Origin of the sequence: Sutterella sp. AM11-39 (assembly GCF_003472385.1) — a bacterium.
GTDB classification, from domain to species: domain Bacteria; phylum Pseudomonadota; class Gammaproteobacteria; order Burkholderiales; family Burkholderiaceae_F; genus Duodenibacillus; species Duodenibacillus intestinigallinarum.
This window is the reverse complement of sequence record NZ_QRLV01000006.1, coordinates 1-57671: the sequence shown is the minus strand read 5'-3', so window position 1 is coordinate 57671 and position 57671 is coordinate 1. Positions and strand designations below refer to the sequence as shown.

Sequence of the window (57671 nt, the reverse complement as noted above, 5' to 3'; positions counted from 1 at the left end):
GCTGCCCGGCGAAAATCGCTCTCTTTGCGGCTACCAAAACGGCATTGACTTCCTTTTGAACGTTGAAACACAACTGTCCGAAGGCAAGACTCCGACGCTCGAAGGCGACGTGGTGGTCGTCGGCTGCGGCAACGTCGCCATGGACTGCTGCCGTTCGGCCCGCCGCATTGCCACGGGCAAGGTGCATGTCGTATACCGCCGCACCCGCAACGAAGCTTCGGCCGACCAGGAAGAAATCGACGCAGCCATCGACGAAGGCGTTGAATTCCATTTCCTCACCAATCCGACGGCGATTAACGGTGAAGACGGCCGCGTAACCGGCGTGCGACTCACCCGCATGGAACTCACTGAAAAAGACGCCCGCGGCCGCCGCGGAGTGCGTGCCGTCGAAGGCAGCGAATTCGATCTCTCGTGCGCAACGATCATCGCCGCCATCGGTCAGAAAGTCGAGCGCGACGTCTTCAGCGAAGCCGACGGCGTACTTCTGAACCGCTGGGGCACCATTTCTGTGACGCCGGCTCTGGCCACGACGCGTCCCGGCGTGTTTGCGGGCGGTGACTGCGCAACCGGCCCCACCACGCTCATCGGTGGTCTTGCTCAAGGCGAAAAGGCCGCCTACTCGATCGATGAATACCTCTCGCGCGGCTCCGTGGGCTTTACCCCGCGCTCGCGCATGGGCGAAATCATCCGCGACTGCAAGCTCCTGGAAGACGTTGAACCCGTCACGCCGGTTCGCACGGCTGCCCGCCAGAAGGTGCCGCACATCTCCGTGCAGGATCGCGAAAAGAACTTCTGTGAAGTTGATCTGACGTTTACGGACGAACAAGCACGACTCGAAGCACAGCGCTGCATGCGCTGCTACCGCATCTACGCGGTCGTGACACCCCGTCCGATTCCCGGCAACTACAACAACAAGCGCACCGTGAGCTCGGTGTTCTAAAAGGCGAGGGAGACAGAAAATGAAAGCCTGGATCAACGACAAAGAATTCGAATTCCAAGAGGGCGAAACCATTTTGCATGCCGCCAAGCGCCTTGGCATTTTCATCCCGACACTGTGCGCCTATCTGCCCTTGAACCACACGCCCGGCACGTGCCGCGTATGCCTTGTGGAAGTAACCGACGACCGAGGCCGCGGTCAGATCGTGACGGCCTGCACGACGCCGCTTACCAACGGCATGCGCGTGCAGACCCGGACCAAGCGCATCCGCGAAATGCAGCGCTGGCAGGTTGCCTGGATCTTCTCCGATCACGATCAGGACTGTGCGAGCTGCTCGCGTCACGGCAACTGCGAGCTACAGGACGTGGCACTCTATGTGGGCCTGCAGCACAACAGCTGCAACGGCCGCTTTACCGAAAAACGCCCTCTGGACTGGTCGGCCAATGGCCTGGTGCGCGATGCCAACAAGTGCATCCGCTGCTACCGCTGTGTGGAAGTTTGCCGCCAGGTGCAGGGTGTTTCGGCTCTCACGATGGACAACATCGGCAACGAATGCGGCGTAGGCATTGCAGGTGCCAAACTCTGGGCCGACAGCGCCAAATGCGTGCAGTGCGGACAGTGTTCGCTTGTTTGCCCGACGGGCGCTCTGAGTGAAAAAGATCAGACCGAAGTCGCACTGGATTGGTTCTCCGACCCCGAAATCAAGACCGTCGTGGCATTTGCCCCGGCCGTGCGTGTGACCTTAGGCGACGCCTTCCAGGCGGCTCCGGGCACCAACCTTGAAAAGCGCATTGTGACGGCTTTAAAGCAGCTCGGCGCCGACTATGTCTGCGACATCAACTGGGCAGCCGACGTCACCATCATGGAAGAGGGCACGGAACTGCTCGAACGTCTGAACGACGGCGGAACGCTGCCTATGATGACAAGCTGTTGCCCCGGTTGGGTGAACTTTGTCGAAAAAGTGCACCCGGAAATCATTCCGAACCTCTCGACCACCCGTTCGCCGCAAGCGATCTTCGGGTCGCTCGCCAAGACCTGGTTTGCCCGCGAACACGGCATCAATCCGGACAAGCTGCGTTTTATCTCGATCATGCCCTGCACGGCCAAGAAGGACGAAGCCGCCCGCAGTCAGCTCAAGAACGATGGCATGCCTGACACCGATCTCGTGCTTACCGTCCGTGAGTTTGCTCGCGTGCTTCGCCGTCACGGGATTGACCTGCTGCAAATTGCCGAAAGCGAATTCGACAGCCCCTTCATGTCGCAGAACACGGGCGCCGGCGCCATCTTCGGCGTAACAGGCGGTGTGATGGAAGCAGCCGTTCGTACTGTTTACCACGTCGTCACCGGCAAGGAGCTCGGGCATGTCGTTTATGAACCGGCCCGCGGCAAGCAGTGGGTGAAGGAAGGCACGGTTGACCTTGGCGAAAAGGGCAAGGTGAAGATTGCCGTGGTGCACGGTCTGGCCAACGTCGAAAAAATTCTTGAAGAGATTCGCGAAGGCAAGTGCGAGTACCACTTCATTGAAGTGATGGCATGCCCGGGCGGTTGTGTTGACGGTGGCGGTACCATCCGCGCCAAGAACAGCTATCTTGACAAAATGGATGCTCGCACGCAGTCAATCTACCGCATTGATGCCGATCGCCCGATCCGCCAGAGCCACCGAAATCCCGATGTGATTCGTCTCTACGATGAGTTCCTGGAAAAACCCTTGAGCCATCGAGCAGAAACGCTTTTGCACACGAACTACAAGGATCGACAGCAGAAGCGCCGCAATCCCGGTATCGCAGAAATATGGGAAAAGGTCCGCTTAGGCTAAGCGGACAAAAAGTCCGTTAATCGATAGGACGCCGAATCCGATCTTCGGACGGCGTCCTTTTCCTATTATGAAATAAAGGAAAGCTGCTCAGAGCTGCTCGACGTGAATACCGGCCGCACGCAGGAACTTCAGACCGGAATCATCACGGTAGATCTCGTGATAGTAGACCGCTTCGATACCACACTTCTGTATGAGAAGAGAGCAGTGCATGCAGGGCGAGTGTGTGATGTAAATACTCGCCCCGTGACTGGAATATCCGTTGTAGGCCAATTTGCTGATCGCGTTCAATTCCGCGTGCTGCACTTCAGGGCGCGTCACCAATTTTCCGTCGACCTCGATCTCGCAGCAGTTGTCATATCCCGTAGGCATGCCGTTCCATCCGAAGCTGATGATGGAGTTGTTTTTGACAATGACGCAGCCGACTTTTAAACGTTGAGCATAGCTGCGGTTAGCAGCAATCTGCGCAATCTGCATATACATCGCATTGTCTTTTTTGATGTCCATAATCGTTAGCCTGAAAGAGCAAAATAGTATTTGTTGAGGTAGTAGCTTAATAAATACTATATATTTACCTAACCGAACGCTCCCTGCATCTGACGAATTTCAAGGAGATCAGCGCCTGCCTTTTCGGCGATACGCTGCCACTCGGAAAGAACCTGCATGAATTCTAGCCGCATTGCCTTGGCCTCTTTGGTGGTCACCCCGAAATAGCGCGACAACAAAATGGCCGTGTCGGGATCGGCGACATTGACACCGGGTTTGAGTGGCGTCGAGAGGAACCTGGCCGACAGAATAGGCAGCTGTGCACAAGGCGCGTACATCGGAAGAAGCTTCCAGCCGAGGTCAGTCGGTGTAAACCAGAACTGATCGAGCCGATCTCGGTTATTGCCGGTGAGCGTATTGAAAAGCAGTCGGGCGAACAGAGCTCTCAAATCGGCTGTCGGATCGGCACCGCACCGATTGAGAATGTCGGCTATGTCGAGATAGGTCTTGGGGGTCGGATGAAGAATCCTCTCGCGCGTTATCTGACGGCGGACAAGCGAGGCGGCCGACAAACAAAGCAGGGGAGATCCGTCGTCGCCACGGTCAAAGCGGCGTTCCGCATAGAGTCTCGGCGCAATCAGCTTACCCTCGACCACCTTGACGCCGCAGGCCTGAGCAAGCTCCCGAGTCACTGCCATCCACAAGGCGGAATTAACAGGCTCACGAGCAGAGGCGTGACGAACGACCCACTCGTCTTCTGACTTGCCCAGACGCACCACGCATTTCGGATTGGTGCCGCCAAGCTCCATGGCGCTCGAAAGCAGCATCTCCACGAGCTCTTTACCTCGAATCGAGGCTCCGGCATGCAGTGTCTGCATGGCTAAACCCAGGTTTTTGACTGATTTAGAGATTTTGCCGCCCCCATCAAGTTCAAGAACTGGCGGCAAAAATTTCGTGTGAAATCCGTGGGTTAGGGGAAGCGCCAAGGAGGAAAACCGCCCAAAAACGTGTCCTGAGTGCGTCCATATTTCGGTTGACGCGGGTGTGCCCTCAAGAAAATCAATTTTGAGGTCATTTAAATGCGCCTGCCGAATCAGTTTCTCAACCCACTTTCCAGGAGCATGGTCAGCAAAAAACCCGAAGACATCGCTTCGAGCTGCCAGCACCGGATCGGTTTCCATGGAGTCGGTCGAAGGGTAATGAATCGTCGGACTCAACGGAAGATCGCTGCCGAGAGGAAAACCGAACGAGAGCCATTCTTTGTCGTAGCGGAAAGCCATCGACGCTCCCTGGCCGGAGTCGTCACTAAGAACCAATTGACCAATGGGAACGGTCTGGTCCTTTTTGAGCCAAGCAATGGGAACAACCTGGGGCATGACTATTTTCCGGATTTGCGAATGCGTTTCGGAAGGGTCTCAGTTTCGAGCGCGAGGGACAAAGGGTCGCTGCGTCCGATTTCGGCGAAAGGGGTGCCCAGGTCGAGAGCGAGGAGAACGGCTGCGTAACTTGCAATCGCGACTCCTCCATTGCCGTTTTCTATTTTGCACAGAGTCGACAGAGAGACCCCCGCACGTTCGGCTAGGACGTTTTGGGGGAGGCGACGCTTCAAACGAGCCACTTTCATATTGTGACCAAGCGCTACCAGAGATTCTTCAACAGCAAAGGACGGTCTCATATCTATTTAATTCAACTAGTTATACCGACTAACTCTTTTCATTATGATAATTATCTCACATTTTCAACATTTCTGAAAATCTTGGTAAGGCCTTGATTAATCGTTCTGATTTTATGGATTTCTTTTGCCTTTCTTGTAGGATTTCAGTTTTTATCACAGTTTGCTAGTTTGATCTAACGTGTTATTAAGTTCTCAGGCAGACAAAAACTTGTTCAAACAACGTCGTTCTTAGTCAGTCAGCGTCGTTTCGAGTTACCAAAGTGGCCTGTTTCCCTTTTCAAGGGGTCCAGTAGGTCTACCTGTCCGATTCTATAGCGAGGAACTATTAAGTATCCATACATTAAGTAGGGTTAAATGACACTTGATCTTGTATGGTTTTTCGTGTGTTTTGACCTCAAGACACAAGCGCGTTTAAATGCCCTCAAAATTTTCGTCTCGAGCATCCGACCATTAGATTGTCTTTAAACACGGTCCGTTTTCCCGCTCCGTTCGGCACGCATAAGCGACACTAAAGACGGTCATGGCAGAATCGAGGTCACATCAACATCAAACAAAGAGAGAACCATGCTTCGCAGGACTTTCCTTCTCGGTGCAGCTCTGGCCTTGACCGGCTGCGCAGCCACCGGCCCGGTTTCCAAAGGTGCTCTGAGCGCCAGCTATGCAGAAGGCTCGGTGACATCCGTCGTCGTCCTTCCGCTTCTGTATTCGTCCAGAGTGGCGGCTTACCAGCCAACAGTTCAGTTCGAACTCGCAGCCGCTCTGCAGGAAAAGAACCCCAAGCTTCGTTTCATGGCCACGAATGAAGCACTGACCCGTCTGTCCACAGGCAACGGCGTGCTCGCTAGTCGTGATCTCTCGTATGCTGTCTTTAATAAGCAAGAAGTAAAGGCTGAGGACCTCAAGAAAGTCCAGACAGTGCTCGGCGTTGACGCCGCCATGATCGGCGGCTACGTGGACGCAGAGGGCAACCGTGTTGAAATGCCTCTGAGCATCATTGACCTGCGTAACGGCAAGATTATCTGGACCGGGGTTTCCGCCGGCTGGTTCAAGGCCTCCGTCACCGACAAGCGCTTTTCGTCTGATCTGGACATCACGATGAAAGAGGGGCTTTCCAAACTTCACTCGATGATGCCAAAGTTCTGATTTAGTATTTTTAAAGATACAGTCTTATCAAATACTATTTCATACAAACAGCCGGCCGAGTCGCTCTGAAGAGCATTTCGAGCTAGACTCGGCCAATCTTTGCATCATTTCCAATCAAACAAATGTCCGCTCTGAAGAACATCAACCAAGAGAAAGCCGCCCAGGTTCTTTTCGTGCTGTTTTTGGCAGCTGCGCTGTGGGAACAATTCGCGCCGCAACCCGAACCGGGCATGATGGAATACAACCAGGCCAAGTTGGTGATGAAGTCCGATCCGTCGCCTGAGGATGAGAAAAAAGCCTGCAATTTGTTTGCCACGGCTGTACGAGCCGGCAGCAAGGATGCTGCGTTCGGGCTGGCAGATTGCATCGGCAAGAGCCACATTGGAGATGAGATACAACGCAATTCCATCCGGTACGCGTTGCTCACGATCGCAATGGACGCTCGACATGAAACGCGCAGCGCCCGCAATGAACGTGATGCACTTGGTCTGACCGATGCACAAAAGAAAGAAGCTCTCAAGCTTGACGTAATGAAGATTCTTTCCGGTGACATTTCTGCGCTCGATTTGAGCAGTGTTGGCGTTGTAAGGTAAGCGGAGGCTCTCAACTGAACATAAACAAGAAAAGAGGCGGAGTCGCAAAAATGCGTTCTGCCTCGTTTTTTTAGTCGTTATTCAACATAACTACTATTATGTTGAGTTGAATTTTTGAGATTTTTGACGTTTATTGGACCGGTTTCGATACCTTCGATCCCGGTCCGTTGTTTTCAAGATTATTTGACCGGAGTCATTGCCGCGGCGATGTGTGCTCTCACACCGGCCGGCATCGCCGATTCATCCGGACTGAATTTATCCGAATGGTTGTTGGGTGCGTTCTTCGCATCTTTGGGGTCGCCGCCCAAGAACATGAACACCGACGGCACTTTCTGTGCATAGAACGAAAAGTCCTCGCTCGCACCTGGATTCCAATCCGAAATCCGAGCGTCGACGCCATATTCCGTCAGTTCCTTTGTTATGCGGCCAGCCAGTTCCGGATCGTTGACCGTGACGGGGTAAATTTCAATGAGTTTCGTCTTTGCAATCGCACCGGATGCTCGGGCCGTACCGTCGGCTACTTGAGGAATGCGCTCCAGAAGCTTGCTGCGGATGTCGTTGTGGTTGGCGCGAATCGTGCCGAGCATCGAGGCAGAGCCCGCCATCACGTTTCCCGTCTCCCCTGCCTGTAGCTTGCCGACAGTAATCACGCCCATGCCTTGCGTAAGGTTCACGTTACGCGACACGATCTGCTGCAGGGCAACAACTGTCTGAGCCGCAGTCAATGTTGCGTCAACACCGGTCCACGGCATCGCGCCGTGCGCCTGACGGCCTTCAATGTCAATCTGGAAGGCGTCGGCAGAATTAAGGGCCGTGCCCTGCGCCACCAACATTTTGCCGGCCGGTACTCTGGCCATCACATGGATGCCGTACATCTGCTTGATGCCAAATTGTTCAAGCAGTCCGTCTTCAACCAATGCACGAGCGCCCGAGAGTTTCGGCTTATCAGACACGAACGGATTCGTTATTGAATCCCCCTCTTCGGCCGGCTGGAAGACAAGCACGACCTTGCGCGGGACGTCAGCCTTGTGTGCGGCAAGAATGCGGGCAGCAGACAGCAACATCGCCATGTGCATGTCGTGACCGCACATGTGCGACACATCAGACGTTTTGCCCCACATCTGTCCTTTGGCTTTGCTTTCAAAGGCAAGACCCGTATTTTCCTTGATCGGCAAAGCGTCGATGTCCGCGCGCAAGCCGATGGCATTGTCTTTCTTTGGATTGATGACCCCGATGACGGCCGTGGGCGAATTCTTATAACCCACAAGGACTTCATCCACGCCGAACTCTTTGAGTTTTTGAACGATGTAGGCCTGGGTCTGCTTTTCCTGATTGCCGAGTTCCGGATTGGCATGCAGATGGCGTCGCATCTCCACAGTATGAGCCGCCTCGGCGCTGACAGCCGTGTCAAGCCACGACGGCGCCGCGGCAAAAGCGCTTGCAGTCAAAAGCGACAGGCAGGAAAAGGCAAAAATGCCCAGTGTTTCTTTCATCGTTCGCTCCCTATTTTCAGAGTACGAATTTGCTCACCGTCGGTTAGCTAACCAGCCATGAGCAAACATAACCTTAACTATGCACGTGTAATTATGACGCGGCTATGTTGAGCCTGACCTCTTTGCATCAGACCGCGTTAAGCTACGTCTGACAAAGCTATCCGAAGGAGTGTTTTCTATGTTTAACCTGCTTCTGAAAAACGCTCAGGTCGTTGATCCGCTCAACGGCGTCAACGATGTTTGCGACGTCGCCGTTGAAAACGGTGTGATTGCGGCTGTGGGGCCGGATCTCGGCTCTTCCGCGCGCGAAGTGATCGACTTCACAGGATTGGTGCTGCAACCAGGCATCATCGACAGCCATGTTCACCTCGGCACGATGTGGGGCTCGCCGTTTGGTCCGAAAATGCTCGCGATGAACGGCGTCACGACCTGCCTAGATATGGCTGGGCCACTGGACGACATTCTCGACAACGTGCCTCAGTATGGCGCGGGCATCAACATGGCCATTCTGCAGTTTGCTTCGCCGCCGTTTACGTTCAAGTCGACGACGCCCAGCAAACACGAAATGGAAACGCTCATCGATGCATCACTTGAACAAGGTGCTTTGGGCGTCAAGCTCCTCGGCGGCCACTATCCGCTGACTCCCGCCGTATCGTCCGAACTCATCAAGACTGCTCTGGAACGCCGCGCTTACGCCGCATGGCACGCCGGCACGACCGAGCACGGCTCCAACATCGAAGGCATGATCGAGGCCGTCGAAATGGCTGACGGCTATCCGCTGCACCTGGCGCACATCAACGCCTACTGCCGCGGCGCCATTAAAAATAATATGGAAGAAGCCGGCATCGCCATGGACCTGCTCAAAAAGAACCCGAACATCTTTTGCGAAAGCTATATTTCGCCCAAGAACGGCACACGCCTCACATGCGGGCCCGACGGCAAGATTCAGTCGAAGGTCACCGGCAACTGCCTGCGTCACTTCGGATTCTCGGAAGATCGAGACGGCGTTCGCGCGGCCTTGTTGGCCAAGAAGGCCTTCGTGGTTTACGACGCGGGCGGCTATTCGGATCTGGTCACAGGACAAGAAGCTCTCAAGCTTTGGGAAGAAGCCGGTAGTGACGTCGGCGGCAGCTTCAACATCAATCCGCCGCTGCCGCGCATTGCGCTCGCGCAGGCCAAGCGAGATGACGGTTCGTTCGTTGTCGACGCAATCTCCACGGACGGCGGCTGCATTCCGCGCAATGTCATTCTGTCCCAGGGGCTGTCGCTTGTGAAGCTTGACGTGCTGAGTCTGCCGGAATTCGTGCAGAAAACGTCCCTCAATCCCGCCCGCATGCTGCGTCTCAAGAACAAGGGGCACCTGTCCGTCGGGGCCGACGCCGACATCACCGTCTACGACTACGCCACGCAGACACCCAAGGCGTCCTTCGTGGCCGGTCAAAAGGTTCTTTTCGACGGAAAACTCTGCGCGAAAGGCGCCACAGTCATCTGCACCGAACGCGGTCAGAAGGCCATTGAAGCACGCGGCATGAAGGCGATCGTCGTCGATCCAGGAACGCAGATCGAGCGTATGCCTGCGCTTTGATAAACAAGGTGCGTTCATACGACGGCCGGACGCTTGACGAAGTGTCCGGCTGCGTTTTATCTGATCGGTTCAAATACAGGAGGTGCTTTGACACCGCAGTTCTTGGCCAGTTGGAGCCACTGATCCAGGCTGTCATCCACTTCTTCTAGAGCGGCTTGCGCCTTACGCAGAGTCATACCGAAGTCTTCACCCAGACGAACAAAGAGCGTTCGCGCTGGAGACTTTCCTACACCACTCAGGGCAGTCATGTGTTCGAAACCTCCGATGTTCGGAATCAAGTCATAAGCAGGAGACAAGCGCCAACGGCCTTTGCCGTCCATCAGGAAACTAAAGTTCTTCGCATGATCGTCCCGATTGTCGATGACGAAGTTGAAGTATGCACGCTTGAGCATTTGCTCCAAATCACCAGCACCGGACAGATGCTGCGTCAACGCCATCAGTGTCTGATAGTCGAGACATGGCTGCCGAAAATCGCAATGCAACAACCCAGCTGCCGTTGCCATGTGCACCTTTCCGGAAGAAGTACGATCGAATCGGCGAATGCCGAACCATCCTGCGCCTTTTGAAGACTCGAACAAATGGGTTTCGGGCATGTCGATGCCGGCACTCTTAGCCAGAAGCGACACCGCATACTCGAGCGCCCCGCTGTCTTCAGGATCGGTCAAATTACTGAATTTGATGATCCACGGAGCGCCATTGGGTCTTGGCGCCTTCCCCGGTTTAACCAGCCTTTTGTCATCAGAGACCAGGCACACAATCTTAGGGTGTGCGCCGCCGGCATACCCGCTCAAACGAATCAGTTCATCGAGTTCCGTATGAGTAGCTTCATCTGCTTGGACAGACCGGATACCGTCGGCAACGGCATCGAGATCAATGCAGTTGCAGCTGTCGTGACGACAAGATTCTTCCGGGTTCGACGTTTCCGGCTCGAATTCCAAGGCCCCCACGCCCTGATTACCAATGCCGGCGAGTCGCGCTGATACTGCCATTTCTGCAAAACGCCTGTCTTCACAAGCATGTCTGCGAGACAGAAGCAAATTTCCCCAACCATCAGGAAGACTGTCGCTCACGAATCCAGGAATGCCGCGAAAGACCGATGCCCGTAGCGGGCACGATAACGGAGAAACTTCCAAACCATCCGCCACAAATTCCGGTGCATACTGAAACAACGCTCCCATCCGATCTGCCGACAGCAAACCGACAAAGCGATGTTTTCCTTCCAGGTTTAGCAGAACGCGCGTTCTCATTTTCTGGCTCGTTGACGCTTCCTGGGTTCAGGCTTAAAAAGATCAATGTCTTCATTGAGGCGGAACACCTGCTCCACGTCTTGGGCTCGATTGAGCGCAATGGCGATCAGCATCAGGTTCTTGAGTGAGATCTCTCCCTCCTTCTCAAACCGACGTATGGACGCGAGCGTCACGCCAGAGCGCTCAGCAAGATCCGATTGACGCATGTTGCGCGTCAGTCTCAGCTCTCTAGCCCGTTCTGCCAATTGCAAACGCAGTTCTTTGGGCGACTTCAAGTTAGCGATCGTCGATATGTGTCCATCAAACACAGTATCCGCTCTAATTTTAGCGATTAAGGTCAAATTTAAGCGTTATTCGCTCAAATATTAGCAGTTATCTCTCACTCTAGTCGAGTTTTTAGATACGCCCGAAAGTGACTGAATTTGCCAATTTCTAATATATAGAACATTGCTAATGAATTTTGCTCAATATAATAGTAGTTATGTTTTGTATGTTGATTTTAAAGGATTTTTTGACCATTACAGCTTGATTTCACAAAATAATTGCCCTCTTCCACCTTCTTCTTAAGCTCGGCGACTTGAGAATATCGGGCAACGTTTCGGCACCCAACTTGCCCTGCTCTTTCGGATAATGAAATCAGCAAAACACTGAACTAAATGAGGTGTTCAATGTCTGAGAAATCTCTTTCACGTCGCAATCTTTTGGGCGGGTCCGCCGGACTCGCCGCAGGAGCTGTTTTCATGTCCGCACTCAATCCGGCCGCAGCCGCCGCACCGACTGTTTCCGATCTTGCAATGACCGATCCCGAGTACGCCCGCTTCTTCAAGTACTTCGACGAAGAAGAAGTCGCTAAGACGGTTGAACCCGTTCTGGGCAAGACGCGTCGCCATTTTGTGATCCTCGCCACATTGCTTGGCTGCGGCGGCAAAGAAGAATTTGAAGTGCGCCTGCCGCAGGCGCTCGACGCCAGCGTCACGCCCACGCAAGTTCGTGAAATCGTCTATCAGGGCACGGCTTATCTCGGTATGGGTCGCGTACGCGGTTTCGTCGACATCATGAACCGCGTCTTTACCTCGCGCGGCGTGAAGCTTCCCCTACCCGACACGACCGAACAGAAGGACGTTGAACGCGTCGTCAAGGGCGAAGCCGCTCAGGTAGAAATCTTTGGCCCCGGCATGAAGGGCTTTTCCAAGTCCGGCCCCGAAAAGACCGTTGCCATCCGCCGCTGGCTTTCTGCCAACTGCTTCGGCGACTACTACGTGCGTTCCGGTCTGACGCTTCAGGAACGTGAACTCGTTACCTTCTGCTATCTGGCCGCACAGGGCGACACCACCGCTCAGATGGCCGCGCATGCTGCCGGCAACCTCAAGATGGGCAACAACGAAGAGATTCTGATTGCCGCTTGCCTGCAGTTTGCACCCCTGCTCGGCTACCCGAGAACGCTCAACGCGCTTGCCGTCGTTGAAAAAGCCGCTCATCCCGCCAAGTAGCTCTTGAACGGCTCTTCAGGCTGCCTGCTTTTCCTCTCCGAGCAGGCAGCCCGAAACATTTTCAAACAGACTGCCGTTTCAGCTGACGACAATGCAAAGTTTCTGCAAAATTACGGGTGCAAAATGAGTACGCTATGGCTTTTCAATTGCCAATGCGAGTGTGATGACAAACATTGTTCGGCGGAACAAAGAAAGGATTCGCTTGTGTTCGAGATTACGCTGTCAGAAGATCTTCGCGCCCGTCTGGATGCGCTCAAGGATATTGCTCTGAATCAGTGGAGAGAAAACGGTGTATCTCTTTTTTCTCCCAAAGCAATGCCGCGGTTGCATTTTCACGTGCAGCCCTGTCCGATAGTCAATACCAATACTTTTTACACGCTTTCAACCGGTCTGATTCTTCAAGGGCGTAAGCGCAGCACGACTGACGGGCAAAACATTGAATACGGCAAAGGCACGAGCTGCACGACGGCGGCGGACTCCCCTGCCAGCTACGAAGTGACATGTGCAAGCGACACCAAACCGTTTGTCTCCATCTCCGTGGAACTTGATCCACAAGTTTTGACCGATCTGTTGGCAACCTGCCCCGAGATTGCAGCCAAACACAAGGGAGTCGTTGTCGGTCACACCGTTCACGCCTTCACTGCGATGCCCGCAACGGTGGACATCGTCGAAGCCTTTGAACGACTGCTGCGTCTGGTCTATCAGAATCCTGAGCAGCTGGCCACACGAGGCCCGATTATCGAGCGCGAGCTCACCTACGTGCTTCTCATGAGCCCGCAGGGTGCTGCACTTTCACAGTTCTTCAGTCAGAACACGCCCGCCAACCGCATCAATCGCGCAATTCAATGGATTCGTCAGAACACGGGCAAGCCCCTTGACATCGAGGCCCTGGCAGAGATGTGCAACATGACGCGCTCGACGTTCTACCGTCACTTCCAAACGGTCACCAAGATGACGCCGTTGCAGTATTACAAGCGTCAGTGCCTGTTTCTTGCCCAGCACTTGATGGTGGCGCGCGGATACAGTGCGAGCCAAGCCGCGTATGAAGTCGGCTACACGAGCCCGAATCAGTTCAGTCGCGAATACAAGCGCACATTCGGTCTGCCGCCCAAGAAGTCGATTTCCGAACGGAACTGATCTTCGGACATCCCTCACGCAAAACATCAGAGCCTTGCCGATACGTTCTCGACAAGGCTCTTTGTTTTGCTGGAAAGCGAATGAAATCAGGCTTTCTTCTTCTGCAACACGGCCGCAAAGAAACCGTCGGTGTGATGGCGATGCGGCAGCATCACGAAGAAGTCCCCGAACTCTTCCTTCTGGAAGTCAGGCAGTGTCACCCCCTGCTTGGCGAGCACGTCGGTGGCGTTCAGAAGTTCAAATTCCGGATGAGATTCCAGGAACGCATTGACGACATCCTGGTTTTCACGCTGCAGCACCGAGCAGGTCGCGTACACGATGCGACCTTCGGGCTTGAGAAGCTTGGCAGCCTCCTCCAGAACACTCTTTTGCACCGCATTGATGCGATCGAGTTCCTGCGGGGTCAGACGCCACTTCAGATCCGGGTTGCGGCGAAGCGTACCGGTACCGGTACAGGGCGCATCCACCAGTACGCGATCGAATTTGCCGCGCAGACGCTTGATGCGGTTGTCCTTTTCATCGCGAATGGCCACCGGGTGGACGTTGGAAAGTCCGGCGCGGCGCATACGCGGGGTGAGCCCCTGCAAGCGCTTTTCGTTGATATCAAAGGCGTACAGACGGCCGGAAGACTTCATCAGTGCACCGAGAGCCAACGTCTTGCCTCCGGCACCCGCGCAGAAGTCACAAACCATTTCACCGCGCTTGGCACCGACCAAGCGAGCAATCAGCTGACTGCCCTCGTCCTGAATATCAATGCGGCCTTCCTGGTAGACTGGCCAGCGAATCAAGCCGGGCTTGTCCGTCAGACGGATGCCGTCAGGCGAGAACTGCATGGGTTCGGCCGTCACCTTGTGCTCGGCAAGTTCCGCAATGACGTCTTCGCGCTTGGCTTTCAGTGTATTGACACGCAAGTCAAGCGGAGCTCCCTGCAACGAAGCCTCAAAGAGCTTCGCAGCGGCTTCGCCGTACTGCTTGCTTTCGAGCTCATACAGCCAGAACGGCATCTCGGCGCGCACTTCGGGCGGAGCCTTTTCGAGATTCAGTCCCAGCATATTGGTCACCGGGCCCTTTTCGGAGCCGAGAACCTGATCGCCCATGCTCTCGACACCGTACTGCATCGCAAGCGTCAGGAACGCGGCCACCTTGGGAGCGCGTTCGGGCTTCACCGGCTTCATGCGCCAGGCAATTTCGGAATAGTGACGCAGCGCGTAGAAGATGGCTTCGGCAAGAATCGTGCGATCGCGGCTGCCCAACTTCGGGTTGGACTTGAAGAACGCCTTCATGAGCGTGTCGGCCGGACCGTCAAGCTTGAGGATCACTGCAAAAGCGCGCGCGAGTTCACCCGCGATCAGATTGGTGATGCGGACCTTGTTGGGATTGAGCTTTTGCTGGCGCATCGCGGAAGGCACGCCCTTGGCAGGAGCAGCCTTGCGGTTTTGCTCGGCCTGGCGCTTCTGAGCGGCACGTTGACGTTCCGTGAGCTTCTTTTCCGATTTTTCGCGGCGGACCTTGACCGGCGCAAACGGCATCTTTTTGGTTTTCTGTTCCATGGCTTTTCTTATGCGCAGCAGTCAAAAACGGCGAGCGACTTGGCCGTTTCGTCGTCCGTCACGGTGCGGCCGTCGACAAGTTTGACCTTGCCGGAAGCCACGGCCTTGACGGCACGCGGATAAAGAATATGTTCGAGACGAAGGCCGCGGTGAGCAAGCGTATCGGCATCATCGCTTGCGAGCACCGGCACGACAGCCTGACCGATGATGGCGCCGCCGTCGAGTTCCGAACTCACGAAGTGCACCGTGCAGCCGTGCACGCGAACGCCGGCCTGCAACGCGCGGTTGTGCGTATCCAGGCCCTTAAAGAGCGGCAGCAGAGCGGGATGAATATTGAGAATCTTGCCTTCGTAGTGATCGACAAAGACGGGCGTCAGAACGCGCATGAAGCCGGCAAGCACCACCACATCGGGATTGTGCTTGTCGATGATCTCAATCATGGCGCGTTCGAAGTCTTCACGGGTCTCGAAAGCCTTGTGATCGACCACGGCCGTTTCGATGCCCATTTCCTTGGCGCGTTCAAGTCCGGCCGCATCGGGACGGTTGGAAAGAACAAGCGAAATGCGGATGCCCTCGGCAGCCCAATTTTCCCTTTCACAGGCCTGAGCAATCGCCACGAAATTCGAGCCACGGCCCGAGATCAAAACTACGATGTTTTTCATGAATGCAAATGCGCCCGGCTCTTTCTCCAAGACCGGGTCAGCATATATCTATCTAATTAAAGGAAATCTGGAAATCTCGAATGGACAAGGGGTGTCGAGTCAACGAGCGACACCCGCTCTGTTTTGGCAGGGCAATTGTACTTGAGTTGCAGCAACGGCAGGAAAAGAATTCGCATCACATCGCCGAAGGCCTTTTCTTATAATCTGCGACGGTAAGTTTCTGTGCGAACGGTTCCGATCAACCGCCTCACGCTTCTGACCGTCATTTAGGCAACATTCATCCTACAGACCGGCATGCAGATTATCAGCGGCCTTCCCGGCCCCTCTCACAAACGCCCCTGCGCAGTCGCCATCGGAAATTTCGACGGCGTTCACCTCGGCCACCAGCGACTCCTTCGCGCGGTGACTCAGGTAGCGCACGCCCGAGGGCTCGCTGCCGCCGTCGTCACGTTTGAACCGCATCCGCGCGAACTCTTCGGCAAAGATCCCTTTGCCCGCATCTGCACGCTGCGCGACAAAATGATCGCCATTGCCGGCTGCGGCATTGATGCGGTCTACATCATGCCCTTTCACAAACGATTTGCCTCACTCTCGCCCGAAGCGTTTGCGCGCGACATCCTCGCCGAAGGCATCAGTTGCCGTTGGGTGACGGTGGGCAACAATTTCCATTTTGGTGCAGGCGGCTCAGGTGACTTTTCCGAGCTCAAGCGTCTGGGCGAAACCTTAGGCTTTGAAGCCGTTGCCACCCCTTTGCTCTATCAATCTGACGAGAGAGTATCGAGTTCTCGCATTCGTGCTGCAATGGCATCGGGCGATCTTAATGAAGCGCAAACCATGCTTGGACGCCCCTACCGCGTCACCGGCCGCGTCATCCACGGCGCCGCGCTCGGCCGAACACTGGGATTTCCGACGCTCAATGTGGCAATGCTGCCTCCTGGCTCAAAGGCCGTCTGCGCCCTGCACGGCGTCTTTGCCGTGCGCGTCAAGGGGCTCGACGGCGAAACCGTATTCGGAGGCGCCGCAAGCCTCGGCTACAAGCCGACCGTTGCGTCTGAGCGCCGCTGGCTTCTCGAAACATTCGTCTTTAATTATTCCGGCAACGCATACGGGCGCATCGTCGAAATTGAGTTCGTGCAAAAACTCAGAGACGAAAAGAAGTTCTCGGGACTCGAAGAGCTCAAGGCTGCCATCAACCGTGATGCCGAAACGGCGCGACGACTTCTAGGCGTCTGAAGCCACTAAAAAGCCCGTGTCACCTTGTGAGCTTCACGGGCCATTGTGTCTGAAGTCAGTCGCTTGATCAGCCAAAGAAGATCTGATTGAAGATCAAGGTGGTGATCAACCCGAGTGTCATCGGAATCCAGGTGCGGCGCACGATGGCCATGGGCGAGACGCCTGCGGCACCGGCCACTGCGATGATCACACCGGCCACCGGGCTCATGGCGCGAATCATGCCGCTTGCAAACTGCATCGGAGTGACCAGAGCTTCAACGGAGCCGCCGAAACCGGCCGCCACGTCCGGAGCCAAAGACGCAAACGATGAGTAAGCACCGACGCCGGAACCCGTCAAGAACGTCACGAGCGACACGATCGCCGTCAGAATTACAGTCATCACACCCATGCCGGCACCCACGCCGTTGGCCGAGTTGATGATGACGTCAATGAGCCCCGAAGTCTTCAGCCCGGTGGCAAAGAACTCAGCGCAGATGATCAGGGCCACAATACCCGTAAACATCTTGCCCATGGCCTGGAACATAGCCATGCCATCCTTAAAGATCTTCTTTACATCGCGCAGGCGGATCCATTCGACGATTACCACGAGCACCCACACCATGAAGAGTGCAGCCACCGTATCGAGCTTGATCGAAGAGACGACAAGTTTGGAGAAGATGATCAGCAATGCAATCGGAAGCACCGGGAAGAAGGCATACCACTTGGGCACAACCGGAACGTCCACTTTCTTAACTTCCACGACTTCAGCGACCTGATCGTCACCCTTCTTGTCGTAGTAGCGCTGCACGAAATAGTGCGCGATCGCGGCGACGATCAGAGTCGGGATTGCGAGCGGCAACTGATACTGAACGAGGTAGATGATCGGATCAAGACCGCCCACCTTGGCAGCCAGACTGGCGGTACCTGCCGTCGGGGCAAAGGTCATGCCTGCCGACGTACCGATCACGGCAGCGGCCGCTGCGGCAGAAACGCCCACGGCCTTGAGAATCGGGAACAAAGCCACCAACAGAAGCATGGCAAGGCCCGCCGCAGACGGAATCACGGTCACAAGCATTTGACCGACGACATACCCGAAAGCCAGCACAAGGTAAGGAGCCTTCAGGGCCGAAAGCGGTTTGACGGCTACGTCCACAAGCGCCTTGGCAGCGCCGATTCGGTCCATATAAGCTGCAAAGCCGCCGGCAGTCATGATGAGAAAACCGATGCCCGAACTCTGCTTGGTGGCAATAGACTTCAAAGTCGAGAAAATATCAAAGAGCCAAAATCCTGACGGTTTGACACCCTTCGGAAGGAAACCGACGCCGGCAAGCGCTACGCAGATCAAAATAGCCAGACCTGCAAACAACAGCACCATATGCGTCTGCACGCGCTTGATCAGCGCCCAGCCAGCGATCACTGTCACGATCACGGCAATCAGAGGCAATACCGAAGACATTTTGTTATCTCCTTAGAGTTGGAATTTATAGATGTTCGGCAAAGGCGGCCTCGAGTCCTGCGATGGCGTCGGTCACCTGTTGACGCATCGCGTTCGTCTTGCCCTGTTCGGCCTTGAGCCCGGCGGCAAAGTCCGCGAGCATCGCCTCGACCTCTGCGGGAGCGGCGCTGCCCTTGGTCTTTCGGTTGGCAATGATCTTACGCGGATCAAGCGCCTCGAGAAATTCTTCCTTACTCATAGGCAGCACTTCGGGACCTTCGGGGAACTCCTCGCGAATTTCTTCAACATAGATGCGCTGCATCTGTTCGTACGGGAAGTCCTGCGGCAAAACATTGTTGGCTCGCGCCCAGGAAACCATGCGGCTGGCGACGTGGTGACCAATGCGAAACGGCAGTCCGTGGTCGTGCATCAGGCGATCGGCGATTTCCTGCGAAGCCGTCCAGTCGCTGTTCAATTCTTCGAGCGCTCGCGCAGGATTGATGCGAAGCGCGTTCAGCACTTTGAGGAAGCGCTCCAGCATGGAGACTGCGGACTTCGTCATGCGACCGTTCTTGGCCACGCTCTTTCCGTCAACCATGCCGGGAACGAGATTGTGCACGCGCGTAAAGACCGCGGTCATTTCCGAGACGACGTCGCTGGCGTCACCGCGACAGTTATTCATGAGGCCCGGATTGCGCTTTTGCGGCATGGCCGAAGAGACGTACGTGTTTTCTCCTCCTTCCTGCAAAATGATCCAGGGGCGGCTCTGAGCGTACTGCACCATGATGTCGTTGATCATGGAGCCGACGTGCACGCCGACGGAAGCGGCGACCGACGACACTTCAAGCGCAAAGTCAACAGGCGTCTCGCACGTACAGTCAAAGGCGTTCAGGCGCGGGCGGTCAAAGCCAAGGAGCTTGGCCATGTCATCGCGGTTCAGGGGCCAGCCCGTACCGTTTAGCACGGTCGCGCCCATCGGGCACTCGTTGTAACGCACGAGGCACTGGTTTAAACGTTCGCGATCGCGCAGGAAGGCGGCGGCAAAACCCAACAGATAGTGTGCGTAGCTGTTGGGCTGCGCGGCTACGCCGTTGGTGTAGTTAGGCACCACCGTGTCGCGATGTTCTTCGGCCAAGGAAAGGATCTTGGCGATCACCGCATCGAGCGCCTCGCACAGCTCAAACGTCTGCTCGCGCAGAATAGCCACTCGCATCGTCGAGAGAATGTCCTGACTTGAACGGCCCGCGTGCAGAATCGTCACTTCGGGGCCCGTAGCGGCTATCACCATCGGTTCGTAGGCGATGTACTTCTTGACGCGTTTTGAGGCATCGACGTCGGCCTCCTTTTCAACGGCGGCAATGCCGCGGGCAGCAAGCTTGGCCGTCGCTTCGTCGAGAAGCTTCTCTCGGCTGTTGGACACTACGCTTGCTTTGTTGATCTGGCTGATCCAGTAGAACTCGTCGTGAATCACGGCAAATTGCTCCCTAATGAAAGAGAATAAACGGATACTTGTCGACAGTATCCGTTGATCGCCTTCTCAAAACAATTTGTTTTTGTCAAACTTAATTTGCGTAATACGCAAAGAAATGAAAGAATCAACGCATCTTATGTGTCTGGTTTCTCGGAGATTTTGCCGTGTCCAAACTCGACGACCTCGCCGCCTGGCGCTACTTCGTCACCTTCGCCAAAACCGGGACGCTGTCGGCAGCAGCCTCGGCGCTCGGCGTTGATGTCTCCAACCTCTCACGGGCGATCGCAGGACTGGAAAAAGCGCTCGGTTGCGATCTGATCCGCCACAACTCTCGTCCGATGGAGCTCTCGGAAACGGGCAAACTGGTTCTCAAACGCATGACGCCGATTCTTCGCGCGCACGATTCATTGATGCAAAAGATCATCGACGACAATAGTGCGCTTACCGGCAATATCCGCCTATCCTCGGCTCCCGGCTTTGCCGCAAGGCGCCTTACGCCGTTGCTACAACGTTTTCAGCAGCTGCACCCGCAGATCACGGTGGAGATTTTGAGCGGCTTCAAACCGGCCGACGTGCAAAAGGGCTTGTGCGACGTGGCAACCATCACCGGAGAACCGACACTTTCGGGATTGTGCTACATGAGCCGCGGCCGCAACGTCTATCTGCCGGTCGCAAGTCCCGCCTATATTCAAAAGCACGGCATGCCACTCGACCCCGTGAGCCTGCGCCTGCACACGGGACTTGTCTACAACGGCCCCGTTCGTGAAGAGACCAAAATGCTCTACCGAGGCAACAAGGCCGAACCGATCACCTACGCCTCCTGCATCCGCTCCACCGACATCCTGGCGATTCGCTCCGCTCTTCTCGAAGGCATGGGTGTGGCCGTTGATATGCCGCTTGTGCAGATCTACGAAGATCTGCTCGCGGGGCGACTCGTCGCCATTTTGCCCGGCTGGTTTCATCCGCCCGTGGAGTGCTTCATTGTGGCAAGCCACGAGGCCTGGCACATGAAGCGCGTACGCATCTTTCTGGAGTGGTACGCCAGAGAAATGCAAGCGCTCTTTGCTTCGTATGAAGCGCAGGTTTCCGATGTGGTGGGTCTTCCCAAAGACAATGGCAAGTACGATCGCAACAAGCTCTACCGAACTTAGGCTCAATCCAGGGAATTAAGCACGCAGCAAATTTCACAATAACGCAATGTCGTATAAGAAGATCCGACATGCGTTTAATCGTCAAGAACGCACCGGACCTAAGCAGGCTTACCTATGGAAATCTGCAGGGTTCTCCCTGTAAACTAACACCTCGTTGCGCCCGCGCCTCTTTCATGACGGCGCTCTTTTTTCGCGCACCTCAAAATTCAATTCTTTTCAATCTTTCAGAAGAGCCCGAGGGGGCCTGGAGACTGACACATGGCTAAAGCCGATAAAGCCGGCAATACGGCAAAGTACCCGCTTAATCTTCCCGACACAGCATTCCCGATGCGCGGCGATTTGCCCAAGCGCGAACCCGTCTGGGTTGCCGACTGGGAAAAACGCGATCTCTACCACACGATTCAGAACGCCTGCAAAGGCCGCCGCAACCGTTTCGTTCTGCACGACGGCCCGCCGTATGCCAACGGTGAAATTCACCTCGGCCATGCCTTAAACAAGATTCTCAAGGACATCGTCAACAAGACCAAGCTCTTTGAAGGCTACGACGTCCCCTACGTGCCGGGCTGGGACTGCCACGGCATGCCGATCGAAATTCAGATCGAAAAGATGTACGGCAAGGGACTCGAAAAGACCGACCTGATGGCCAAGGCCCGCGCCTATGCCAAGGAACAGGTCGCCAAGCAGAAAGCCGGCTTCAAGCGTCTGGGCGTTCTCGCCGACTGGGAAAATCCGTACCTGACGATGCGTCCTGAAACGGAAGCCGCCGAAATCCGCACGCTTGCCCGCATCGTGAAGAAGGGCTACGTGTACCGCGGCCTGAAGCCCGTGAACTGGTGCTTTGACTGCTGCTCGGCGTTGGCCGAAGCCGAAGTCGAATACGCCGACCGCGAAAGCTACGCCATCGACGTCGCCTTCCCGCTTTCCGAAGAAGACAAGCCCAAGGTTGAAGAACTGATGGGCGTGAAGATTGAAAAGCCCTGCTACACGGTGATCTGGACTACGACGCCGTGGACGATTCCGGCCAACCAGGCCATCAACATGCACCCGGATCTGTCGTACGCGCTCGTGGACTGCGGCGAAAAGTACCTGATTCTGGGCACCAACCTTGTGGAAGATTGCCTCAAGCGCTACAAGCTCGAAGGCAAGATCGTCGGCGAAACCAACGGCAAGAACCTCGATCACGTCCGCTTCATGCACCCCTTCAGCCAATTGCACGAAGGTTTCAAGCGCTTCTCGCCGGTGTTCCTCGGTGAATACGTGGAAGCCACGAGCGGTACGGGCGTCGTGCACTCGGCTCCGGCCTACGGCCTGGACGACTTTGTGTCGTGCAAGGCCAACGGCATGACCAACGATCAGATTCTCAACCCGGTGATGGGCAACGGCGTCTACGCCGACTGGCTCCCGCTCTTCGGCGGTCTCAACATCTGGAAGGCTCAGCCCAAGATTGTTGACACGATGCGCGTGGCTGGCGTGCTACTTAACTGCGAAATGATCCAGCACAGCTACATGCACTGCTGGCGCCACAAGACGCCGCTCATCTATCGTGCAACGGCTCAGTGGTTCATCCGCATGGACAAGCCCACGGCCGACACCAAGGGCGTGCTCAACACCGAAGCCGAAGAAAAGAGCCTGCGCGAAACGGCTCTGGCAGGTGTCGATGCCACCAAGTTCATCCCGTCCTGGGGCTACAACCGTTTGCACGCCATGATCGAGAACCGTCCCGACTGGTGCATCTCGCGTCAGCGCAACTGGGGCGTTCCCCTGCCCTTCTTCATGAACAAGGCAACGGGTGAACTGCATCCGCGTACGCTCGAAATCATGGAAGAAGTCGCCCAACGCGTTGAAAAAGAAGGCATCGAAGCCTGGGTGAAGGCCAAGGCCGAAGACTTCATGCCCGCCGAAGAAGCCGCTCAGTACGACAAGACCACCGACATTCTCGACGTGTGGTTCGATTCCGGTTCCACGTACGAAACCGTGATGAACGGCTCGCACAAAGACGTCTACGACGGCAAGCCTCACTGCGACCTCTACCTTGAAGGCAGCGATCAGCACCGCGGCTGGTTCCATTCCTCCCTGTTGACGAGTTCCATCCTCTACGGCCGTCCGCCCTACGATGCGCTTCTCACGCACGGCTTCCTCGTCGACGAAGAAGGCAAGAAGATGTCCAAGTCTCGCGGCAATGCCATGGGTCCGAAGGAAATCTACGAAAAGTACGGCGCCGAAATCTGCCGTCTCTGGGTGGCTCAGACCGACTACACAGGCGACCTGCGTATCGGCCCGACCATCATCAAGGGTGTTGTCGACAGCTACCGCCGCATCCGCAACACGCTGCGATTCCTGCTTGCCAACACGAACGACTTCGACATCAATAAGGATGCCGTGCCGGTCGATCAGATGCTCGAGCTTGATCGCTGGGCGCTAGCTCGCGTTGCCGAGCTTCAAAAGCAGATCATTGAGGCAAATGAGACCTATAGCTTCCAGCAAGTCGCCACTCTTTTGATGGGCTTTGCCACCGACGACCTGGGCAGTTTCTACCTCGACATCCTCAAGGACCGTCTCTACACCACGAAGACCGACGGTCTGCCGCGCCGCAGCGCTCAGACCGCCCTGTGGCACATCACGGCGGCCTATCTGCGTCTGATGGCTCCGATCCTTTCCTTTACGGCCGAAGAAGCCTTTGCGATCTTCAGTCCGAACAAGGAAGGTACGATCTTTACCGAGCTCTATCACACGGTGCCTGCTGTCGAAGGCTCCGAAGCGCTGCTCGCCAAGTGGTCGACGATCCGCGACGTTCGCGCCGAAGTGCTCAAGAAGATCGAAGAGCTGCGCATGCAAAGCCTTGTGGGCTCGAGCCTGCAGGCCGAATGCAAGATCGCCGCAAGCGGTGAAACATACGAGACCCTCGCGGGCCTGGGCGATGAACTCAAGTTCGTGATGATGACCTCGAGCGCCGAACTCGTGAAAAACGAAGGTGACTTGGAAATCACGGTTACCGCCACCGAGCAGAAGAAGTGCTGCCGCTGCTGGCACTACGTTCCGAGCGTGGGCAACAATGCCGAACATCCGGAACTGTGCGAACGGTGCCTCACGAACCTCTTCGGCGCCGGCGAAGTCCGCACCAAGGCCTAAACGCCGTGACCGAGATCAATCGATCTGCACCCCGGAGCCCCGCTCCGGGGCGTTTTGTCCTCTGGCTTGCGGCAGCGTTCGTGTTGCTCGTTGTCGACCGGATCACGAAGGTCGCCGTCATCGATACGCTCGCGTACGGCGCCTTTGTCCCTGTCACGCCCTTTTTCAATCTTTGCCACGTTCGCAACACGGGCGCGGCCTTTTCGTTTCTGGGTGACGCAGGCGGGTGGCAAATTTTCGCCTTCGCGGGCATTGCCCTGCTTGTGACTGCAGCGTGTCTGTTCTTTCTGTGGCGTCACGCCAAGCGCACACTCTTTGCCTTCTCGATGTCCCTGGTGATTTCAGGCGCCCTGGGCAACCTCTGGGACCGCCTCGTCTACGGCTACGTCACGGACTTTCTCGACTTTCACGCGTTTGGCTACCACTGGCCGGCTTTTAACGTGGCCGACATCTGCATTTGCGTGGGGGCGGCACTCCTGGTGTTCGACGAATTCCGCCGAGAAAGGTAAGCTTTCTGTCCTCAGTACAGCCTCAAACAGAAAAACCGTGTCCGAAAGCAAGACGCGGTTTTTTGTTTTTTTCACAACTCTCTGTCAGACCAGCTCGTAGGTGGCCGACTGAATCGGTGTATTAAGGTTGGGCAACACTCGCTCAAGCAGAATGCCATCGCGATTATCCATCCGATAGCCGAATGTAGAGCGAATGCCCTGCAGTATGAACTGAGCAGCGCGATCAAGCGCAATCGGAAGGCTGTCGCCCTGCAGGAGGCTGCCCGTGATCACGCTCGTGAAGCTGTCGCCCGTGCCGGGATAATGCGCAGGCAGATACGGACAGGTGACCTTCCAGGTGCGCAAATCAGACTTGCTGCGCGCAATCACGGAAGTTAATCCCGACTGGCCCGGCACCGGAACACCCGTGATGATCACCGTATCGGGTCCCATTTCGGAAAGTTCGGCAATCAAGTCTTTGAGTTCCTCGGTCGTGCAGTCCGTCTTGTAAGGACGATCCAAAAGCGCAAACGCCTCGGTGAGATTGGGCGTGAGCACGTCGGCCCGGCATGCCAGGCGCCGCATCTCTTCGACCATCTCCTGCGTCATCTTGCTGTAGAGGTGTCCGTTGTCACCCAGGACCGGATCGACCACCACGAGCGTATCGGCCGTGCGGAAGCGCTCGATAAAGCCGCAGACGATCTCGATTTGTCGGGGCGAACCCATATAGCCCGTGTAGATCGCATCAAAAGTGACGCCGAGCTTTTCCCACTGATCAATGATGCGGGGCATCTCTTCGGTGAGATCCAGGAAGGAGAAGTCCGGGTACTGCGAGTGATTGGAGAGAATCGCGGTGGGCAGAGGACACACGTTAAAGCCCATGGTAGAGAGAATCGGAATGACGGCCATCAAAGATGTCCGGCCGATTCCGGACAGGTCATGAATCGCCGCGATGCGGCGAACATTGGGCTGGAAACGCATGTCGAAGACTTCCTTTTGGCTTCTGTGGTTTTCGAGGCTCCTAAAGATAGCACTTCGCAAGGCTTCAGGCATCCGCACGCGGCAATATTTGCGAACAATCGAGGCTGTGCAAGTTGCTAAACTCACCGCACCTAAAATTTTGACTCTTGGAGAATTGTCAATGTTTCAGATCGGAGAAACCGTCGTCAACGTCAAAGGCCCCTCTACGGCAGGCGACTTTGATTTGCAAGCCCAACGCGGCCGCTGGGTGGTGCTTTATTTCTACCCGAAGGACAACACGTCGGCCTGTACGATTGAGGCGCGCGACTTTACGGCTGCCGTGCCTCAGTTCGAGGCTTTGAACGCCAAGGTAATCGGCGTCTCCCGCGATTCGGTGAAAACCCACGAAGGTTTTTGCGCCCGCCAGGAACTTGGCATTGAACTCGTGAGTGACAAGTCCGAAGAGCTCTGCACGGCCTTTGATGTCATCAAGCCGAAGGTGATGTACGGCAAGCCCTGCCGCGGCATCGTGCGCTCGACATTCCTCATTGATCCGCAGGGTAAGCTCGCGTTTGAGTGGCGCGGCGTCAAGGTGCCGGGTCACGTGGAAGCGGTACTCGAAAAGATTCGCGAGCTCTCTTAACCCAATCCTTGTGCAGGACGTCTACACTTTCTTCTGATATTCGGCTTTAACTTAAAACTGCTTCCTCATGACCGCAAAGCTTTACTCTCGCCTGGCTGCCAAAAACATCACAGTGGCTGTCACGGGCGGCATCGCCGCCTACAAGACCTGTGAGCTCGTACGGCTTTTGGTCAAGTCGGGTGCTGCAGTGCGCGTCTGCATGACGCAGGCGGCAACTGAATTTGTCGGACCGCTCACGTTTGCTGCGCTCTCGGGACATCCCGTGCAGACACAGGCCTTCGACGGGACGATGCAGCATCTGGCGCTCACGCGCGACTGCGACTTGTTGATCGTCGCGCCTGCTACCGCCAACATCCTGGCCAAGGCCGCCAACGGCATTGCCGACGACCTGGTGAGTTCCGTTATTCTCGCAAGTTCCTGTCCGGTTGCCGTATGTCCGGCAATGAACAGCAATATGTGGGCCAAAGCGAGCACTCAGCGCAACATCGCTCAGCTCAAGGCCGACGGCTTTGCCGTGCTCGGACCCGCGTGCGGAGAGCTTGCGTGCGGCGTTTCGGGCGCAGGCCGCATGATTGAGCCCGAAGAGATTGCAGCGCACGCCGCGCGCCTGCTTTCTCCGAAGATTCTGCAAGGTAAGCGTTTCGTTGTCACGGCCGGTCCCACCTTTGAAGCATTGGATCCCGTGCGCGGCATCACCAACCGCAGCTCCGGCAAGCAGGGCTACGCCGTTGCGCAGGCCGCCTTTGAAGCGGGAGCCGATGTGACGCTCATTTCCGGCCCCACTTCGATCGCAGTCCCTTACGGTGTCAAAGCGGTGCCGGTCGTTTCGGCCGAAGAAATGAACGAAGCCGTGCACCGTGAGGCACCCGGCGCCGACGTCTTTGTGAGCGTCGCTGCCGTTTCCGACTGGCGTGCTCAGGCAGTCGCCGATGAAAAAATCAAGAAGTCAGATGAACCGCCCGCGTTGGATCTCGTGGAAAATCCGGACATCCTCGCGCAGGCGGCACGTGAATTTCCGTCGCTTTACTGCGTCGGCTTTGCCGCCGAAACCGAAAACGTGCTTGAAAACGCACGCGGCAAGCGCATCCGCAAGCTCGCCCGCATGATCGTGGCCAACAACGCCCGCAGCGCCATCGGCTGCGACATGAACGAAGCGGTGATCGTGACGGCCGACAAGGAAGTCGCCACGGGCCTTGTGAGCAAGGATGTGCTTGCGCAAACCATCATCGAATGCATCGCCGATGACCTCGCAAAGGAGGTGTAGACATGGCCTTCAAACTCAACGAAAAAACGCTTGAACCTCATAACGGCGACTACATCGCGTTTTTGAAGGAAATCGAAAAGGGCAATGCAAAGGTAAGCGGCCTTACCGTTTCCGTCAACAGCGACATGCCGGGCATGGTCACCGTGCGTCGCGCTAACGAATCCGATCAGGCTCCCTCCTCGCCCGGTTTCATCGCCAAGAACAAGAACGCCATGCCTGCGCTATTGCGTCTTGCGGGCAGCGTGATCGCGCTTTTCGGCGTGTTGTTCATCATCGCGGGCATGTCCGAGCCAAACCTGCAAAACTTGATTCCCGTAGGAATGTTCGTAACATTCGGCGGTCTTGTTTGCGCACTCTCGCAGCATCAGAAGCTCGAGCGGCTCAAACGGCTTGAAGAAGCCGACAAATCCAACAACGAATAAAGCACAAGGAAAAAATGAAAATTGCACTCAAGGTCCTTGACGAACGCATCCGCGAGCACCTTCCGCGCTATGCCACGCCGGGCTCCGCAGGCCTCGATCTTCGAGCCCTCCTCGATGAGCCGCTCACAATCAACCCCGGTGAAACAGTCCTCGTAAAGACCGGTCTGGCGATCCACATCGGTGATCCCAATTACGCCGCCGTCATTATCCCTCGCAGCGGAATGGGGCACAAAAAGGGCATTGTGCTCGGAAATTTGGTCGGTTTGATTGATTCCGACTATCAAGGCGAACTGATGATCAGCACCTGGAACCGCGGCAAAGAGCCGTTTGTACTCGAACCCTTCGAGCGTCTGGCCCAGCTCGTGGTGCTGCCCGTCGTGCAGCCCGAGTTTGAACTCGTGACCGATTTTGAAGCAAGTTCCCGCGGCGAAGGAGGCTTCGGCTCGACCGGCACGAAATAATCGACACAATCAACTGTTGTGGCACCAAGGCGCTTCTGCTCGAGAGGCGCCTTTTTTGTACTTGCTCCTTTCAGGCAAACCTTTGACACCGCCGCTCACGACTGGTCACTTCCGGCGCGATAGCATGTTTGCAAATCCGCAAAACACCAATCGGAAAGGAACAACACCATGCATGCCCAGCGACTATTTGCCTCGCTCCTTGTCTGTTTAGGTTTACTCTCTTCAGGAACCGCTATGTCCGAAACCATCCAAGTTTCCATCGACGGCAAAAGTTATCCCGTCGAAATGGCCGACAATGCCGACGCCCGCGCTTTCATCGCACGACTGCCGATGACGCTCACGTTTGAAAACTTCGGTCGCAATGAACGTATCGCATATCCCAAGCCTGCTCTGGAACTCGAACGCTCCGCCCGCCACTTTGAGATCACGCGCGGAACGATGACCGTCTACAAACCTTGGGGCAATATTGCGATATTCCTTGTGGAATTTCCGTGGAGTTCCGACCTGGCCGACCTCGGTCAAATCAGCCCGGAAGGTCTCGAAGCCATTCGTACAAGCGGCGACAAAACCGTTACCTTCCTCAAGTGACTTCCTCCACCGATTGAAGTCAGGGGCTTTACGGCTTCTACTGTAACCGACCATAGGTAAGACGCGTCCTGCGGTACGTCTTACCTTCGCGTCAACTGAACGTGGATTTATTTTTTTGGACAAGTATCAGACTGACTGCCAAAAGCACACACACTGTAAGAAAAGCGCCTTGCAGCGACACCGCCGAAGATATCGCTCCGATCAGGGCAGGACCGGCCAACAGGCCGCCGTAACCGACAGTTGTCACAGCCGTAATGGCTTTAACGCTATCCATTGCTGCCGTTCTCGACGCAGCCGAGATGACAATCGGAGCAATGTTGGCAATTCCGAGTCCCATGATAAACAAGGAGACCATGGCGCTTGCCGGATAAGGAAAGAGCACCAACGCCAGAAGCGTTGCGAGCATCATGGCGATTCCAACGGAAAGCATCGTTACAGCGCCGAACTTCATTGCCAGCTTGTCACCGATCAAACGTGACATAGCCATTGCAATAACAAAAAGTGTGTAACCGACAGCGCTGCCCTCCTGTGGCACCCCTGCGTAATCACGCAAATAGATGGCGCTCCAGTCAAGCATGCTTCCTTCCGTAAGGAAAATCACGGCACAAACAACCGCCAAAATTGCTATAGAGCCGTTGAAAGCCCATCCGTTACGCTTTTCTTTTGTTTTTCGGGGCACCTCTATCGGATGGTTTTCGATGCGACGAAGCAAAACAACCATCGTTAAAGCCAATGAAACCATCAACGCGCCGACAGCCTGAGCCGGGGCAAGTCCCAGCACAAACAACGAAGTGAGCGCGACTGCAGAAACAACTTCTCCGATGGAGTAAGCAGCATGCAAGCCGCTCATTAAGCGCGCTTGATTGCGATTTTCCAAATGCGTACCGTAAATATTGACGCTCACTTCCAGACAACCCAGTGTCACGCCGTAAGCCAGAAGTGCTGCGCACTCAATGTAAAACCCCGGCACAAGCGAAAGCACCACCAGCAAAAGGCAGGACGCCAAGCCGGAAAGCAATATCGCATTTCGAGCTCCGATACGTTGCGTCAGTTTGCCTGCCAACGGCATGCCGACAAAAGATCCGACACCCAAGCCCAGCAGCAACAACCCCAAAACATAGGGCTCGAGCCGCAATTGCGACTGGACAAAAGGAATCAGAGGCGCCCACGAAGCTACCGTAAAACCTCCGGCGAAAAAACCGATGCGGGCAGCCCAAAGTTCAGTCCCGGAAACTGCATTCGCCCCATTGCCGCTTCCCGCATGGATTTTCTCGTCAGCCTTTGCGTTTTGCAAGGAATGTTGAGCAGACAAATTGAGATCAAGCGTCGCAACTGCGCTCATCGGTTTCTTTTTGAGAGTGGAATTCAAGGACATAGGCCTGCTCCATGAAGTTAGTCATGGCAGAATTGTCTCATCAAATTTCCGCACAATCTAGTTAGAATCCATCAATAAATTGATAGTCACTAAAGGCACGCAGTCCTATGGGATTAAAAATTGATGAACTCCGCTCCTTTGCTGCCGTTGCGGCGACAGGTTCGTTCTCGGAAGCGGCACGAAAAATTCGACGGGCCCAATCGGTGGTATCGATGCATATTTCAGGAATGGAGGCCGAACTTGGATACAAGCTTTTTGACCGGACGCCCAAACCTGTTTTGACACCCAGAGGAACTGAACTTCTGGTCGGCGCGCAACGTCTTCTGGCTGAAGCGGATCGTCTTGAAACCCGCGCCCTGTCGCTTACCGATACGCCATCCCCTGCTCTTTACATGGGCATTGATCTTGTCCTGGAAGCTCCGGTCATGATTGACTGGCTGCGGCTGTTTGCCCGACGCTTTCCATCCGTACGGCTGCAGGTTGAAAACATCACCGGTTCTGAGGCAGACTGGTTTTTCAGCAGAGCCGGCATGAATTTGGCTCTGATATTTGCATCCTCCCCATCTTCTCACTGCGATGAGAGGTTGCTCGGGCACTCACCCGTGTCCATTGTTGTTGCAAAAAACCATCCGTTGGCCTCCCTTTCTCGGCCAACACTTGAGGATTTGCGCTGCTACCGACAAATCGTGGTGCACGCCCGAGCACCGGAAGCAACTCCACCCCGTGTTATTTGCAACGACCATTGGGAAGTTGACAGCGGCCTATGGGCTTTGGGCTTGGCTGCAAAAGGCGTAGGCTGGGCGATTCTGCCCAAATTCTTACTTTTAGGTCAGTCGCCGTACAAGAACTTGGTTACTTCCATCGATTCAACGCTTGCGCTCTCTCCGGAACGTCTTGTGCTACGAAGCCGCGACGGTGAAGTTGATCCCGAAATTTTAAATTGGTGGGCAGACACGATCAGTAAGTACAAAGCCAAAATCGGTCTTACCTAAAAATCCGTCGCATTCATTCCGGCGAGAAACTCTCATCAGTCGGTACCTGGGAATACCGTCAGCCGTGTACAAACATACAGTACAACGTTGAAAGCGGCCTCAAGGCTGTGGCTATTGGGCTCTCGCCTTGATCCAATTCTTGATCTCGTCGACAACTTTTTCTTCCAGACCATTGAACCCATGGTACGCAAATGCCTGACATGGCTTACCTTTGGTCTTTCCGCCGGATACGGTCATAAAGTCGGCATTTAGCTTTGCCGCAAGTTCTCGGGCCGCATCGTAAGGCGTGCTCTTGCAGGCATCGGAAACATGGTGCACAAAGAGTTTAGGGACCTTGATTGCATCCAATGGGATATCTCTGAGCTCTTTCATTGACGCAGTAAAGACCACGCCATCGAGACGGTCACGACATTTACCGGCGACTTGAGCCGCCGCCAGCGTACCTCTGCTGGTTGAGACCAGCCAGACAGAAGCGTGCGGATACAGTTGCCGGATTCTGTCGAGCAGCAAAGAAAAACGCTTTTCGTCATTCGAAGCATCGGTTGAGACCGTTGCAAACTCATTGTCCGCCAGCAGTAAACGGGACCGAATCAGAAAATTGTTGCGCTTACCGAAGAGAATCTTTCCGCCCGTTTGGTGCGCCGCGACACGTCCGTCGCCACCCGGGAAAAGAATCAGGACATATTTCGGCGACGGACTTTCGGCTGTCAGAATGCAAGTAGCCGTTGGATCGGTCTTATCAAAGTTCAGCAGCGAATCTCCGGCAAACACTGTCGACACAGCAAACGCCGTTACACTCAAAACAAGTTTTTCGAGTCGCATTTCTCCTGCACCTTCTCTGCAGACCGCCTTCGCCCAACCTTTTGCCGAAGTCTGCAAAAACAGCAAAGGCACCGGTATCACTGTACAGGACGCCGGTGCCTTTTATGGATCATCCGATTCGAGCGGATCAGAGCTTCTCAGTGAGTTCCTTGATCACGTCGACCGCATCTGCCTCCAAATAGTAGTCCGAGACCTCAAAGATCGGAGCTTCGGCGTCCTTATTGACGGACACGATGACCTTGGAGTCCTTCATGCCTGCCACGTGCTGAATGGCGCCGGAAATACCGAAGGCCATATAGAGCTCGGGAGCTACGATTTTGCCGGTCTGGCCGACCTGCGTTTCGCTGGGCACGAGGTTCATGTCAACCACGGCGCGGGTGGAACCAAGAGCGGCCCCCATCTTTTCAGCAAGCTTGTCGAGAGCGGCAAAGCCCTCTTCGTCAAAAAGGCCGCGACCGCCGGCTACGACGCGCTTGGCGGTGAGCAGATCCGGACGGTCGCTAGCCACCTCTTCCACGCTCACGAACTTAAAGCCGCGGGAAGACGGCGTCACGACGAGCGTTTCAACGGCAGCGTTGCCGCCTTCGGCTGAAACAGCCTCAAAGGAAGTGGCTCGAACGCTGGCTACAACAGGGGTAGCCGTGGTCTTCACGGTGGCAAGAACACCGCCCGCGTAGATGTAGCGCTTAAACGTATCGGCGGAGATGACGCCAGCGATTTCGGTCAAAGCCGACACACCGAGCTTGGCGGCGGTGCGGGGCATGGCCGCCTTGCCGGAGGTACCGGCCGTAAAGAGAATGTGGCTATAGCCGCCGGCTTGCTGTGCCGCGAGAACAGCGTCGGTGAGCGCTTCGGGCAGGCAATGGTTAAAGGCCTCGCCCTGTGCAACAAGAACCTTGCGCACGCCGGCCACGGCAGCCGCCTGCTTGACGGCGCCTTCGCAGCTCTGACCGGCCACCAGAACGTCGACGTCGGAGCCGAGTTCGAAAGCGGCCTTGAGCGCATTCAAAGTCGAAGACTTGAGCTGAGCATCGTTGTGCTCTGCAATCACAAGAATAGTCATACCTGTTATTCCTACTATCAGAGCACCTTGGCCGTGTTCTTCAAAACATTGATCAGTTCGTCGACGCTGTTTAACTTGACGCCGCCGCTGCGGGCCGGCGGCTCGATCACTTCCTGGAGTTCGAGCGAACGCTGGCCGATGTCGGCCACTTCGGCAGCTTCAATTGCAACCACGGGCTTCTTCTTGGCCTTCATCATATTGGGCAGAGTCACGTAACGCGGTTCGGCCAAACGCAGGTCGGCGGAAACCACCGCGGGCAGCTCACCTTCGACCTTCATCAGACCTGTATCGGTCTCGCGCACGCAGACGATCTTGCTGCCGTCAACTTCAAGACCGCTCACGTTGATCGCAACGGGCCAATCAAGAAGCGCGGAGAGCATCTGCGGCACTTGCCCCGCATCATTGTCGATGGCCTGCTTGCCAAGGAGCACCAGACCCGGTTCTTCGCGCTTGACGACGGCTGCCAGAAGCTTGGCAACAGCCAGAGGTTCAACCTTAGTGTCATCGTGCTTGATGTGAATCGCGCGGTCGGCGCCCATCGCCATAGCCACTCGAAGCGTATCGACCGTCTTATCGGGGCCGATCGAAACGACCACGACTTCGTCGGCCTTGCCGGCTTCCTTCAGGCGGACGGCTTGTTCGACGGCAATTTCGTCAAAAGGATTCATGGACATCTTGACGTTGGCCGTATCGACATCCGAGTGGTCGGGCAAGACGTGCACTTTGACGTTGTAGTCCACGACTCGCTTAACCGCAACAAGAATTCGCATAACAAGAACTCCAATTTGCCGTCCGAGAAAGCGTTAGTTGAGAACAGTTCTCGGACGTTCTTAAGCTGCACTATGTAAAGACGGCGGCAATTATAAAGAGGGCCGAACCGTTTTGGACGCCATCAAAAATACGAGTTTACGCACCTGTCCAAAAGCTCTTTCTCAAAGAAAACGCTCCAAAAATTGAAATTGAAAGGTGAATACCGATTCAGCAGAAAACGTACCAAAAATCAGACATAAAGCCTTGAAATCACGCGATTTTTTATTTCATATGTGAGAGAATGTAACTGAGAAAATTAGTTTAATTTGGGCGTTTGCCCCTTTTTGCTTACACATGGGATCGAGAGCTATGACGAACAACACTACACCGAGAATGCCGCATCTGAAGCAAATTCTTCTTTGGATCGCCATTTGGGCGGCCATCTTCATCGTCTTCCGCATCATCGGCTGGGGCGTGGGCGAAGCCTGCGACGGCACCATCAACTGCCTGATTTGATCAATCTCATCTGAGTCATAATTAATTCAGGTATGGCTTTGGCGGCCCGGGCGCAGCAGGAAGCCCTCCTGCAGCTCGTCTCCTTTGCTTCCCTTAGCGCATCGTTTACCGCGCCTGCTCTCTGGCCGCCTCTTGAGCCCGGTTTCTTTTCCATCCTTCTTTTTGCGTACGTCTTTTGACGGCGCCTTTCCACTCGCAAGTTACATCCATTTGTGGCATATTTCGGTGCACTCATAATAGGTTGCACACTGTTTGTTGCGTGCCCTGTCTTTGTTCGTCGTCTCGAATTCTTGTTTGCCGCTCTGTTACAGGTTGAGCTCGCCCGTCCCGGCTTGAGCTCCCGCTTTTCTTTCTACTCAACGGCTCGCCGTGAGCCGAAGGGGTTGTGTGCGTCCCGATTTCGCCTCCCCTGCAAGCGCAAACACACCGATCATCCTTTTTAACCTTTTCTGTTATTTAACCTTTAGGAGTCACATTCCGATGCTTTCCGACATTGAAATTGCTCAGAGCGCCAAACTGAAGCGTATCGACGACCTTGCCCATGAATGGGGCCTTGAAGACAACGAGTTTGAACCGTACGGCTGGGACAAGGCCAAGCTCACGCTCAACCCGGAGCGCAAGGCCGACGCCAAGCTGATCCTCGTCACCGCCACCTCCGGCATGCCCGCCGGTTCCGGCAAGACCACGACTTCGATTGCTCTTGCTCAGGCTCTCAACCGCCTCGGCAAGAAGGCAGTGCTTGCGCTTCGCGAACCCTCTCTCGGCCCGGTCTTCGGCATGAAGGGCGGCGCTGCGGGCGGCGGTTACTCTCAAGTTCTGCCGATGGAATCCGTGAACCTGCACTTCACGGGCGACTTCCACGCCATCACGGCCGCCAACAACCTTATCTCCGCTCTGATCGACAATGCTCGCCATCAGCGTCAGATCGACCTCAAGGAAGTCACATGGCGCCGCGTGCTCGACGTCAACGACCGTCAGCTGCGCAACATCGTGACCGGCCTTGGCGGCAGCGCCAACGGCACTCCCTCGGAAGCAGGCTTTGACATCACCGCCGCCAGCGAACTGATGGCCGTGTTGTGCCTTGCTACCGACCTCGACGATCTGCGTGCCCGCATTGATCGCCTGGTTTTGGGCATCAAGCGCGACGGTTCCGCTTTTACCTGCGCCGAACTCGGAGCCACGGGCTCCGTGATGGCTCTTCTGCTCGACGCTATGAAACCCAACCTCGTGCAGACTCTCGAGGGCACGCCCGCTCTCGTGCACGGCGGCCCCTTTGCCAACATCGCTCACGGCTGCAACTCCGTGGTTGCCACGCTCGCGGCCATGAAGCTCGGCGAATACGCGATCACGGAAGCAGGCTTCGGTTCCGATCTCGGCGCTGAAAAGTTCTACGACATCAAGTGCCGCCACGCGGGCCTGCGGCCTGCCGCCGTCGTTCTCGTCACCAGCCTCAAGGCTCTCAAGTGGCACGGCGGCGTGGCTTTGCCCGAAATCGGCAAGCCCAACATGGAAGCACTGAAGGCCGGTCTGTGCAACCTTGACGCACACGTCGCGAACCTCAAGGCCTTCGGTCCCGAAATCGTTGTGAGCATGAACCACTTCTACAACGATCCGGAAGACGAAATCGCCGTTTTGCGCGCCCGCTGCGAAGAACTCGGCGTTCGCTTTGCCATCAGCGACGGCTTTGCCAAGGGCGGTGAAGGTGCCGAAAGCGTTGCCAAGGAAGTTCTCGAAGCCGCTGCCGCCTCCAAGGGCGAACTGCACTTCACTGTGGAAGACGAAGACCCGATCGCCGTCAAGGTCGAAAAAATCGCCAAGCGCGTCTATGGCGCCGGTTCCGTGTCCTTCTCCGAAGCCGCCAAGAAGGATCTCAAGACGCTCACGGACATGGGCTTTGGAAATCTGCCGGTGTGCATCGCCAAGACCCCCTTCTCGCTTACGGCCGATCCGAAAGCTCTCGGTGCTCCCAAGGGCTTTGACCTTCCGGTACAGCGCGTGATCCTCAACGCCGGCGCCGGATTCGCCGTCGTCACCACCGGCGCCATCATGCGTATGCCGGGCCTGCCCAAGGCTCCCGCCGCCATGAACATTGATGTCAAGGACGGAAAGATCACGGGGCTGGCCTAATCAAACCTCCGCATCTTCGGGAACCGTAGACTCTCTCTTCGGTTCTCAAGAGAACCTCAACGGCAGATTCCTTTCGCGGGCGTCTGCCGTTTTTGTTTTGTCACAAAAACGACATCTGTGCGTCAAAAAACACGGCTACTGTCTGCGGCGATAAAACACGGTAAGAAAAAGTGAAAGAAAAAGAAGAAGATGTCGTTTAATACTCTTTGCGTCCGGCTTGAAGACGCTCATCACACACCGGCTGATCTCGGCTGCGTTTGCCTTTGCCACGGTTCACTCACCTTTGAGTTGCGTCAAGCACTCACAGACGTCTTTTCGTCTTGGAATCCGAATCTCGAAAAAGATAACCCGCAGCGGCTAACCGCACTTCTCACCGATTCTCTTCCCGATCTCTGGGGACGCAAGGTTGCCAATGAACTTCTGAAAGCGCGAGCTCGCAAGGACGAAGTCCGTCCTGCCCCCGTCGACGACGCCCTATTGCTCGGACTCGTCTGTGACAGCGACCGCATGGGGGCGCTTCGCTTTGCCGACGTCGGCAATTCCCTGCATTTTCTCGGAGAACGCCGCTTTGCTCACCCCAAAGCTTCGGATCTGGCCGAACTCTGCCAAACCGCTCGCCGTATTGAATCGGGAGACATTCTGTCTGCCGCTTCCCTGGAACGCTTTGCGGAAAATGCGTCAGCTCTGGGCGGCTCTCGCCCCAAAGCAGGTTTTGCCGACGAAAACGGGCGACTCTGTTTGGCCAAGTTCCCCAGCATCAACGACGATCGCGACAAAGGCGCCTGGGAATATGTAACGGCCCGTCTGGCACAAAAAGCCGGAATCCGTCTGCCGGAATTTCAGCTCATCGACATCAACGATCCCCTCGGCCGCATCTTTGTCTCCAAGCGCTTTGACCGAACCGACGACGGAGGCCGCCTCCACTATCTCTCGGTACGAGCACTCTTGGGGGCCGCAGACAATCGCGAAGCCCGAAGCTACCGCGATCTCGTCGCACTCATTGAGTCCATCTGTCACGACGCGGAGGCGCAAAAAGAAGAACTGTGGCGCCGCACGGTTTTCAAATGCTTCATTCACGACGGCGACGACCATTTGCGCAACCTCGGGTTCCTGTTAACGCCCAACGGCTGGGAACTCGCTCCTGCCTTCGACCTCAATCCTTCGCTCTCCAAAACCCATCTGACGCTCACGTACGGGCGCAGGTGCCGCGACATCGCTCCGAGCGCTCTTTTGGAATGTGTCTCCGACTGGGGTATCCCTTCGGACAGAGCCGAACGAATCGCTCGCGAAACAGCTCAAGTCGTCTCTCAGTGGAAGACGGAAGCACGCGAAGCCGGCATTGCCGAGAAAGAAATTGCCCAGATGCAACCGGCCTTTTCGTTTGACTCTGTTTTCGTATAAACAATCAAATTAAGAGAAATTTTGAAATTTTTAAATGTTTCGATAGCAATCTAATAGCTAAACCATGAAAATGGTCGTTCTTGCAGAAGCCACGGAAACCTCAGCAGGCCAATCTTCTTTCAAAATTGACCCAACCAGGCCAAAAATGCATCTTCCGAAGCAGAACTCCGTATTTTTCCCTAGTCAAATTGGGCAGTTTTGCCTATGTGAGAATAATTCTTTTCAGGATTTTCGACCTACTCCACAGCTCTTTTTGCCTTTGTCTGTTACGCTGTATGCCCATTTGTCATACATTTTCAGAAACAAGAAAGGATCGTTTCAATGCCGCAAATCCTCTTCATTCACTCGAGCGCGTTCGCTTCTGAGATCCGCAAGGAAAACCAGGGGTCGTATACGCGAAAGATGGCTCGCATCCTGCGCGAGACCGTCCGAGGACGCGGCGTCAAAATCGTTGAGCGCGACGTAGCCGCCAAGCCGCCCGGAATGATTGATCAGTCGTTCCTGCAAGCCGCCAGAACTCCCGCCGCACGCCGCACGCCCGATCAAATCGAGCGCCTCAAGGAAAGCGAGGAACTCGTCAGTGAAGTCCTTGCTTCCGACGTTCTCGTGATTTCCTGCCCGGTATACAACTTCGGCATCCCCGCCCCTTTGAAGGCCTGGATCGACAACATTGTCCGCGAGGGCAAAACCTATACCTTCGGTGAAGGCCGCAACGCCAAACGAGTCTACGGTCTTCTGCATAACAAGCTCGTCGTCTTACTGCAAAGTTCCGGCAGCTCCGGCTTCCAGACCGGCGGTTCCCGCGAGACGCTCAATCACGCAGACAAGGCCGTGATTGCGGTCTTTACAGAACTCGGCGTGCACAAGTTTGAAAAAGCCTCCATGGAAGGCGTCTGCGAAGAGTCCGACGAAACGCTCGAGCGCAACTGGATTTTGTGCGAGCGCCGTCTGGCTGAAATCGCCGATCGCATCAAAGTTCGCTGGCGTGATCTGCACCGCGCCTAAAAAAAGCGCAGATCTGTTTAAAGATTCTGCGCCACAGCTTTGATTCGGCCGACGCCCCCTTCGAGGTTCGCCGGCCTACTTTTTTTCAGCTTATTCTTCGTCGTCCTTGGCGGGCTTGACAGGTTTGGAGCGGCTGGCTTCGAGGTTATCGAGGTAGGTCGCATCAATGTCGCCCGTCACATATTCGCCGTCGAAACAAGAGCAGTCAAAGCGGGTGATATTCGGATTGAGGTCCTTCAAAGCACCCTTGAGACCTTCGACCGTCTGGAAGATCACGGCGTCGGCGCCGATCTGACGAGCCACCTCTTCGGCCGTAGCACCGTGGCCGCAAATGAGCTCCGAACGCGTCGGCATGTCGATGCCATATACGTTGGGGTACATCACGCGCGGAGCGGACGATGCCACATAGACCTTCTTGGCGCCGGACTCACGGGCCATGCGCACGATTTCACGCATGGTCGTGCCGCGTACGATCGAATCATCGACCAGAAGAATGTTTTTGTCGGCAAATTCCACGGGCATCGCGTTGAGCTTCTGACGCACGCTCTTTTTGCGCATTTCCTGACCGGGCATGATGAAGGTGCGGCCGACGTAGCGGTTCTTGATAAAGCCTTCGCGGTAGGTGAGCTTGAGCTTTTCGGCAAGTTGCTGCGCGCACGGACGGCTTGAGTCGGGAATCGGCATCACGACGTCAATGTCGCGCAAATTGAGGTGTTCTGCCACTTCATTGGCAAGGTATTCGCCCAAACGCAGACGGGCGCCGTAGACGCTGATGCCGTCGATGTAGCTGTCGGGACGAGCAAAGTAGACGTATTCAAAGGCGCAGGGATTGAGCTGCGGATTTTCAGCGCACTGGCAGCTAAAGAATTCGCGGTCCTTCGAGATGAAGATAGCTTCACCCGGAGCAAGATCTCGAACGAAGTCGTATTCCAGACCCACCATCGTGACGGATTCGGAGCTTACGAGATAGTCGGTCGTACCGTCGGCCTGCTTTTGCGTGCCGAAGCAAAGCGGACGGATGCCATTGGGATCGCGGAAAGCGAGAAGACCCTTGCCGGCAATCAGAGCAACCACCGCGTAGGCGCCCTTGACGCGCTTGTGCACGCCTTTGACGGCCTCGAAAGCCACTTCGGCGGTGAAGTAGCCCGAAGGCGGAACAATCTTCATGAGTTCGTCGGCCAGTACATTGAGCAGCACTTCCGAGTCGCTCGAAGTATTGATGTGGCGACGGTCCTGGTTGTAGAGCTCTGCTGCGACTTCCTGCGCGTTGGTGAGGTTACCGTTGTGAGCAAAGAGAATACCGTACGGGGCGTTCACGTAGAACGGCTGGCTTTCTTCATTGGAGCTCGCGCACCCCTGCGTAGGATAGCGAACGTGGCCGATGCCGGCACATCCCGTCAAGTCACGCATATTGCGAGTCCTGAACACATCTCGCACAAGCCCCATGGCTTTGTGCATGTGAAAGGTCAGCCCGTCAAGAGTTCCGATACCGGCAGCGTCCTGACCGCGGTGCTGCAACAGCAGCAATGCATCGTAAATACGCTGGTTGACCGGTTTCTGGCTGATCATGCCGACAATGCCGCACATTTCCCTTTAATCCTCAAGGCAACATTAAAAAAGAGCGCGAATTGTACCTGACAGGCCTCTGATTCGCTTCAAAAATTTCAAAAAATTTAACGCCGGTCCCGACAAACGGTAGACCGGCGTTATCGTTAAAAACTTTTCTTGGCGCGCATGTCCGCTATCGTTGCCGGCAAGTACGGCAGCGAGAAGTCGATCACCCGCTCGGCGGGCACAATCAGGACCGAGTTGCGCCAATACCCGGTCTTCACGGCGCTCGTCAATCCCATGACGAAAACCACGGCGCAAACAATCACAATTCCGCGCATCAGACCAAACACGGCTCCGATCGCACGATCCTCAAAACTGATCGAGGCAGCGGCCAAAAGCTTGGAGAAAAGCTTTCCTGCAATGCCGATCGTAAAGAGCGTCACCACCACGATGCCCACGGCGGCAAAAGCCGTGCGAATCAGAATCGACACGGACGGCAGCGGGATGAGTTCGGCAAGCTCCGGCGCAAAGCGCAACGACAGGAAGATGCCGAGCACCCAACCGACGATGGCGAGAATCTCACGCACAACGCCTCGGGAGACCCCCAGAATCGTCGAGAAAAACAAAACGGCCAAAATGACCCAATCAATTTCATTCATTGTTCTGCTCTAGCCTATTTGCTTTCCGTATGCACACCGCCGTTGCTGATTGCGTTGAGAGCCAAAATATCCAAGGCGCGCTTGGCGTCGTCTTCCGTCGCGAAGCGGCCGACTCGCACGCGCCAGAGATCGCTGCCGCGGCGACGAACGATTTCCGTGTAGGTCGGCAAGCCTAATTTTCGCAGATCGGCGGCCACCTTTTCAGCCGACTCCTTCTTGCTGGTGGCTACCACCTGAATGAAATAGCGCCCGTTGGTGACCGCACGCAGCGGTCCGGAGGCAGACTTGGGCGCTTGCTCCGCCTTGGTCACTTGACCTTTGCCCTTTTCAGGCTTTGTCGCCGCCTTGGGCGACTCGGCCGGCTTTTCGGCAGACTTGGCAGCGTCAGCCGCTTCGGCCGACTTTTGTTCCGGCGTTGTGATGGACTTGGCGCCGGCCTTCACCGGATTATCGCTCTTGAGACTGCGTGCGGCCGAAGGCTCGGTCGTGGTGACATCGGGAGGCAGAGACTGCGCGGGCTTTTCCTTGCGATTAAGCGGCACAACCTTGGCGGCAGTGTTGTCCTGCAGCGACGGGATTTCGAGTTTTGCCCCGCGCTGAGAGTACATCTCGTTGGGCTCGAACAAAGCGGGCGCCACAACCGCCACCGCCGCCACAATGGCGAGCAGTCCGATCAGGCGGCGCTTGTTCTTGACGCGGGCAATCTGTTTGCGATGCTTTTCGTCTTCGGCTCCGAGATCCAGATCCTCCAGAGGCGAACTCGCGCGCACGGCTCCTCCGCGAGGAGGATTAGGGCCAAACAGTTTTTGAAACTTGTCGATCATGCAAACGAAACCGGCGAAGATATCAGGCGATAAAGGAAACCACAAACGAAATTGTGCATCAAAAAAAGGACCCGCGAACCGGTTCTTCCGGTACGGGCCCTCTTTTATTGCTGCCGCTTAAAGTCGGTTACTTAACCTGGGCTGCGGCGAGCTGTTCCTCGCGAAGGTCGTGCTTGAGAGACTCAATGATTCCGGCGACCGTCACGAAAGAGCCGAATCCGACAATTTTAACAGTCTCGGGCCCCTCGGTGAGACTTTCCTTCAAAGCTTTGCGAATGGCATCGTCGACCGAACTGCAGGTCACCACCTTGCCCATGTCAACACCGCCTTCCTGCATCGCATCCATCAGCTCAACCGCTTCTGCACCGCGCGGCTTCGGAAGGCCCGTCACGAACCAACGGTCGATGTGTCGGTTCATGATTTTGGCAACCGAGACCATGTCCTTGTCGGCAAACATGCCGAAAACAGCCCAGACCTTGTCGTTGGGCGATGTGCTGCGCGCAAGGTTTTCGGCAAGCACTTCGGCAGCCTGGGGATTGTGCCCGACGTCAATCGTGACACTTGCGCCGTATTCGTCGCAGTCCTTGACCTTGTCAAAGCGAGCGGCAATGACGACGTTTTCAAGACCTTCGACCACGGCCGAACGGGTCACCGGCAGGAAATCCTGCATAACGGCAAGCGCAGCAAGAGCGCCCGCGGCATTTTGCAACTGTGCAACGCCCGAAATGGCGGGCTTGGGCAGATTGCGCCATTCTGTCGTGTGAATCGTTGCCATGGATCGCTGGTCCATTTCGAAATCCCACAAACCGTGGTGACGATACGTAAGGAAATCCTTGCCCCAGACGTAGATCGGAGCCAGAAGTTCGTGGGCGTATTCCGTCACGGATTCGGGCGGATTCGGATCCGTGCAGATAGCCGGCTTGCCATGGCGGAAGATGTGAGCCTTTTCCCAGCCGATCTTCTCGCGCGTGTCGCCCAGATAGGCCGAATGATCGATACCGATGCTGCACAGAATGGCGCAGTCGGTGTCAATCGCGTTCATTGCGTCAAGGCGTCCGCCCAGACCGATTTCAAGAATCACGGCGTCGAGATGCGCTTTCTGGAAAATGCGCAAAATAGCCAAACCCGTAAATTCAAAATAGGTAAGCGGCGTCTCCCCGCGGGCCTTGTCGACTTCCTTAAACGCCTCGATGAGCGTTTCGTCGTCCACCTCGTTTCCGGCAATCACGCAACGCTCGTTGAAGCGCAACAGATGCGGCGACGTATGCATACCCACGCGATACCCCGCGTAACGCAGGACGGACTCCAACAATGCACAGGTGCTACCCTTGCCATTGGTGCCTGCGACCGTGAACACCGGGCAAATAAATTCGATGCCCATGCGCGCAATCATGTCCTTCATGCGCTCAAGGCCGAGATCCATGGGCTTTTCATGGATTTTGCCGATGTAGTCAAGCCACTCGTTCAGACCGGCCTGCTGCCCGGGAGCAGTAAGAGTTGTTGTATTGGCCATTGAGATGTACTCCATGCCTTTTTCTTGGCGGCGCTTATCACACCCGCCGCCCGTGGGTGTCTGCTTCGAATTCTTTTTTCAGCGTCTGGCGCATACGTCCAAACGCTCAATCTCATTATGCCGCGGCTTCACGGCGGCGATGCGCTGCAGATAGCGATCGTTGTCCGTGCGGCCGTCTTCGTAGGCCAATATATGCCACTCATGAGGAACCATGGACAGCAGCTCTCGGTCTTCTAGAAAATGCTGAGGGTTCTTGGGCCCGAAATTGAGCATCGTCTGATGCCTCGTAAATGTCTCATACAGGAAAAAGCCTCCGGGCTTGACACAGTCGCACAAGGCCGCGAAACGCGCCCTCCAGAGGTAGTTGATGCCGATCACGGCGTCAAACGACTCAGGCTCAAATATCCAGTCCTCTTTTTCCAAATCCTTGCGGATGTATTGAACGCCTTCAACCGGTTCCGGTGCGTGATTGATGTCCACCGCCGTCACCTTACAGCCGAGTCCCGCTAGAAAACGCGTATTGCGTCCGTTTCCACTTGCAATTTCAAGAACACGCGTGCCGGCCTTCAGATACGGTGAGAAGCGAATGAGCCAGGCGCTTGGCAAATCAGCTTTAGTCGTCAGGTCTGCAGCCATCGTTCAAATCCTCTTTGTCAACGTCAGAAAATCGCGTTCACAAGCCAGCTGCCGAACATCATGAAGGGCCGCACAAAATACCCAACGAGCCCCGTCACGATCAAAATCAGCAGAATGCCCATGCCCCAGGGCTCGGTTCTCTGATAAGAAATCGCGGTTTTAAGCGGTAACAGCCCCGAAACGATGCGTCCTCCGTCCAACGGAAGAATCGGCAACAGATTGAACGCCATGAGCATCAGGTTCACAGAGATGCCTGCATAGCAGAAATCGAACAAAAGTTGAGCGGCGGCCTGCGTCGGCATCATGCCGATGAACAGTTTGAGTGCCAGCGCCCAAAGCAGCGCCTGAATGAGGTTACAACCGGGACCGGCCAAAGCAACCCAAATCATGTCCGTCTTGGGATTGCGCAGCAGTCTGAAGTTGACCGGTACGGGCTTTGCCCACCCGAATAACAAACTTGAGCCCCCGCTGATCAAGCTTCCCAGCAACAAAACGCCGGGCACCAAAAGTGTCCCGACCGGATCAATGTGCCGAATCGGGTTCATCGTGACGCGGCCGAGCACCCAGGCCGTACGGTCGCCGCAAAGCTTAGCGACGTAACCGTGCGCTGCTTCGTGCAACGTAATGGCCAAAATTGCGGGAATGGCCCACAGAGCAATGGTGGAGACAGTGTCTAGCATAATGGCTTTGATGCTACCACGCTAAATAGGAAAAACGATAACAAAGACCGATCCGCGGTGACCAATTGTCAATGCGCAGTAGCCGGCTGCCCTTAAGTTCCCTCTCCTGCCCTAGTCCATTGATTTTCGAAACTTTTTCCCAGGTCGACCCCAAAATTCCGAAACACTTTTGTGCCTCGTTTCTAAAACAGTTGTTACAAGAAAAACAAAGATCCCCGCCATTTCTGACAGGGATCCTTGATTTGCCTATTTGTTTGTCGGAAGCGCCTGCTTTAGACAAAGCGCTTCATTGACTCGCAATTAGAACAGTGCGCAGGCAGCAAAGCCGAGTGCCACGGAGAACACAATGGCGAGCACGCCAGGCAGGAAGAAGGCGTGGTTGAACACCCACTTGCCGATGCGGGTCGTACCCGTGTCGTCCATCTGCACGGCGCCCAGAAGCGTCGGGTAGGTCGGCAGAACGAACAGAGCGGACACAGCTGCGAAGGAAGCAACCAGCATGTAGGAGTCGCCCGGGTTGCTGGCGGAAATGCCGAGAGCAGCAACGACAGCAGGCGTGATGGCCTTAGCGGTAGCAGCCTGCGAGTACAGGAGCATAGCAGCAAAGAAGTACACCACAGCAAGCAGAGCCGGATACTGGGCAACGGTTGCAGCGGAGAATTCCTTGATTTCAGCGGAGTGACCGGACACGAACGTGTCACCGAGCCAAGCAACGCCGAGCACGCAGACGATAGCCACCATACCGGACTTGAACACAGACGTGGAAGCAACGTTACCAACGTCAATCTTGCAAGCCATGGTGATACCGCAACCGACCAGGAGCATCAAGCTCATGATGGCAGCGTCACGACCGACGACCACATTCTTGATGATGCCAACAGCCGGCGAAATGGCGGAAGCATAGAGAACCACGCAAAGAACGCCGATCAGGAAGATACCGACGGAGAGCTTGGCACCGGGCTTGAGGTTGTACGTACGAGCGCCTTCAGGAGCCTTCACGAGACCCTTAGCCAGACGATCCTTGTAAACGGGGTCGCTGTCGAGGTCGAGGTTCTGAATCATGGTCATCACGAAAGCGGTGAGCATGCAGCCGATGAAGGTCGTCACAATCCAGATACCCAGCAGGGCGGGATAAGACCAGCCGAAGGGTTCCAGAACGCCGGTCATGTAAATCACAGCAGCCGACACCGGAGAAGCCGTAATGGCGATCTGGGAAGAAACCACAGCGATAGACAGCGGGCAAACAGGACGAATCTTCTGTTCCTTAGCAACTTCAACGATAACCGGGATCATCGAGAAGGCGGTGTGACCAGTACCGGCGAAGATCGTCAGCACATAGGTCACAACAGGAGCCAGATAGTTGATGTACTTAGGATTGGAACGAAGGATGCGTTCAGCAATCTGGACGAGGTAATCAAGACCGCCGGCGAGCTGCATTGCGGAAATAGCAGCGATCACGGAGGTGATGATCAAGATCACGTCCCAGGGAATGTTACCCGGCTTCATGCCGAGGCACAGACCCAAAACCAGCACACCGGCACCGCCGGCGTAGCCGATACCGATGCCGCCGAGGCGAACACCGATGAAAATCGCACCGAGAAGTACGATTATCTGAAGAATAAGCATGATATCCATGACATCTCCAAAGGGTTGTTAACAACTTTGTTTTATTTATGCCACAGAGCAGCTCGCAACGAAGGTCACGGCCGCTCTGCAGTTTCAGATCTCTTGAGGCGGATTCCGGAGACCGCCTCAAGGATTTCCGTAGTTCAGATCAGATTACTGAACGAACTTCGGTGCAATCAGGTTCTGCAGATTGAACGTGGCGTCCCATTCTTCCTGAGTGAGAAGCTTGCGTTCTTCCACAACAACCTGGTGCAGAGACTTGCCCGTGTGATAGCACTCGTGTGCCATTTCAGAGCAAACCTTGTAGCCGAGGTGCGGCTTCAAGAGGGTGACGATACCGCAGGAGTTCATAACCATCTGAGCGGTACGTTCGGCATTGGCGGTGATACCGTCGATGCACTTCGTGCGCAGCGCGTTGCAGGCATTGGTGAGCACGCGCATCTGCATGAACAGAGCGAACGTGATCACGGGTTCCATCACGTTGAGTTCGAGCTGGCCGGCAGAAGCGGCGAGCATCACCGTGGTGTCGAGACCGATAGCCAGGAAGCTGGCCTGGTTCGTCACTTCGGGGATAACGGGGTTAACCTTACCCGGCATGATGGAGGAACCCGGCTGCAGCTGCGGCAGGTTCAGTTCGGCGAGACCGCAACGCGGACCGGAGGCAAGCAGACGGATGTCGTTGCAAACCTTGGTGAGCTTGACAGCGAGGCTCTTCATGGCGCTCGACAGAGCCACGTAGGAACCGCAGTCGCTCGTGCAGGCGATCAGGTCTTCGCTGTTCTTGAAGTCGATGCCGGTGAGTTCAGCCAGCTTGGCGGAAGCCTTAGCCGGGTAATCCGGGTGCGCCGTCACGCAGGTACCGATAGCGGTAGCACCGAGGTTGATCGTCTTGAGGTGTTCCTGAGCTTCGCGGATGACCTTGAGTTCGTCCTGAATCGTGAAGCCCCAGCCATGGAATTCCTGGCCGAGCGTCATCGGAACAGCATCCTGCAGGTGGGTACGGCCCATCTTGAGCACGCCCTTGAATTCTTCAGACTTCTTGAAGAAGGCATTGACCAGATCTTCAACAGCCTTGAGCAGCACGTTGCTACGCAGGAGGAACATCAGGTGAAGAGCCGTCGGGTACGTGTCGTTCGTGGACTGACCGAAGTTGGCATGATCGTTCGGGGAAACGCGCTTGGAGTCGCCCTTAACCGTGCCGAGCTTTTCACATGCCAGGTTGCAAATCACTTCGTTGACGTTCATGTTCGTCGAAGTGCCAGCACCACCCTGCAGCCAGTCGGTCACAAACTGATCCTGATACTTGCCAGCGATCAATTCATCGCAGGCCCAGACGAGGGCGTCAGCGACATCAGCCGGGATCGTGCCGAGTTCCTTGTTGGTCAAAGCGGCAGCCTTCTTCACATATGCATAAGCGATCAGGAAGAACGGTTCCATGTTGTTCGACATTTCCGTGATATGGAAGTTTTCCTTGCCACGGAGCGTCTGAACGCCATAGTAGCAATCATCGGAAATTTCGAGCTGACCAAGGAAGTCACTTTCAAAGCGAGACATTTAAATTTGCTCCTCAATTTATCGAGTTGTTCCCGACCGATCTGTCGTGAGTTTGATCGGTCGCGAAATTTTTCAACCTTCTCTGTTCCATGTCCTTTCGTACACGTGGTCTGAACAGCGAAGCTTCGAAACAGATCCGAGGAGCGCACCACTGGATGCGCACCAATTTTCTGTGAGGTAGATAATACGCCTTAGTTTCGAAATGGGAACACGCTTTTTTCGGTTTTCGAACACCCTCCTGCACGTGTTCGTCTCTACAACATTTCACTTAGATAGCTTCTAGCTTTGCAAAGCGCTTGATTTTGGGGCATTTTTCGCTATTTGCCCCAATCGAGGCCTCACCTTTTGTCAAATGTGTAAAGGTGATTTTGGTACTCTGACTTGCGTCAAAAAAGGCGCATATCGTCTTTCTTATTACTCCGATAGGGGTAACAAACATCTTCCTCTTCCCTCTTTTTTATACGCCTTTTGGTGTCAAAACCACCATCTGTTGTGTTTTCTGCTCAATTCCGGCACACGCTAAAAGCACTTTCTGCATCTTCCGGCCGCCGGGGCTGCCCTCCTTTAACGCCAACTAATCTACTGTTTTCAAAGAACATTTCGACATATTCGTGTCATCTTTTGATCACAAGCATCGTCACCAAGAGCGGGTTACCCCTTTTTTGGTACCACACTACATATTCAGTTGAACCATCAAGTGTAGGCTTTCGTCGTTCGCAACTGATCTTCCCCGATCTGTCGTTCGGACGGTTTAACTCCGAAACATTCCTGAATCCACCTCGAGACAATGTCTCAGGATTGACTCCTTCCATGGTCATTTCGGTTCAGGTTAGCAAGCCAGTGTTCCTAACCGGTGCTGTCGGTTTCGACAACTCGGGACTGTTCTTTTTTAGTAGATCCAACGTCGCTCATCCGGCTTGCCCGTGATTCGCACCTGCCTCAAAATCTCAGACGAAAAAAAAATTCCGCCCCCCGAAAAAATCGAGAAGCGGAACTTGTTGTCTCCGATCTCATCCCGAAGGAAGTCAATCGAAGTTCGGGTAAAGAAGAGGATTAAGCAGCCTTAATCGGGATCTTCTTACCAGTCTTCGGCGTGGGAAGAACCTTGTCGTAGTTCTTGATACCCTGCTCGGCCATCTTGCGACGGATGAACGCGATCTGGGTCTTCAAGGGCAGATCCTTCGGGCAGAAGTCGTGGCAGGCGAGCAACGACATGCAGCCAAACACACCGGAATCGTCACCGATAACGTCGTAGAAGTCGCCGTCGTTACGGGTGTCGCGCGGATCGAGGCGGAAGCGAGCGATCTTGTTGATGGCAACGCCGCCAGCGAAGTCCGGGCGCAGGCGAACCGTACCGCAACCGGCGATACAGCAACCGCATTCCACGCAGCGGTCGAGCAGATAGATGTCTTCAGCGAGCTGGGGATCCATCGGCTCTTCCTTCTTGCGAAGGTCAACTTCTTCAGACTTCATGTGAACCCACGTTTCCATGCGTTCGGACATGTTGCGCATCCACTTGCCGGTGTTAACAGACAAGTCACCGATCAATTCAAACGCGGGCAACGGAGCGAGCGTGAATTCGGTCGGGAGGTCGCGGGTCAGCGTACGGCAAGCCAAACCGGGCTTACCGTTAATCAGCATCGCGCAGCTGCCGCAGATACCAGCACGGCACACGAAGTCGAACTGAAGAGTCGGATCCTGGTGATCGCGGAGTTCATTCAGAAGAATGAACAGCGTCATGGAATCAGCTTCTTCGCATTCAAACGTCTGCATGTGCGGCACGCTTGCAGGATCAGCCGGGTTGTAGCGCAGGATGCTGATCTTGAGCATGCGGTGCTGCTTCTTCACTTGAGTACTCATTTAAGTCAGCTCCTAGTAATTAAGCGAGGGGTTCATCGATGCGTTCGTTCTTACCCTGCAGGCGCTTCGGCAGCAGGTCGTGGAACGGCATGATCGCATCCTGAATAGCATAGCGGTCGGCACCTTCGGCTTCCATCTTGGCGCGGATGGCGTCGACTTCGGCCTGACGCTTCGGGGTTTCGGGGTTATCGATGTAATTCTTAGCACCGTAACCACGCCAGCCCGGCGGCAGTTCCATCTTGCTGACGTCGAGTTTTTCGTAGGAAAGCGTCGGCAGCGTATCGTTTTCGTTCTTCCACGTTGCGATCGTACGGCACAGCCATTCAGCGTCGTTACGAACCGGGTAGTCTTCACGGAAGTGAGCACCACGGCTTTCCTTACGAGCAGCAGCGCCGCAGGCGATAGCCAGAGCGACCTTGAGCATCTTGCGGGTGCGATAAGCGTAAACGAGTTCGGGGTTGTTGCCGGCCTTGTCCTTGACGGAGACTTTGTAGGTCTTCTTGAGGAGGTCTTCGAGTTCGGCAACAGCGCTTTCCATGTCTTCGCCGCGACGGAAGATACCGATCTTGCTGGTCATCAGGTCCTGCATGCGGGTGCGGATGGCAACCATGTCTTCCGTACCGGCGTTCTTGATGAAGCCGTCGAGTTCGTTCTGAACCTTCGCGATGGAGTCGTAGATCACGGAAGTCGGGATGTCAATGCCGTTTTCGGGCTTGTCGCAGAAGTCGGCGATGAATTCACCGACGATCATGCCGGCAACCACGGTTTCGGCAACGGAGTTACCACCGAGTCGGTTGAAGCCGTGCATATCCCAGCAGGAAGCTTCACCAGCAGCGAACAGACCCTTCAACTGACGGGATTCGCCCGTGTAGTTGGTGCGGACACCGCCCATGGTGTAGTGCTGAGCCGGACGGACCGGGATCCATTCCTTCGTCGGGTCAACGCCGAGGAAGTAGTGGCAGATTTCATACACTTCACGCAGGTTGTGCTTGATGTGATGTTCGCCAAGCAACGTGATGTCGAGCCAGATGTGTTCACCGAAGCGGCCCTTGACGCCCTTGCCTTGAGCAATGCGTTCTTCCATACGGCGGGAAACCACGTCGCGGGAAGCAAGTTCCTTCTTTTCGGGTTCAACGTCGGGCATGAATCGATGGCCGTCGACGTCGCGCAACAGACCGCCGTCACCGCGGCAGCCTTCCGTGACCAGAATGCCGGCCGGGAAGATGCCGGTCGGGTGGAACTGGACGGCTTCCATATTGCCGAGGCCGGCAACACCGCTTTCCAGAGCCAGTGCGTGACCGGTACCTTCGCAGATCTGAGCGTTGGTCGTCACGCGGAAGAGCTTGCCGGCGCCGCCCGTGGCGATAGCCGTAGCCTTGGCAACGTATGCGTAAAGTTCGCCCGTGATCAGATCACGAACCACAGCACCGTAGCAACGCTTGCCGTCATGAATCAGAGAAAGAGCCTCAACACGTTCAATGACCGGCACCTTTTCGGCGATAACACGGTCGGAAACAGCGTTCAGCATGGCGTGGCCCGTGCCGTCAGACACGAAGCAGGTACGCCACTTCTTGGTACCACCGAAGTCACGCTGGCCGATCAGGCCGGCAGCTTCCTTACGTTCGGTAATGGTGACCTTTTCACCATTGATAATCACCTGGCGATCGCCCGGGGTGATACGGCTCCAGGGCACGCCCCAAGCAGCCAGTTCACGCACAGCCTTCGGCGAGGTGTTCACGAACATGCGAACCACGTCCTGGTCAGCACCCCAGTCCGAACCGCGAACGGTATCGGCGAAGTGGACGTCTTCGTTGTCGCCAACACCCTTAATGACGTTAGCCAGGGATGCCTGCATGCCGCCCTGCGCCGCCTTCGAGTGCGAACGCTTCGGAGGCACCAGCGACAAAACGATGGAGTCGTGACCGCGGCGCTTGGCAGCAACTGCCATACGCAGACCAGCCAGACCGCCACCGATCACCAGTACGTCGGTGTAAACAATCTTCATTTCAAGGTCTCCTTGATCCGTTAAGAGGATCCGCTTGAACAAGAGCACAACTCTCGCTGTGCCCTCAACAGCAGGGTCAATTAACTTACATCTTCCTCAGATTCTGCCAATGCGGCGTTTTTCCGCTCCGGCAGGCGCCCGATATGGTAAACCCGCAGGAATTCACATCGCCAGCGCAAAAAAGAATCTCACTGATAAAACCCAAAACAAGCCGAACGCTTTTACACATCCGACTTGATTTCGATCGAAGTCGTCAGGTTGCCGGTAGTAGCTACGACAACCTTGCATGCCTCGGCATCGTGAGATTCGTGTCCGCCCAGAAGGCCGACAATGCCGCCGCATCCAACCGTTTGAGGACAGTCTGAATCGGTTTATCTCCCAGTGGATTTTACAGGGATACCAACGGTAATAGCCTTCCGCATACGCGCGCGACTTTGCCAGACAGCCTCGTTCGGAGCGCAGTCTAGTTTTTCTACCCCCTCCGAACTATCGGGAAAAACCCTAGGATAGTTATCCTATAGGCATTGGTTTTTCTTTCAAAAACAATAGCTTAATCAAATCTTTGCAATTTTCAAAAAGTTTGCATTTAATCAAATGTCATCCGTTTTCTGTAGTAAAACGCTAACAATCTACCTATTAGTGGGTATTTTCCACCAAAAACAGGCTAAATCTCCAATTGCTTTTCGACATTCAATGGGGAACGAATACCGCCGCCTTGTCGATTGAAAGAATCTATCGTCCTCTGAAGTTTGCTAGGATGATGCGGTCGGACACCGTTTCGTCCGTTGACTCAATTCTGACTGGAGACTGCCATGAACACCGTTATCTCGACTCCCAAGGCTCCCGCTGCCGTCGGTCCCTACAGCCAGGCCATCAAGGCCGGCAACACCGTATACTGCTCCGGGCAGATCGGTCTGGATCCCGCCACCGGTACGATGGTCGAAGGCGTCGTCGCTCAAGCAAACCGCGCGTTCGACAACCTTGAGGCAGTTTTGGCTCAAGCGGGCGCCAAAATGACCGATGTCGTCAAGTTCACGATCTTTCTCACCGACATTAATGATTTCTCTCAGGTCAACGAAGTCATGGCCGCTCACGTTCCCACTCCCTACCCTGCTCGCAGCTGCATGCAGGTCGCGGCACTGCCCAAGGGGGCGCTTGTGGAAGTCGAAGCCATTGCCGTCATTTGATCAGATAATCGAAAACAAAGAATTTGAAGGCAAATAAATTCGCCCCTTTTCGTTGAAAACCATGCCGCAGACATCGAAATCCTCAATAAAATCAAACACCAACGAGAAGCCTGCGAAGAAAAAAGCAGAGACGGTTTCCGTTGCCGAACGTGTCGCTCGCATGGGGTTGATCAACGATTGGGACTTTGTCCTTCACCTGCCGCTGCGCTACGAGGACGAAACCCGCATCACGCGGATTTGCGACCTCAAAGCGGGCGACTGGGCTCAGATTCAGGGGACCGTCATCTCAAGCCGCACACAGGGCGGCCGATTCATGCAACTTATCGCCTCCGTTTCGGATGGCACGGCAAACATCGAGATCCGTTTCCTGCATTTCTATCCGAAAATGCGCGAGCGCTTTAAGAGCGGAACATTATTGAGACTGTCCGGCCAAGTGCAGCAGCAGCCCGTTCAATTTGGCGGCGGCCTTCAGATGCTGCACCCAAAAATCAAAGATCCGATTACGGACACGTCCGAGCTTCCGTCGACGCTCACCCCCGTCTATCCTGCCGGCGAACATATCACCCAGACTTGGTTGAGAAAACGCATTGACCGGGCCATGCTTGACGTTGATCTCACCGACATCGTCCCCGCGAGCTTCACACAATCCCTTTCGCTGCCTACGCTTCGCGACGCACTCAAAAGTTTGCACCACCCGTCTCCGGGCGCTGACTATGAGGCTTACAGCGAAAGACGAACCCCCGAATGGCGCCGTCTGAAGTTCGACGAGCTTCTGGCTCAACAGCTCACACTTCGCTACGCACGAGAGGTCAAAAGCGAACTGCAAGCGCCTCGTCTCTTGGGCACCCACGGCAATCTGCGCGAGAAGCTCACCGCAAGTCTTCCCTTTTCTCTAACGGGAGCGCAAAAGCGCGTCCTTGTGGAGATTTACACCGACCTTGCGCAAAACGCTCCTATGAACCGTTTGGTTCAGGGTGACGTCGGCTGCGGAAAAACGATTGTCGCGGCCTTGTCCGCTCTTCAGGCGGTTGACAGCGGCTACCAAGCGGCACTCATGGCTCCCACCGAAATTCTTGCCGAGCAGCACTACCTTAAACTCAAGCCCCTGCTCGAGCCGCTCGGCGTGAAAGTCGTGCTCCTTACCGGTTCGTTGCGCACCAAAGAAAAGGTACTGCGTCAAGACATGGTCGCTTCCGGCCAATCGCAAGTCGTAATCGGCACCCACGCGCTCATTCAGGACGCCGTCAAATTCCACAAACTGGGACTCGCGATCGTTGACGAGCAACACCGTTTCGGCGTCGAACAACGACTCAAACTTCGAAACGCTGTTCAGGAAGGGACGCTACCGCATCTGCTTATGCTTTCGGCTACGCCCATTCCGCGTACGCTCGCGATGAGCTACCTTGCCGACATCGATGTTTCCGTCATTGATGAATTGCCGCCGGGCAGAACGCCGATTGTGACTACGCTCATCAGTATGGATCGAACGGCCGAGGTTACATCAGCGGTTCAGCGTGCAGTTTCCTCGGGCTCTCAGGTCTACTGGGTCTGTCCTTTGATCGAAGACAGCGAAAAATCAGACCTAACTGCGGCAACGCTTCGCCGTGACGCCCTGCAGCAGGAATTGCCGGGTTGCCGCGTGGCGCTCGTGCACGGTGCGATGTCAGCCGAAGAGAAACAAAGCATCATGAACGCCTTTAGCTCAGGTGAAGTTGACATTCTGGTCGCGACAACCGTCATTGAAGTGGGCGTTGACGTTCCCAACGCTTCGGTAATGATCATTGAGCACGCCGAGCGCTTCGGCCTCTCGCAATTACATCAGTTGCGCGGTCGCGTCGGCCGCGGAAGCAAGAAAAGCTTCTGCCTGCTTCTTTATGCTCCTAATCTCTCGGAAGTCGGCAAAGAGCGCCTTTCCGTCATTCGCTCGAGTACGGACGGCTTTGAAATCGCACGGCAAGACCTGCGCCTGCGCGGTCCCGGTGAATTCATGGGCGCCAAGCAGTCGGGAGCACCGCTGTTGCGATTTGCAGATCTCGACACCGACGTCGAACTGCTGGATGCGGCCCGACAGGCCGCTCAAACATGGCTTACCACGGATCCGAAGTCTGCCCTGCAACATGCCCGTCGCTGGTTTGCCGGCTCCGGAAACTTTCTTCAAGCCTGACATCGAAAAGGCTCAACCAACGCAATCGGACTGCAAAGGAAAATTTCGATGACACTCAACGAACTTCGCTACATTCTGGCCGTAGCCCGCGAACGTCATTTCGGTCGCGCGGCCGAGTATTGCCACGTCTCGCAGCCTTCCCTGTCGGTTGCCGTAAAAAAACTCGAAGATGAACTGCAAGTCAAGATCTTCGAGCGCCGCAGCAACGATGTGACGCTCACCCCCACGGGCGCGGCCATCGTCGAAGAAGCCGAACAGATCCTCGCTCGCTGCGACAAGTTGCGCGAATGCGCCGCACAGGGCCGCGACCCCCTGACCGGTTCTCTGCGTCTGGGCGTCATCTACACCATCGCTCCCTATTTGGTGCCGCAACTGGTGGGCAGCGTACACTCGATCGTCCCGATGATGCCGCTGATCCTGTCGGAAAACTACACATCCGCGCTTCTCGATCAGCTCAAAAACGGTCAGATCGACTGCGCCATCATGGCTTTGCCGATCTCTCAGCCCGGCCTCATGATGCAGCCTCTCTACGACGAAGATTTCGTGGCGGCCGTTCCTGCCGATCATCCCATCAGCCGCAACGAGAGCATTGTGAGAGAACAGCTCAAAGAAGAGCCGATGCTGCTGCTCGGAAGCGGCCACTGCTTCCGCGACCAGATTCTCGACTTTTGCTCGGACATTGCTCGCTCGGACGGATTCTCCAAACGCGCCGTCGAGGGGACCAGCCTGCAGACAATCGTCTACATGGTGAGTCAGGGCCTGGGCCTTACTGTGCTTCCGGCTAGTGCCGTTCCTTATTACGAATCCAATCCGATGATCAAGATCCTCGAGTTTGAAAAGCCCAATGTACCGCGCCGCCGCGTCGTTCTGGTCTGGCGCAAGTCTTTCCCGCGTCTTGCTGCGATCGAGGCCGTTACAAAGGCCGTCAGTGCCTTGAAACTGCACGGAACGCGCATCCTCACATCGCTGCCTGCCGTTGCGGCCTGAGTGCTTTGAGCCGAGAACCGACTCGCGTATCATTTCGTCCGAAGCTTTTTTCCGACCATCAAGGCCGTTCCAGCCGACGGCCTTTTCGACCTCAATGACCAAAACCGACAAGAAACAGAAAAACGGCCCTGCGGCAAACGAAGTCAATCGCGTGCCAGCGCTCTTCAGTCCCCTGATGAGCGTTCTCTTCACGCTTCTTTTCACACCGATGTTCGGCGCATTTCTTCAGGGACTCAACTGGCGTGAACTCGGAGATGACGAACTCGCCGCCCGCAACATGGGTTGGGTGAAGTGGACCTTCATCACTTTTGCCGTTTACACGTTCTCTGAACCTTTCATCCGCGACACATTCTTCGGTCGCTATCTGATGATTGCGCTCTTTATCGGCTTTTGGGTGAGCTGGACCTTCTCACTTGGGATCAAGCAGATCCAGTACGTCAGAGACAACGTGCCGGTTTACACGAAAAAATTCATGGGACGCGCGATCATGATCGGCGCCTTCGGCTGGGTTGCATACACTGCTGTTGCGCTTACGCTCGTTTTGATGCTGCACGTCACCGGAATCGATCCACTGCCTGCCGATGCACCGATTCTTCAGCAAGAAGTCCCCGCTCAGGGGCAGTCTTCGAACAAGTAACTCGGCAAATACTTCGTCAACTACCCCGCTCTAAAGAGCGAGGCTTGATAAAAGCCTTGGTTGACTAGCCTCAGGCCGCCCCAAAGGCGGGCTACGTTGGTTGGGAATGCATAGGCACCGCGGGATGTCAATCCTAGTCCCGCGCTCTGCGGTTCGCGGTTAAAAGCTCTGAGAGGTAGGAGCGGTGCCGCGAACAGGTAAACCTCTTCCAACATTGGCGAAGGATTTCAACCGGTCGAAAGACCGAGGAGACAAATCTTGCGAGTATTTGTTTTAAACAAACGAGGACAGCCTCTGATGCCGTGCTCACCGGCAAAAGCAAGGCTGCTTCTCAAAGAAAAAAAAGCAAGCGTCAAAAGGCGCACGCCTTTTACGATTCAACTTACGATCGCAACGGGCGAAGCAAAACAGCCTGTAACGCTTGGCGTGGATTCCGGCTACAAGCACATTGGTCTTTCGGCCACAACCGAAAAGGCCGAACTCTATGCTTCGCAAGTCGAACTGCGTCAAGACATCACGGATCTTTTGTCCGCCCGTCTTGCTTTGCGCCGCTCTCGCCGCAGCCGCAAGACGCGCTACCGTGCGCCTCGTTTCAACAACCGGGTGGCAAGCAAGCGCAAAGGCTGGCTTGCTCCTTCGGTGGAAAACCGCATTGCGGCGCACATGTCGCGCGTAGAAGCGGTCATGCGGGTCTTGCCGGTG

General features: G+C 55.5%; 51 protein-coding genes (1 of these 51 running past the window's edge). 26 read left to right on the top strand and 25 right to left on the bottom strand.

The features are described from left to right. Together DW133_RS06370 and DW133_RS06365 are read left to right on the top strand one after the other, a co-directional pair. On the top strand, positions 1–940 hold the 3' portion of the coding sequence (locus DW133_RS06370) for an FAD-dependent oxidoreductase (RefSeq protein ID WP_118275817.1). The gene continues 1061 nt to the left of window position 1, outside the view; the window shows 940 of its 2001 coding nt (coding positions 1062–2001); the start codon falls outside the window, past its left edge; its stop codon occupies positions 938–940. Positions 941–959: 19 nt separating this feature from the next. Continuing rightward, a complete protein-coding gene (locus tag DW133_RS06365) occupies positions 960–2753 on the top strand; it encodes a 2Fe-2S iron-sulfur cluster binding domain-containing protein (RefSeq protein WP_118275816.1) in 1794 nt (597 codons plus the stop codon). 87 nt (positions 2754–2840) lie between these two features. On the opposite strand, the gene DW133_RS06360 is transcribed toward DW133_RS06365, so the two are convergent. The 3 genes from DW133_RS06360 to DW133_RS06350 all read right to left on the bottom strand — a co-directional run bounded on the left by DW133_RS06360 (position 2841) and on the right by DW133_RS06350 (position 4911). After that, positions 2841–3257 carry a deaminase gene (locus tag DW133_RS06360; RefSeq protein WP_118275815.1) on the bottom strand — a complete coding sequence of 139 codons (417 nt, stop codon included), beginning with the start codon at positions 3255–3257 and terminating at the stop codon, positions 2841–2843. Between the two features lie 68 nt (positions 3258–3325). Further along, positions 3326–4612 carry a HipA domain-containing protein gene (locus DW133_RS06355; protein WP_118275814.1) on the bottom strand — a complete coding sequence of 429 codons (1287 nt, stop codon included), beginning with the start codon at positions 4610–4612 and terminating at the stop codon, positions 3326–3328. Between the two features lie 2 nt (positions 4613–4614). Then, complete coding sequence (locus DW133_RS06350; protein WP_118275813.1) at positions 4615–4911, bottom strand: helix-turn-helix domain-containing protein; 297 nt, start codon at positions 4909–4911, stop codon at positions 4615–4617. A 564-nt stretch (positions 4912–5475) separates the two neighbouring features. Here DW133_RS06350 and DW133_RS06345 point away from each other — a divergent pair. Further along, complete coding sequence (locus DW133_RS06345) at positions 5476–6054, top strand: hypothetical protein (protein WP_147408888.1); 579 nt, start codon at positions 5476–5478, stop codon at positions 6052–6054. Between the two features lie 122 nt (positions 6055–6176). Continuing rightward, positions 6177–6647: a hypothetical protein gene (locus DW133_RS06340; RefSeq protein WP_118275811.1), complete on the top strand. Its 471-nt coding sequence runs from the start codon at positions 6177–6179 to the stop codon at positions 6645–6647. A 179-nt stretch (positions 6648–6826) separates the two neighbouring features. On the opposite strand, the gene DW133_RS06335 is transcribed toward DW133_RS06340, so the two are convergent. Then, positions 6827–8140, bottom strand: a complete 1314-nt coding sequence (locus tag DW133_RS06335) for a M20 family metallopeptidase (RefSeq protein WP_118275810.1) — start codon at positions 8138–8140, stop codon at positions 6827–6829. 178 nt (positions 8141–8318) lie between these two features. Between DW133_RS06335 and DW133_RS06330 the strand changes: the two genes are divergently transcribed. Further along, positions 8319–9725 (top strand): amidohydrolase family protein, encoded by a 1407-nt coding sequence (locus tag DW133_RS06330; protein ID WP_118275809.1) that lies wholly within the window; start codon positions 8319–8321, stop codon positions 9723–9725. A gap of 56 nt (positions 9726–9781) precedes the next feature. Here the strand turns inward: DW133_RS06330 and DW133_RS06325 are convergent, their stop codons facing one another. Both DW133_RS06325 and DW133_RS09990 read right to left on the bottom strand, forming a co-directional pair. Beyond that, a complete protein-coding gene (locus DW133_RS06325; protein WP_118275808.1) occupies positions 9782–10972 on the bottom strand; it encodes a type II toxin-antitoxin system HipA family toxin in 1191 nt (396 codons plus the stop codon). Next, positions 10969–11280 carry a helix-turn-helix domain-containing protein gene (locus DW133_RS09990; RefSeq protein WP_199588827.1) on the bottom strand — a complete coding sequence of 104 codons (312 nt, stop codon included), beginning with the start codon at positions 11278–11280 and terminating at the stop codon, positions 10969–10971. The genes DW133_RS06325 and DW133_RS09990 overlap by 4 nt, the downstream gene beginning before the upstream one ends. Before the next feature lie 432 nt (positions 11281–11712). Here DW133_RS09990 and DW133_RS06315 point away from each other — a divergent pair, with 432 nt between their 5' ends. Continuing rightward, a complete protein-coding gene (locus tag DW133_RS06315) occupies positions 11713–12462 on the top strand; it encodes a carboxymuconolactone decarboxylase family protein (protein WP_199588825.1) in 750 nt (249 codons plus the stop codon). Positions 12463–12666: 204 nt separating this feature from the next. Then, on the top strand, positions 12667–13599 hold the full coding sequence (locus tag DW133_RS06310; protein WP_158571137.1) for an AraC family transcriptional regulator: 933 nt from the start codon (positions 12667–12669) through the stop codon (positions 13597–13599). An 86-nt stretch (positions 13600–13685) separates the two neighbouring features. On the opposite strand, the gene DW133_RS06305 is transcribed toward DW133_RS06310, so the two are convergent. Together DW133_RS06305 and purN are read right to left on the bottom strand one after the other, a co-directional pair. Continuing rightward, complete coding sequence (locus tag DW133_RS06305) at positions 13686–15149, bottom strand: RsmB/NOP family class I SAM-dependent RNA methyltransferase (protein WP_118275805.1); 1464 nt, start codon at positions 15147–15149, stop codon at positions 13686–13688. A gap of 8 nt (positions 15150–15157) precedes the next feature. Further along, positions 15158–15811 (bottom strand): phosphoribosylglycinamide formyltransferase, encoded by a 654-nt coding sequence (gene purN / locus DW133_RS06300; protein ID WP_118275883.1) that lies wholly within the window; start codon positions 15809–15811, stop codon positions 15158–15160. Between the two features lie 294 nt (positions 15812–16105). Here purN and DW133_RS06295 point away from each other — a divergent pair, with 294 nt between their 5' ends. Then, positions 16106–17044, top strand: coding sequence for a bifunctional riboflavin kinase/FAD synthetase (locus tag DW133_RS06295; protein WP_118275804.1), 939 nt, complete (start codon positions 16106–16108; stop codon positions 17042–17044). Positions 17045–17111: 67 nt separating this feature from the next. On the opposite strand, the gene dcuC is transcribed toward DW133_RS06295, so the two are convergent. Both dcuC and DW133_RS06285 read right to left on the bottom strand, forming a co-directional pair. Next, entirely contained in the window at positions 17112–18479 is a 1368-nt protein-coding gene (gene dcuC, locus DW133_RS06290; RefSeq protein ID WP_118275803.1) for a C4-dicarboxylate transporter DcuC, read from the bottom strand. A gap of 25 nt (positions 18480–18504) precedes the next feature. Next, entirely contained in the window at positions 18505–19929 is a 1425-nt protein-coding gene (locus DW133_RS06285; RefSeq protein WP_118275802.1) for an argininosuccinate lyase, read from the bottom strand. 164 nt (positions 19930–20093) lie between these two features. Here DW133_RS06285 and DW133_RS06280 point away from each other — a divergent pair, with 164 nt between their 5' ends. The 3 genes from DW133_RS06280 (at position 20094) to lspA (ending at position 24718) form a co-directional block, all read left to right on the top strand. Beyond that, positions 20094–21080 (top strand): LysR family transcriptional regulator, encoded by a 987-nt coding sequence (locus tag DW133_RS06280; protein ID WP_118275801.1) that lies wholly within the window; start codon positions 20094–20096, stop codon positions 21078–21080. Positions 21081–21338: 258 nt separating this feature from the next. Then, positions 21339–24209, top strand: coding sequence for an isoleucine--tRNA ligase (gene ileS, locus DW133_RS06275; RefSeq protein WP_118275800.1), 2871 nt, complete (start codon positions 21339–21341; stop codon positions 24207–24209). Between the two features lie 5 nt (positions 24210–24214). Beyond that, on the top strand, positions 24215–24718 hold the full coding sequence (lspA, locus tag DW133_RS06270) for a signal peptidase II (RefSeq protein ID WP_118275799.1): 504 nt from the start codon (positions 24215–24217) through the stop codon (positions 24716–24718). Between the two features lie 84 nt (positions 24719–24802). Here lspA and DW133_RS06265 read toward each other — a convergent pair whose 3' ends face one another. After that, positions 24803–25678, bottom strand: coding sequence for a pyridoxamine kinase (locus DW133_RS06265; protein WP_118275882.1), 876 nt, complete (start codon positions 25676–25678; stop codon positions 24803–24805). A gap of 160 nt (positions 25679–25838) precedes the next feature. Between DW133_RS06265 and DW133_RS06260 the strand changes: the two genes are divergently transcribed. The 5 genes from DW133_RS06260 (at position 25839) to DW133_RS06240 (ending at position 29035) form a co-directional block, all read left to right on the top strand. Next, on the top strand, positions 25839–26300 hold the full coding sequence (locus DW133_RS06260; protein ID WP_118275798.1) for a peroxiredoxin: 462 nt from the start codon (positions 25839–25841) through the stop codon (positions 26298–26300). A gap of 67 nt (positions 26301–26367) precedes the next feature. Further along, positions 26368–27564, top strand: coding sequence for a bifunctional phosphopantothenoylcysteine decarboxylase/phosphopantothenate--cysteine ligase CoaBC (gene coaBC / locus DW133_RS06255; RefSeq protein WP_118275797.1), 1197 nt, complete (start codon positions 26368–26370; stop codon positions 27562–27564). Between the two features lie 2 nt (positions 27565–27566). After that, positions 27567–27986: a hypothetical protein gene (locus DW133_RS06250; RefSeq protein WP_118275796.1), complete on the top strand. Its 420-nt coding sequence runs from the start codon at positions 27567–27569 to the stop codon at positions 27984–27986. Positions 27987–28000: 14 nt separating this feature from the next. Further along, on the top strand, positions 28001–28447 hold the full coding sequence (gene dut, locus DW133_RS06245) for a dUTP diphosphatase (protein ID WP_118275795.1): 447 nt from the start codon (positions 28001–28003) through the stop codon (positions 28445–28447). 234 nt (positions 28448–28681) lie between these two features. Continuing rightward, entirely contained in the window at positions 28682–29035 is a 354-nt protein-coding gene (locus tag DW133_RS06240) for a cyclophilin-like fold protein (RefSeq protein WP_118275794.1), read from the top strand. A 91-nt stretch (positions 29036–29126) separates the two neighbouring features. Here DW133_RS06240 and DW133_RS06235 read toward each other — a convergent pair whose 3' ends face one another. After that, positions 29127–30410 (bottom strand): MFS transporter, encoded by a 1284-nt coding sequence (locus DW133_RS06235; protein ID WP_118275793.1) that lies wholly within the window; start codon positions 30408–30410, stop codon positions 29127–29129. Positions 30411–30517: 107 nt separating this feature from the next. On the opposite strand from DW133_RS06235, the gene DW133_RS06230 reads away from it, so the two are divergent. After that, positions 30518–31402, top strand: coding sequence for a LysR family transcriptional regulator (locus DW133_RS06230; protein ID WP_118275792.1), 885 nt, complete (start codon positions 30518–30520; stop codon positions 31400–31402). A gap of 111 nt (positions 31403–31513) precedes the next feature. On the opposite strand, the gene DW133_RS06225 is transcribed toward DW133_RS06230, so the two are convergent. From DW133_RS06225 to DW133_RS06215, 3 genes are all read right to left on the bottom strand, one after another. Beyond that, positions 31514–32224, bottom strand: a complete 711-nt coding sequence (locus DW133_RS06225) for a hypothetical protein (protein ID WP_147408885.1) — start codon at positions 32222–32224, stop codon at positions 31514–31516. 127 nt (positions 32225–32351) lie between these two features. Beyond that, complete coding sequence (locus tag DW133_RS06220) at positions 32352–33287, bottom strand: electron transfer flavoprotein subunit alpha/FixB family protein (protein ID WP_118275790.1); 936 nt, start codon at positions 33285–33287, stop codon at positions 32352–32354. 17 nt (positions 33288–33304) lie between these two features. Further along, positions 33305–34057 carry an electron transfer flavoprotein subunit beta/FixA family protein gene (locus DW133_RS06215; RefSeq protein ID WP_118275789.1) on the bottom strand — a complete coding sequence of 251 codons (753 nt, stop codon included), beginning with the start codon at positions 34055–34057 and terminating at the stop codon, positions 33305–33307. A 349-nt stretch (positions 34058–34406) separates the two neighbouring features. Between DW133_RS06215 and DW133_RS10040 the strand changes: the two genes are divergently transcribed. The 4 genes from DW133_RS10040 (at position 34407) to DW133_RS06200 (ending at position 39086) form a co-directional block, all read left to right on the top strand. Beyond that, positions 34407–34553: a hypothetical protein gene (locus DW133_RS10040; RefSeq protein WP_158571136.1), complete on the top strand. Its 147-nt coding sequence runs from the start codon at positions 34407–34409 to the stop codon at positions 34551–34553. Positions 34554–35033: 480 nt separating this feature from the next. Further along, positions 35034–36680, top strand: coding sequence for a formate--tetrahydrofolate ligase (locus tag DW133_RS06210; RefSeq protein ID WP_118275788.1), 1647 nt, complete (start codon positions 35034–35036; stop codon positions 36678–36680). Positions 36681–36869: 189 nt separating this feature from the next. Further along, positions 36870–38081, top strand: coding sequence for a type II toxin-antitoxin system HipA family toxin (locus DW133_RS06205; RefSeq protein WP_118275787.1), 1212 nt, complete (start codon positions 36870–36872; stop codon positions 38079–38081). Positions 38082–38402: 321 nt separating this feature from the next. Next, positions 38403–39086 (top strand): FMN-dependent NADH-azoreductase, encoded by a 684-nt coding sequence (locus DW133_RS06200; protein WP_118275786.1) that lies wholly within the window; start codon positions 38403–38405, stop codon positions 39084–39086. A gap of 90 nt (positions 39087–39176) precedes the next feature. Here the strand turns inward: DW133_RS06200 and purF are convergent, their stop codons facing one another. The 10 genes from purF to DW133_RS06150 form a co-directional block, all read right to left on the bottom strand. Continuing rightward, positions 39177–40673: an amidophosphoribosyltransferase gene (gene purF / locus DW133_RS06195; RefSeq protein WP_118275785.1), complete on the bottom strand. Its 1497-nt coding sequence runs from the start codon at positions 40671–40673 to the stop codon at positions 39177–39179. 125 nt (positions 40674–40798) lie between these two features. After that, the gene (locus DW133_RS06190; RefSeq protein WP_118275784.1) at positions 40799–41296 is read right to left on the bottom strand and encodes a CvpA family protein; all 498 of its coding nucleotides are present in this window, start codon (positions 41294–41296) and stop codon (positions 40799–40801) included. 14 nt (positions 41297–41310) lie between these two features. Beyond that, positions 41311–42120, bottom strand: coding sequence for an SPOR domain-containing protein (locus tag DW133_RS06185; protein ID WP_147408884.1), 810 nt, complete (start codon positions 42118–42120; stop codon positions 41311–41313). Between the two features lie 127 nt (positions 42121–42247). Continuing rightward, complete coding sequence (locus tag DW133_RS06180) at positions 42248–43633, bottom strand: folylpolyglutamate synthase/dihydrofolate synthase family protein (protein ID WP_199588823.1); 1386 nt, start codon at positions 43631–43633, stop codon at positions 42248–42250. 78 nt (positions 43634–43711) lie between these two features. Continuing rightward, positions 43712–44269, bottom strand: coding sequence for a bifunctional 2-polyprenyl-6-hydroxyphenol methylase/3-demethylubiquinol 3-O-methyltransferase UbiG (locus DW133_RS06175; RefSeq protein WP_118275781.1), 558 nt, complete (start codon positions 44267–44269; stop codon positions 43712–43714). 23 nt (positions 44270–44292) lie between these two features. Continuing rightward, positions 44293–44949, bottom strand: coding sequence for a site-2 protease family protein (locus DW133_RS06170; RefSeq protein ID WP_118275780.1), 657 nt, complete (start codon positions 44947–44949; stop codon positions 44293–44295). 300 nt (positions 44950–45249) lie between these two features. Then, positions 45250–46575, bottom strand: coding sequence for an anaerobic C4-dicarboxylate transporter (locus tag DW133_RS06165; protein WP_199588835.1), 1326 nt, complete (start codon positions 46573–46575; stop codon positions 45250–45252). 153 nt (positions 46576–46728) lie between these two features. Further along, complete coding sequence (locus DW133_RS06160; RefSeq protein WP_118275778.1) at positions 46729–48129, bottom strand: aspartate ammonia-lyase; 1401 nt, start codon at positions 48127–48129, stop codon at positions 46729–46731. A gap of 1053 nt (positions 48130–49182) precedes the next feature. Continuing rightward, the gene (locus DW133_RS06155; protein ID WP_118275777.1) at positions 49183–49989 is read right to left on the bottom strand and encodes a fumarate reductase iron-sulfur subunit; all 807 of its coding nucleotides are present in this window, start codon (positions 49987–49989) and stop codon (positions 49183–49185) included. A 19-nt stretch (positions 49990–50008) separates the two neighbouring features. Further along, positions 50009–51994 (bottom strand): fumarate reductase flavoprotein subunit, encoded by a 1986-nt coding sequence (locus DW133_RS06150; RefSeq protein ID WP_118275776.1) that lies wholly within the window; start codon positions 51992–51994, stop codon positions 50009–50011. 812 nt (positions 51995–52806) lie between these two features. Here DW133_RS06150 and DW133_RS06140 point away from each other — a divergent pair. The 5 genes from DW133_RS06140 to iscB all read left to right on the top strand — a co-directional run. Then, positions 52807–53181: a RidA family protein gene (locus DW133_RS06140; protein ID WP_118275774.1), complete on the top strand. Its 375-nt coding sequence runs from the start codon at positions 52807–52809 to the stop codon at positions 53179–53181. Between the two features lie 61 nt (positions 53182–53242). Further along, positions 53243–55345: an ATP-dependent DNA helicase RecG gene (recG, locus tag DW133_RS06135; RefSeq protein WP_118275773.1), complete on the top strand. Its 2103-nt coding sequence runs from the start codon at positions 53243–53245 to the stop codon at positions 55343–55345. A 48-nt stretch (positions 55346–55393) separates the two neighbouring features. Further along, a complete protein-coding gene (locus tag DW133_RS06130; protein ID WP_118275772.1) occupies positions 55394–56332 on the top strand; it encodes a LysR substrate-binding domain-containing protein in 939 nt (312 codons plus the stop codon). Between the two features lie 94 nt (positions 56333–56426). Then, complete coding sequence (locus DW133_RS06125; RefSeq protein WP_118275771.1) at positions 56427–56969, top strand: hypothetical protein; 543 nt, start codon at positions 56427–56429, stop codon at positions 56967–56969. 258 nt (positions 56970–57227) lie between these two features. After that, positions 57228–57671 (top strand): RNA-guided endonuclease IscB (iscB, locus tag DW133_RS06115; RefSeq protein ID WP_118275881.1); only part of this gene is annotated, 444 nt, incomplete at its 3' end.

Bases quoted from the DNA above. Each gene is read 5' to 3' on its own strand.
- DW133_RS06365 (WP_118275816.1), top strand. From the start codon at position 960: ATGAAAGCCTGGATCAACGACAAAGAATTCGAATTCCAAGAGGGCGAA.
- DW133_RS06360 (WP_118275815.1), bottom strand. From the start codon at position 3,257: ATGGACATCAAAAAAGACAATGCGATGTATATGCAGATTGCGCAGATT.
- DW133_RS06355 (WP_118275814.1), bottom strand. From the start codon at position 4,612: ATGCCCCAGGTTGTTCCCATTGCTTGGCTCAAAAAGGACCAGACCGTT.
- DW133_RS06350 (WP_118275813.1), bottom strand. From the start codon at position 4,911: ATGAGACCGTCCTTTGCTGTTGAAGAATCTCTGGTAGCGCTTGGTCAC.
- DW133_RS06345 (WP_147408888.1), top strand. From the start codon at position 5,476: ATGCTTCGCAGGACTTTCCTTCTCGGTGCAGCTCTGGCCTTGACCGGC.
- DW133_RS06340 (WP_118275811.1), top strand. From the start codon at position 6,177: ATGTCCGCTCTGAAGAACATCAACCAAGAGAAAGCCGCCCAGGTTCTT.
- DW133_RS06335 (WP_118275810.1), bottom strand. From the start codon at position 8,140: ATGAAAGAAACACTGGGCATTTTTGCCTTTTCCTGCCTGTCGCTTTTG.
- DW133_RS06330 (WP_118275809.1), top strand. From the start codon at position 8,319: ATGTTTAACCTGCTTCTGAAAAACGCTCAGGTCGTTGATCCGCTCAAC.
- DW133_RS06325 (WP_118275808.1), bottom strand. From the start codon at position 10,972: ATGAGAACGCGCGTTCTGCTAAACCTGGAAGGAAAACATCGCTTTGTC.
- DW133_RS06315 (WP_199588825.1), top strand. From the start codon at position 11,713: ATGTCCGCACTCAATCCGGCCGCAGCCGCCGCACCGACTGTTTCCGAT.
- DW133_RS06305 (WP_118275805.1), bottom strand. From the start codon at position 15,149: ATGGAACAGAAAACCAAAAAGATGCCGTTTGCGCCGGTCAAGGTCCGC.
- purN (WP_118275883.1), bottom strand. From the start codon at position 15,811: ATGAAAAACATCGTAGTTTTGATCTCGGGCCGTGGCTCGAATTTCGTG.
- DW133_RS06295 (WP_118275804.1), top strand. From the start codon at position 16,106: ATGCAGATTATCAGCGGCCTTCCCGGCCCCTCTCACAAACGCCCCTGC.
- dcuC (WP_118275803.1), bottom strand. From the start codon at position 18,479: ATGTCTTCGGTATTGCCTCTGATTGCCGTGATCGTGACAGTGATCGCT.
- ileS (WP_118275800.1), top strand. From the start codon at position 21,339: ATGGCTAAAGCCGATAAAGCCGGCAATACGGCAAAGTACCCGCTTAAT.
- DW133_RS06265 (WP_118275882.1), bottom strand. From the start codon at position 25,678: ATGCGTTTCCAGCCCAATGTTCGCCGCATCGCGGCGATTCATGACCTG.
- DW133_RS06260 (WP_118275798.1), top strand. From the start codon at position 25,839: ATGTTTCAGATCGGAGAAACCGTCGTCAACGTCAAAGGCCCCTCTACG.
- coaBC (WP_118275797.1), top strand. From the start codon at position 26,368: ATGACCGCAAAGCTTTACTCTCGCCTGGCTGCCAAAAACATCACAGTG.
- DW133_RS06250 (WP_118275796.1), top strand. From the start codon at position 27,567: ATGGCCTTCAAACTCAACGAAAAAACGCTTGAACCTCATAACGGCGAC.
- dut (WP_118275795.1), top strand. From the start codon at position 28,001: ATGAAAATTGCACTCAAGGTCCTTGACGAACGCATCCGCGAGCACCTT.
- DW133_RS06240 (WP_118275794.1), top strand. From the start codon at position 28,682: ATGTCCGAAACCATCCAAGTTTCCATCGACGGCAAAAGTTATCCCGTC.
- DW133_RS06235 (WP_118275793.1), bottom strand. From the start codon at position 30,410: ATGTCCTTGAATTCCACTCTCAAAAAGAAACCGATGAGCGCAGTTGCG.
- DW133_RS06230 (WP_118275792.1), top strand. From the start codon at position 30,518: ATGGGATTAAAAATTGATGAACTCCGCTCCTTTGCTGCCGTTGCGGCG.
- DW133_RS06225 (WP_147408885.1), bottom strand. From the start codon at position 32,224: ATGCGACTCGAAAAACTTGTTTTGAGTGTAACGGCGTTTGCTGTGTCG.
- DW133_RS06220 (WP_118275790.1), bottom strand. From the start codon at position 33,287: ATGACTATTCTTGTGATTGCAGAGCACAACGATGCTCAGCTCAAGTCT.
- DW133_RS06215 (WP_118275789.1), bottom strand. From the start codon at position 34,057: ATGCGAATTCTTGTTGCGGTTAAGCGAGTCGTGGACTACAACGTCAAA.
- DW133_RS10040 (WP_158571136.1), top strand. From the start codon at position 34,407: ATGACGAACAACACTACACCGAGAATGCCGCATCTGAAGCAAATTCTT.
- DW133_RS06210 (WP_118275788.1), top strand. From the start codon at position 35,034: ATGCTTTCCGACATTGAAATTGCTCAGAGCGCCAAACTGAAGCGTATC.
- DW133_RS06205 (WP_118275787.1), top strand. From the start codon at position 36,870: ATGTCGTTTAATACTCTTTGCGTCCGGCTTGAAGACGCTCATCACACA.
- DW133_RS06200 (WP_118275786.1), top strand. From the start codon at position 38,403: ATGCCGCAAATCCTCTTCATTCACTCGAGCGCGTTCGCTTCTGAGATC.
- purF (WP_118275785.1), bottom strand. From the start codon at position 40,673: ATGTGCGGCATTGTCGGCATGATCAGCCAGAAACCGGTCAACCAGCGT.
- DW133_RS06190 (WP_118275784.1), bottom strand. From the start codon at position 41,296: ATGAATGAAATTGATTGGGTCATTTTGGCCGTTTTGTTTTTCTCGACG.
- DW133_RS06185 (WP_147408884.1), bottom strand. From the start codon at position 42,120: ATGATCGACAAGTTTCAAAAACTGTTTGGCCCTAATCCTCCTCGCGGA.
- DW133_RS06180 (WP_199588823.1), bottom strand. From the start codon at position 43,633: ATGGCCAATACAACAACTCTTACTGCTCCCGGGCAGCAGGCCGGTCTG.
- DW133_RS06175 (WP_118275781.1), bottom strand. From the start codon at position 44,269: ATGGCTGCAGACCTGACGACTAAAGCTGATTTGCCAAGCGCCTGGCTC.
- DW133_RS06170 (WP_118275780.1), bottom strand. From the start codon at position 44,949: ATGCTAGACACTGTCTCCACCATTGCTCTGTGGGCCATTCCCGCAATT.
- DW133_RS06165 (WP_199588835.1), bottom strand. From the start codon at position 46,575: ATGCTTATTCTTCAGATAATCGTACTTCTCGGTGCGATTTTCATCGGT.
- DW133_RS06160 (WP_118275778.1), bottom strand. From the start codon at position 48,129: ATGTCTCGCTTTGAAAGTGACTTCCTTGGTCAGCTCGAAATTTCCGAT.
- DW133_RS06155 (WP_118275777.1), bottom strand. From the start codon at position 49,989: ATGAGTACTCAAGTGAAGAAGCAGCACCGCATGCTCAAGATCAGCATC.
- DW133_RS06150 (WP_118275776.1), bottom strand. From the start codon at position 51,994: ATGAAGATTGTTTACACCGACGTACTGGTGATCGGTGGCGGTCTGGCT.
- DW133_RS06140 (WP_118275774.1), top strand. From the start codon at position 52,807: ATGAACACCGTTATCTCGACTCCCAAGGCTCCCGCTGCCGTCGGTCCC.
- recG (WP_118275773.1), top strand. From the start codon at position 53,243: ATGCCGCAGACATCGAAATCCTCAATAAAATCAAACACCAACGAGAAG.
- DW133_RS06130 (WP_118275772.1), top strand. From the start codon at position 55,394: ATGACACTCAACGAACTTCGCTACATTCTGGCCGTAGCCCGCGAACGT.
- DW133_RS06125 (WP_118275771.1), top strand. From the start codon at position 56,427: ATGACCAAAACCGACAAGAAACAGAAAAACGGCCCTGCGGCAAACGAA.